Consider the following 55,636-nt stretch of genomic DNA (forward strand, 5'->3'; position numbering starts at 1 on the left):
GCCGCCGGTAGGCGTCGGAGTACTTGGCCTGCGGCACGTCGACACCGCCGCCCGCGTAGCGGTCCAGGGCCTGGCGCTGCCTGGCCGGCTTGAGCAGGCCCTGCTGGTCGGTCTGGCCGTGCACGGCGACGAGCTCGTCGGCGAGTTCGGCCAGGACGCCGACGGGCACCGATCTGCCGCCCAGGTGGGCGCGGGAGCGCCCTTCCGCCGAGACGGTACGGCTCACGAGCAGCGCGCCGTCCTCGATCTCGGCCCCGGCCTCCTCGGCCCGCACCGCCGCCGCGTCGCCCGGGGACACGGTGATGCGCCCCTCGACGACCGCGGCCTTGGCACCGATCCGCACCAGGGCGGGGTCGGCGCGGCCGCCGAGCAGCAGCCCGAGGCTGGTGACGACCATGGTTTTGCCCGCGCCGGTCTCGCCCGTCACGGCGGTGAAACCGGGTGACAGCTCCACCACCGCGTCGTCGATGACTCCGAGCGACCGTATCCGCATCTCCTCCAACACGGACATGACCTTACGAGGTCCGGAGCCCGGTGTGCGACGGACCCCGGTGACCGGTTCACTCACGCGGGTGTGAGCGGCGGGCCCGAAGATCAGTGCGGAGCGCCCCGCCAGCCCTGCACGGGCAGCGCGAACTTGGCCACCAGGCGGTCGGTGAACGACGCCTGGTGGAGCCGCGCGAGCCGCACGGGCACGGCGCCGCGCCGCACCTCGACCCTGGCCCCGGCGGGCAGCTCGACGGTCCGGCGCCCGTCGCACCACAGCACGCCGTGCGGAGTGTGCTGCTGGACCTCCACGGCCAGCACCGAGTCGGGCGAGGTCACCAGCGGCTTGGCGAACAGCGCGTGCGCCCCGATCGGCACCATGAGCAGGGCCTCGACCTCGGGCCAGACGACGGGGCCGCCCGCCGAGAAGGCGTACGCGGTCGATCCCGTCGGGGTGGCGCAGACGATCCCGTCGCAGCCGAAGCCGGTCACCGGCCGGCCGTCGATCTCCAGGACGACCTCAAGCATCCGCTCGGGCGAGACCTTCTGCACCGCGGCCTCGTTGAGCGCCCAGTCGGTGTGCACGATCTCACCGTTGCTGCGCACGGCGACGTCGAGCGTCATCCGCTCCTCGACCTTGTAGGCCCGGGTGACGACCCGGTCGACGACCTGGTCCAGGTCGTCGCGCTCGGCCTCGGCCAGGAATCCCACCCGTCCGAGGTTGACGCCGAGCATGGGGACGCCGGAGGCGCGGGAGATCTCGGCCCCGCGCAGCAGCGTCCCGTCCCCGCCGAGGACGATCAGCAGCTCGCAGCCGTCCACCGCGGCCGGCGCGGCGGCCGTGACGGTCTCCACGGAGGCCGGCAGCGGGAGGTCCTCGGCCTCCGCGGCCAGCACGCGGACGCCGAGGCCGCTGCGCAGCAGGCCCTGGACGACGAGCTCGGCGCTGCGGACGGCCGCGGGGCGGCCGGTATGCGCGAGCAGGAAGACAGTTCGTTCCGGGTTACCGGCTTGTGCCGCATGCGTCGTCAACGGGGCCCCTCCGCCACTGCACGGTCGACGTCCGCGGGATCCAGCTCAGGTGCGCCGGCCCGCAGCCACAGAAAGTATTCGACATTTCCCGACGGCCCGGGCAGCGGGCTCGCCGTCACCCCCTGGACGCCGAGGCCGAGGAGTCCGGCCCTGCGCGCCACCTCGCGTACCGCTTCGGCCCGCAGCTCGGGGCTGCGGACCACACCGCCGGTGCCGAGGCGCTCCTTGCCCACCTCGAACTGCGGCTTGACCATGAGCACCAGATCGGCGTCGGGGGCCGCGCAGCGCGCGAGGGCGGGCAGCACCAGGCCGAGCGGGATGAACGAGAGATCCCCGACCACCAGGTCCACCGCCTTCCCGTCGATCTGCTCCAGCGTCAGCTCCCGTACGTTGGTACGGTCCTTGACGGTGACGCGTTCATCCGACTGGAGCGACCAGGCGAGCTGGCCGTACCCGACGTCGACGGCGACGACGTGAGCGGCTCCCGCCCGCAGCAGGACGTCCGTGAACCCGCCGGTCGAGGCCCCGGCGTCCAGCGCCCGCCGCCCCTCGACGCGCAGCCCGAGGGGTGCGAAGGCGGCGATGGCGCCCGCGAGTTTGTGGCCTCCCCGCGAGACGTACTCGGGATCGCTGTCGTCCTTGACGACGACGACGGCGGCACTGGTCTCGACCTGGGTCGCCGGTTTGGTCGCCGTGGTGCCGCCGACGGTCACCCGCCCCGCCGCGATCAGCTGGCTCGCGTGCTCACGCGAGCGGGCGAGCTTGCGGCGTACCAGCTCGGCGTCGAGGCGGCGACGTGCCACTCCTGCCACGTTCGGTTCAGCTCCTGATGTCGTGCGCGGGCGTCGGTGCGGGGGCGGCGTCCAGAGCCGTCAGCTCTTCGCGCAGCCCACGGTGTACATCCTCGTACACCTCGGTGTGGCCGTCGGCGGCGAGGTGGTCGGCGTCGGCCAGCCGCTCCAGCCGCGCGTCCACGCCGGCGTGACCCGTCGGGGTCCGCGCGACGCCCAGCGGCTCGGGCGGGGCGGGGTCGTACGGGGCCGCGTCGGGCGGGGCGGGCCGTGCGGCCGCGCCGCCCGCCTCGGCCCGCTGTGCCGTGTCCGGCCCCGGCATCCAGTCGCTCATGCGGGAACGCTACCCCGAAGGGCCGGTGTACCGTCGGTGACGATGGCGACCATGGAGGAGTGCCGCAGCGCACTCGACACACTTTCCGGCAATCTGGCGGGCGCGGACGGCGACGTGCGCGGCGCCGCCGACCTCGACCGCTCGCTGAGCTGCCACATCAGGGATCTCGACGTGACGTTCACCGGGCGGCTGGCGCACGGGCGTATCCAGGTCGTGGACACCCTCGACGGCCCGCCCCGGGAGAAGGCCGAGATCCGGCTCGCGATGACCGGTGACGACCTGGTCGCCATGGTCGACGGCCGGCTCAACTTCGCCAAGGCCTGGGCGTCCGGCCGGGTGCGGCTGGAGGCGGGCTTCCGCGATCTGCTGAAGCTCAAGTCGATGCTCTGAAGCTCGAGCCGGCGCTCCGGACCGGGGGCGTCCGGGCGTCAGGCGGCGGCCCCGGTGCGCTTCCTGCGGGCCGCCGGCACCACCAGCGGCGTCCCCGTCTCCGGGTCGTCGATGACCTGGCACCTCATCCCGAACACCTCCTCGACGAGTTCCGCCGTGACGATGTCACCGGGCGCCCCCTCGGCGACGACCTTCCCTCCGCGCATGGCGATGAGGTGGGTGGCGTAGCGGGCGGCGTGGTTGAGGTCGTGCAGGACGGCGACCAGGGTCCGCCCCCGCGTCTCGTGCAGTTCGGCACAGAGGTCGAGCACGTCGATCTGGTGCTGGATGTCGAGATACGTCGTCGGCTCGTCGAGCAGCAGCAGCGGGGTCTGCTGGGCGAGCGCCATGGCGATCCAGACGCGCTGGCGCTGGCCGCCGGAGAGCTCGTCGACGTACCGGTCGGCGAGTTCACCGACACCGGTGGACTCCATGGACTCCTTCACGATCCGCTCGTCCTCGGGCGACCACTGGCGCAGCAGTCCCTGGTGGGGATAGCGCCCGCGCGAGACGAGGTCGGCGACGGTGATGCCGTCGGGGGCGATGGAGGACTGGGGCAGCAGGCCCAGCGTCCTCGCGACCTTCTTCGCGGGCAGCCGGTGGATGGACTCCCCGTCCAGCAGGACGTCCCCGCTGCTCGGCTTCAGCATCCGGGACAGTGCGCGCAGCAGGGTCGACTTGCCGCAGGCGTTGGGGCCGACGACGACCGTGAACGAGTGGTCGGGTATCTCCACCGAGAGGTTCTCGGCGATGACCCGCTGGTCGTAGCCGAGGGTCACCGAGTCTGCGGTGAGGCGCTGCATGGTCGTACTCCCGGATTCGGTGGGCGTGGTCTGCGAGGGGTCCGGCGTGCCCGGTCTCATATGCGTCCCGCCCGGCGCTCGGACACCAGCAGCCACAGCAGGTAGCAGCCGCCGAGCACGCCGGTGACCACGCCCACGGGGAGCCGGCGGTCCCCGAAGGCGTTCATCGCCGTCCAGTCGGCGACGAGGAGCAGGGCCGCTCCGGTGCCGGCCGCCGCGGCCAGGTTGGGCCCGGGGGCGCGGGTCAGCCGCCGGGCGACCTGCGGGGCGCTCAGCGACACGAAGACGATGGGGCCGGCGGCGGCGGTCGCGACGGCGACGAGCAGGACGGCGCAGCCGAGCAGGACGACCCTGGTGCGCTCCACCTTCACGCCCAGCGCGTGCGCCGCGTCGTCGCCCATCTCGATCATGCGGAGCGCCCGGCCGTGTCCGAGGATCACCGGGAGCAGCGCGCAGCAGACGGCGAGCAGCGGCCACACCTGGGCCCAGTCCCTGCCGTCCAGGGAGCCGGTCATCCAGACGACGGCACGGGTGGCGTCGACGAGGTTGGCCTTGGTGATCAGGTAGTGGATCGCGGCGGTGAGCATGGCGGCGGCGCCGATGCCGACGAGCACGAGCCGGTAGCCGTGCACGCCGCGCTTCCAGGCGAGGAGGTACACGGCCACCCCGGTCAGCAGGCCACCGGCGACGGCCCCCGCGGCGACCTCGGTGGGGCCGCCGTGGAAGAGCACGATCACTGCGAGGGCGCCGACCGCGGATCCCTGCCCGAAGCCGAGGACGTCGGGGCTGCCGAGCGGGTTGCGGGAGACGCTCTGGAAGACGGCCCCGCCGGCACCGAGCGCGGCGCCGACGAGGAGCCCGACCAGGACCCTCGGCAGCCGCAGTTCCGTGACGATGAACTCCTGCTGGAAGGTGCCGTTGCCGAAGAGCGTGGTGACGACCTCGCCGGGGGACATCGGGTAGTCGCCGCTTCCGATGAGCACCACGGCCGCGAAGGCCGCCACCGCGAGGACCAGCGCGATCACCGCGAAGGTCCGGGCGTCCACCCGGAAGGAGAACCCGCCGGCCGTCCGCACGGCGTGGACCGTCCTGGTGGTGTCCTGCGCGGCCTTCACAGCTGGGCCATCCTCTTGCGTCGTACGAGATGGATGAAGACGGGTCCGCCGAGCAGCGCGGTGACGATGCCGACCTGCAGTTCGGAGGGCCGGGCGGCGACCCGGCCGACGACGTCGGCGCCGAGCAGCAGCACGGGCGCGAGGACGGCCGCGTACGGCAGGATCCACCGCATGTCGGGCCCGGTGATGGTGCGGACGAGATGCGGGATCATCAGCCCGATGAAGACGATCGGGCCGCAGGCGGCGGTCGCGGCCCCGCAGAGCAGGGTGACGGACACCATGGCGAGGACGCGGGTCCGGGTCAGGTGGGCCCCGAGCGCCCTGGCGGTGTCGTCGCCCATCTCAAGGGCGTTGAGCGGCCGGGCGATGAGCAGCGACAGCACCACGCCGGCCGCGATGAACGGCCACACCTTGCCGACCGTCTCCGTGTCGGCGGAGGCCAGCGAACCGACGGTCCAGAAGCGCAGCCGGTCCAGGGCCGCCGAGTCGAGCAGTTGCACGGCGTTGACGTAGCCGTACAGCGCCGCGGTGACGGCCGTGCCGGCGAGTGCCAGCCGTACGGGGTTCGCGGACCGGCTGCCGCCGAGGAGGTACACGGCCACGGACACCAGCGCGGCGCCGCCGAACGCGAACCAGACGTATCCCGTCAGGGATGTGACGCCGAAGAAGCTGATGGCCGAGACGACGGCAGCGGCCGCGCCCGCGTTGACGCCGAGGAGTCCCGGCTCGGCGAGGGGGTTGCGGGTCAGCGCCTGCATCACCGCCCCGGCGAGTCCGAGTGCGGCCCCGACGATCAGCCCGAGCACGGTGCGCGGGACTCTCACGTCCCGGACGAGGACGTCGCCGTTCGTCCCGGAGTAGTGGAACAGGCCGTGCCACACGTCGGAGAGCGGCAGGGCCTTCGCGCCGACCGCGACACTCGCGAGGCACACCAGCACCAGGACGCCCACGGACACCAGGAGACCGGCGGCGCGGAACGCATGGCGCCGGGCGCGCCCGGACGTGTCCGGCGCGGCTGCGGAACCGGGACTCGATTCGGGGGGACTCTCGACCAACACGTGGTTAGGTTAGCCTATCCTCCCGCTGGGCCAACTCTGTGGTGGCGCACCGGGTCCGGGGCTGCCAGGAGCCCCGGGCGCCGTCCGGTGCAAGGAGCTAGAGGTCCAGTTCCGCCACGGCCTCGGCCCAATCCAGTCCGCACGCGCCGCCCCCGGCATGCGTCCACGCGGCCGCGCACAGGGCCCGCAGCCCGTCCACGGGGTCGCCGCCGCCCTCCAGCGCGAGCACCTCCCCGCGCACCAGGGCCGTCCAGCCGCCGCAGCGGAACCCCTCCCCCTCCGGCGACACCTCGGGCTGGCCGGTCAGCAGGCCGCGCAGGTCCCGGTCCACGTAGGTCGGCCGGTACCTGGGTTCGGCCGCGAGCAGGTGCGCGGCGTCGGTCACCCCGGTGAGGACGAGCAGCGAGTCCACGCCGCCGTTGAACGCCCCCTCGATGTCCGTGTCCAGCCGGTCCCCCACCACCAGGGGCCGCTCGGCCCCGGTCCGCAGCACCGTCTCGCGGTGCATCGGGGGCAGCGGCTTGCCGGCCACCTGCGGCTCGGCCCCGGTCGCGATGCGCACCACCTCGACGGCGGCGCCGTTGCCCGGCGCGATGCCCCTGGCGCTCGGGATCGTCAGGTCCGTGTTGGACGCGAACCACACGGCCCCGCCCGCGATCGCGTAGGCCGCCTCCGCGAACCGGCCCCACGGAAGGTCGGGCCCGCCGTATCCCTGCGCGACGGCGACGGGCTCGTCGTCGGCGGACTCCACCGGTACGAGGCCGCGCTCCCGCAGGGCGACGCGCAGTCCCTCACCCCCGACCACGAGCACCCGCGCCCCGGACGGAAGCTGATCGGCCATCAGCCGGGCCACCGCCTGCGCGGACGTGATGACGTCGGCGGGCTCGGCGGGCACCCCGAGCTCCGTCAGGTGCGCGGCCACGGCGTCCGGTGTCCGCAGGGCGTTGTTCGTCACGTACGCCAGCCGCATGCCGCCCTCCCGGGCCGCGGCCAGCGAGTCGACCGCGTGGGCGATCGCATGCCCGCCCGCGTACACCACACCGTCCAGATCGAGCAGAGCGGTGTCGTACGCCTCGTTGAGCGCCTCGCTGCTCCCGAGCGGCCGGGACCTGTACTGCTGACTCATATGCCTGCGCTCCTCTTTCCATGCTTCTCCCCCGATCATCGCGCATCGCGGGAGCGCACATACGATGCACAAATGAACACATCCGGGCCCGCCGCCGGCAGGGGACTGCGGCTGACCCCCTTCCGCGGACTGCGGTACGTCCCCGACCGGGTCGGCAGCCTGGCGGCGGTGACCTCGCCGCCGTACGACGTCGTCGTGCGGCCCGACGGGCTGCACCACCTCGAGTCCGCGGACCCGCACAACATCGTGCGGCTGATCCTCCCGCAGGCCGGCACGGCCGCCGAACGCCACCGGCAGGCCGCCGCGACCCTGAAGAAGTGGCTCGCGGAAGGCGTGCTCGCACCGGACCCGGAACCCGTGCTCTACGTCTACGAGCAGCGCTCCGGTGACATCCTCCAGCGCGGTGTGATCGGCGCCCTCGCGCTGTCCCCCGCTTCCGAGGGCATCGTCATGCCGCACGAGGACGTGATGGCCGACATCGTCGAGGACCGCGCCGACCTCATGCGGACCGTGGCGGCGCACCTCGAACCCCTGCTGCTCAGTTACGCGGGCGGCGACGACGGGCCGGACGGCGCGGCGGCCGTCATCGAGCGGGTCGCGGAACGTCCGCCCCTGCTCGACACGACCACCGAGGACGGGTTCGGCCACCGCCTCTGGGCCGTCCCGGACCCCGGCGAACGGGCCCGCATCGAGTCCGACCTCTCCCGCCGCCAGGCACTGATCGCCGACGGACACCACCGCTGGGCCACCTACCTGCGGCTGCAACGGGAGCGATCGACCCCGGGCCCCTGGGACTTCGGTCTCGTGCTGCTGGTCGACACGGCCCGCTACCCGCTGCGCGTCCGCGCCATCCACCGGCTGCTGCACCGGTTCCCGGTCGACCGGGCACTCGAAGCACTCGCCGGCCGCTTCCGCGTCCGCACCCTCGACCTGCCCCTCCCCGGGGCGCTCGACGCCCTCGCGGAGGCCGCGTCGGAGGGAAACGCGTTTCTGCTGGCGGGCGACGGCCGCTTCCACCTGGCCGACCGGCCCGACGCACGTCTGCTGGCCCGCACGATCCGCGCGGACCGGCCGGCCGCCTGGCGGACCCTGGACGCGACGGTGCTGCACTCCACACTCCTGGACGAGGTCTGGGGCATCCCCGACGACCCGCAGCACATCGCCTACATCCACGACACCGCGGCGGTGGTCGAGCAGGCGGAACGGCACAACGCGACGGCGGTGCTGATGCATCCGGTACGCGAGGAAGTCGTCCGGCATCTGGCCCGACAGGGTGTCACCATGCCGCGCAAGTCGACGTCGTTCGGGCCGAAGCCGGCCACGGGCCTGGTTCTGCGGAGCCTCGGCACCGACTGACGCGCGGGCCGCGCGCATGCGCGGAGCCCGGCTCCGCACGGCCCTGAACGCACGAAAGGGCGGCACCCACCGGGTGCCGCCCTTCATCCGCGCCTCAGGCGGGATCAGACCTTCGCGGAGCCGTCCGCGTCGTCCTCGTCGTCGTCCTCGTCGTCGTCCTCGAGGTCGGTCTCGTCTTCGCGCTCGTCCGTGTACTGGTCGTCCGCGTCGTCGTCGTCGTCGTCAAGATCGGCTTCCCGCTCGGCCGCCTCGTGCTCGCCGGCGCCGGCCGTCGGGACGGGCCGCTCGTCGTCGTCATCTCCGAGCGCGTCGACGAACTCCACACCGTCCAGCTCGGCCAGGCGGTCGGACGCGTCGGTCGCACCGTCCTTGTCCGCCTCCAGGGCCTTGCCGAACCACTCACGGGCCTCGTCCTCGCGGCCCGCTTCGAGCAGTGCGTCGGCGTAGGCGTACCGCAGGCGCGGAGTCCACGAGTGGACCGCGTTGGAGGCGAGTTCGGGACCCTGCAGCGTGACGATGGCCGCGTCGATCTGTCCCATGTCCCGCCGTGCGCCGGCGGCGACCAGGCGCATCTCGACCTGTCCGGCCTTGTCCAGCTTCTGCACCTCGGGTTCACCGGCCATGGCCATCGCCCGCTCGGGACGTCCGAGGCCGCGCTCGCAGTCGGCCATGACGGGCCACAGCTCGACGGACCCGGTCATGCGCCGCGAAGCGCGGAACTCGGCCAGGGCCTCGGCGTACTTCTGCGTGGCGTAGGCGGCGAAGCCCGCGGCCTCACGAACGGCGGCGACCCTCGATGCCAGCCGCAGCGCGATGCGGGAGTAGGCGTACGCCTGGTCCGGGTCGTCGTCGATCAGCCGAGCGACCATGACGAGGTTCCGCGCCACGTCCTCGGCGAGGGTCTTCGGCAGGCTCATGAGCTCCTGCCGTACGTCCTTGTCGATCTCGTGTCCGGTGACGTCGTCGGGGATCGGGAGCCGCTTGACGGGCTCACGGTCCCGGTCGTCGCGGCCCTGGTAACCACCACGGTCGTCACGGCCCCGGTAGCCACCGCGGTCGCCACCACGGTCGTTGTCACGACGCGGACCACGGTCGCCACGGTCGTCACGGCGGAAACCACCACCACTGCCACCGCGGCTGTCGTCACGGCGGAAACCACCGGGCCGGTCATCGTCGCGGCGGGGGCCACGGGGGCGGTCGTCGCGGCGGTCGAAACCGCCGGCGGGACGGCCACCACGGTCATCACGCTGACCACCGCGGAATCCACCACGGTCGTCCTCACGACGCGGAGCACGATCATCACGGCGGAAGGTGCTCGGCCGGTCGTCCTCACGACGCGGGCCGCGGTCACGGTCGTCGCGGCGGAAGCCGCCACCGGTGCTGCCGCCACGGTTGTCGTCACGGCGGAAACCACCGGGGCGGTCGTCATCGCGGCGGGGACCGCGGGGGCGGTCGTCGCGGCGGTCGAAACCGCCGGCGGGACGGCCACCACGGTCATCACGCTGACCACCGCGATATCCACCACGGTCATCCTCACGACGCGGGCCGCGGTCACGGTCATCGCGGCGGAAGCCGCCACCGGTGCCGCCACCACGGTTGTCGTCACGACGGAAACCACCGGGGCGGTCGTCCTCACGACGCGGGCCACGCGGGCTGTCATCCCGGCGATCGAAACCGCCACCGCGGCTGTCGTCCCGCCGGAAGCCACCGCCGGTACCGCCGCCGCGGCTGTCGTCGCGGCGGAAGCCGCCACCCGTGCTGCCGCCACGGTTGTCGTCACGGCGGAAGCCGCCACCGGTGCTGCCGCCACGGTTGTCGTCACGGCGGAAGCCGCCACCGGTGCTGCCGCCACGGTTGTCGTCACGGCGGAAACCACCGGGCCGGTCATCGTCGCGGCGGGGGCCGCGGGGGCGGTCGTCGCGGCGGTCGAAACCGCCGGCGGGACGGCCACCACGGTCATCGCGCTGACCACCGCGGAATCCACCACGGTCGTCCTCACGACGCGGAGCACGATCATCACGACGGAAACCACCGCCGGTACCGCCACCGCGGCTGTCGTCACGACGGAAGCCGCCGGGGCGGTCGTCATCGCGGCGGGGGCCGCGGGGGCGGTCGTCGCGGCGGTCGAAACCGCCGGCGGGACGGCCACCACGGTCATCGCGCTGACCACCGCGGAATCCACCACGGTCGTCCTCACGACGCGGAGCACGATCATCACGACGGAAACCACCGCCGGTGCTGCCACCACGGTTGTCGTCACGACGGAAACCACCGCCGGTGCTGCCACCACGGTTGTCGTCACGACGCGGGCCGCGGTCGTTGTCTCGTCGAGGCGCGGACGAACGGTCGTCACGGCCGCCTCGGAAGCCGCCCCTCTCACCACCGTCCCGGCGACGCGGCTCGCGCTCCGGACGGTCGTCGGAAGAGTTGGTGGACATTGGGGTGACTCCTGTCATCGGGTACCACAAGCATTCTCGCGCAGTCGACCATCCGACGCGCTTCGGAAAAACAAAAGGACCCTTGGTCCCAGCATGAACGCTGGGACCAAGGGTCCTTGAAAGATTGTTCGGCGGCGTCCTACTCTCCCACAGGGTCCCCCCTGCAGTACCATCGGCGCTGAAAGGCTTAGCTTCCGGGTTCGGAATGTAACCGGGCGTTTCCCTAACGCAATGACCACCGAAACACTATCGGCCACTCCGCAATGCGGAGATCGGCACTTAGCGAACAAGCACACTTTTCAATTAATTAGTGAAACTGTTCAACCAGCACGACTGTTCGTGGCCTGGGAACAACACAGTGGACGCGAGCAACTGAGGACAAGCCCTCGGCCTATTAGTACCAGTCAGCTCCACCCGTTACCGGGCTTCCACATCTGGCCTATCAACCCAGTCGTCTACTGGGAGCCTTAACCACTCAAGGTGGTGGGAATACTCATCTTGAAGCAGGCTTCCCGCTTAGATGCTTTCAGCGGTTATCCTTTCCGAACGTAGCCAACCAGCCATGCCCTTGGCAGGACAACTGGCACACCAGAGGTTCGTCCGTCCCGGTCCTCTCGTACTAGGGACAGCCCTTCTCAATATTCCTACGCGCACAGCGGATAGGGACCGAACTGTCTCACGACGTTCTAAACCCAGCTCGCGTACCGCTTTAATGGGCGAACAGCCCAACCCTTGGGACCGACTCCAGCCCCAGGATGCGACGAGCCGACATCGAGGTGCCAAACCATCCCGTCGATATGGACTCTTGGGGAAGATCAGCCTGTTATCCCCGGGGTACCTTTTATCCGTTGAGCGACAGCGCTTCCACAAGCCACTGCCGGATCACTAGTCCCGACTTTCGTCCCTGCTCGACCCGTCGGTCTCACAGTCAAGCTCCCTTGTGCACTTACACTCAACACCTGATTGCCAACCAGGCTGAGGGAACCTTTGGGCGCCTCCGTTACTCTTTAGGAGGCAACCGCCCCAGTTAAACTACCCATCAGACACTGTCCCTGATCCGGATCACGGACCCAGGTTAGACATCCAGCACGACCAGAGTGGTATTTCAACGGCGACTCCACAACCACTGGCGTGGCTGCTTCAAAGTCTCCCACCTATCCTACACAAGCCGAACCGAACACCAATATCAAACTATAGTAAAGGTCCCGGGGTCTTTCCGTCCTGCTGCGCGAAACGAGCATCTTTACTCGTAGTGCAATTTCACCGGGCCTATGGTTGAGACAGTCGAGAAGTCGTTACGCCATTCGTGCAGGTCGGAACTTACCCGACAAGGAATTTCGCTACCTTAGGATGGTTATAGTTACCACCGCCGTTTACTGGCGCTTAAGTTCTCAGCTTCGCACACCCGAAAGTGCACTAACCGGTCCCCTTAACGTTCCAGCACCGGGCAGGCGTCAGTCCGTATACATCGCCTTACGGCTTCGCACGGACCTGTGTTTTTAGTAAACAGTCGCTTCTCGCTGGTCTCTGCGGCCACCCCCAGCTCAGGAAGCAAGTTCCCTCACCAGTGATGGCCCCCCTTCTCCCGAAGTTACGGGGGCATTTTGCCGAGTTCCTTAACCATAGTTCACCCGAACGCCTCGGTATTCTCTACCTGACTACCTGAGTCGGTTTAGGGTACGGGCCGCCATGAAACTCGCTAGAGGCTTTTCTCGACAGCATAGGATCATCCACTTCACCACAATCGGCTCGGCATCAGGTCTCAGCCTTAATGTGTGACGGATTTACCTACCACACGGCCTACACCCTTACCCCGGGAACAACCATCGCCCGGGTTGGACTACCTTCCTGCGTCACCCCATCGCTTACCTAGTACAAGTCTGGTTCGTCGGCTCCACCACTACCCTCAACTCCGAAGAGATCAGGCCGGCTTCACGGACTTAGCATCGCCTGATTCAGTATTGGGCGTTTCAAAGCGGGTACCGGAATATCAACCGGTTGTCCATCGACTACGCCTGTCGGCCTCGCCTTAGGTCCCGACTTACCCTGGGCAGATCAGCTTGACCCAGGAACCCTTAGTCAATCGGCGCACACGTTTCTCACGTGTGTATCGCTACTCATGCCTGCATTCTCACTCGTGAACCGTCCACAACTCGCTTCCGCGGCTGCTTCACCCGGCACACGACGCTCCCCTACCCATCCACACAGGCGTTGGCCCTATATGTGTGAATGACACGACTTCGGCGGTACGCTTGAGCCCCGCTACATTGTCGGCGCGGAATCACTTGACCAGTGAGCTATTACGCACTCTTTCAAGGGTGGCTGCTTCTAAGCCAACCTCCTGGTTGTCTCTGCGACTCCACATCCTTTCCCACTTAGCGTACGCTTAGGGGCCTTAGTCGATGCTCTGGGCTGTTTCCCTCTCGACCATGGAGCTTATCCCCCACAGTCTCACTGCCGTGCTCTCACTTACCGGCATTCGGAGTTTGGCTAAGGTCAGTAACCCGGTAGGGCCCATCGCCTATCCAGTGCTCTACCTCCGGCAAGAAACACACGACGCTGCACCTAAATGCATTTCGGGGAGAACCAGCTATCACGGAGTTTGATTGGCCTTTCACCCCTAACCACAGGTCATCCCCCAGGTTTTCAACCCTGGTGGGTTCGGTCCTCCACGAAGTCTTACCTCCGCTTCAACCTGCCCATGGCTAGATCACTCCGCTTCGGGTCTAGAGCGTGCAACTCAATCGCCCTATTCGGACTCGCTTTCGCTACGGCTTCCCCACACGGGTTAACCTCGCTACACACCGCTAACTCGCAGGCTCATTCTTCAAAAGGCACGCAGTCACGACGCACCGAGCAAGCTCGATGCGCGACGCTCCCACGGCTTGTAGGCACACGGTTTCAGGTACTATTTCACTCCGCTCCCGCGGTACTTTTCACCATTCCCTCACGGTACTATCCGCTATCGGTCACCAGGGAATATTTAGGCTTAGCGGGTGGTCCCGCCAGATTCACACGGGATTTCTCGGGCCCCGTGCTACTTGGGTGGTTCTCAAACGAGCCGTTGATGTTTCAGCTACGGGGGTCTTACCCTCTACGCCGGACCTTTCGCATGTCCTTCGCCTACACCAACGGTTTCTGACTCGTCGACCAACCGGCAGATTGATCAAGAGAACTCCCACAACCCCGCATGCGCAACCCCTGCCGGGTATCACACGCATACGGTTTGGCCTCATCCAGTTTCGCTCGCCACTACTCCCGGAATCACGGTTGTTTTCTCTTCCTGCGGGTACTGAGATGTTTCACTTCCCCGCGTTCCCTCCACACTGCCTATGTGTTCAGCAGCGGGTGACAGCCCATGACGACTGCCGGGTTTCCCCATTCGGAAACCCCCGGATCAAAGCTTGGTTGACAGCTCCCCGGGGACTATCGTGGCCTCCCACGTCCTTCATCGGTTCCTGGTGCCAAGGCATCCACCGTGCGCCCTTAAAAACTTGGCCACAGATGCTCGCGTCCACTGTGCAGTTCTCAAACAACGACCAGCCACCCATCACCCCACCCTTACAGGTGAGTGCACTGGGGCCGGCAACCGAAGGCGACCATGACGGCCGAACCTTCAGATACCCAACAGCGTGCCCGACCCGACCAACCCGTTCCTGTTTTCCACGCCGAAGCAGTACTCACAACAACTTGCCGATCGTGCCGAATAGTCAACGTTCCACCCATGAGCAACCAGCATCGAACATTCGCCGATGTACTGGCCTCTGGTCAGCCGAAGCTGACAAGAAGTGCTCCTTAGAAAGGAGGTGATCCAGCCGCACCTTCCGGTACGGCTACCTTGTTACGACTTCGTCCCAATCGCCAGTCCCACCTTCGACAGCTCCCTCCCACAAGGGGTTGGGCCACCGGCTTCGGGTGTTACCGACTTTCGTGACGTGACGGGCGGTGTGTACAAGGCCCGGGAACGTATTCACCGCAGCAATGCTGATCTGCGATTACTAGCAACTCCGACTTCATGGGGTCGAGTTGCAGACCCCAATCCGAACTGAGACCGGCTTTTTGAGATTCGCTCCGCCTCGCGGCATCGCAGCTCATTGTACCGGCCATTGTAGCACGTGTGCAGCCCAAGACATAAGGGGCATGATGACTTGACGTCGTCCCCACCTTCCTCCGAGTTGACCCCGGCAGTCTCCTGTGAGTCCCCATCACCCCGAAGGGCATGCTGGCAACACAGAACAAGGGTTGCGCTCGTTGCGGGACTTAACCCAACATCTCACGACACGAGCTGACGACAGCCATGCACCACCTGTATACCGACCACAAGGGGGGCACCATCTCTGATGCTTTCCGGTATATGTCAAGCCTTGGTAAGGTTCTTCGCGTTGCGTCGAATTAAGCCACATGCTCCGCTGCTTGTGCGGGCCCCCGTCAATTCCTTTGAGTTTTAGCCTTGCGGCCGTACTCCCCAGGCGGGGAACTTAATGCGTTAGCTGCGGCACCGACGACGTGGAATGTCGCCAACACCTAGTTCCCAACGTTTACGGCGTGGACTACCAGGGTATCTAATCCTGTTCGCTCCCCACGCTTTCGCTCCTCAGCGTCAGTAATGGCCCAGAGATCCGCCTTCGCCACCGGTGTTCCTCCTGATATCTGCGCATTTCACCGCTACACCAGGAATTCCGATCTCCCCTACCACACTCTAGCTAGCCCGTATCGAATGCAGACTCGGGGTTAAGCCCCGAGCTTTCACATCCGACGTGACAAGCCGCCTACGAGCTCTTTACGCCCAATAATTCCGGACAACGCTTGCGCCCTACGTATTACCGCGGCTGCTGGCACGTAGTTAGCCGGCGCTTCTTCTGCAGGTACCGTCACTTTCGCTTCTTCCCTGCTGAAAGAGGTTTACAACCCGAAGGCCGTCATCCCTCACGCGGCGTCGCTGCATCAGGCTTTCGCCCATTGTGCAATATTCCCCACTGCTGCCTCCCGTAGGAGTCTGGGCCGTGTCTCAGTCCCAGTGTGGCCGGTCGCCCTCTCAGGCCGGCTACCCGTCGTCGCCTTGGTAGGCCATTACCCCACCAACAAGCTGATAGGCCGCGGGCTCATCCTTCACCGCCGGAGCTTTTAACCCCGTCCCATGAGGGACAGAGTGTTATCCGGTATTAGACCCCGTTTCCAGGGCTTGTCCCAGAGTGAAGGGCAGATTGCCCACGTGTTACTCACCCGTTCGCCACTAATCCACCCCGAAAGGCTTCATCGTTCGACTTGCATGTGTTAAGCACGCCGCCAGCGTTCGTCCTGAGCCAGGATCAAACTCTCCGTGAATGTTTTCCCGTAATCGGGATCACAACACGAGAGCGGAACAACCAGGTCGGAATATGACCGGCTGTTCACAGCGTCCTCGCTGTTGTTGCCTACCCGATCCGAAGACCCGGCAGGACTTTTCAAAGGAACCACCAACCTGCGTGATGCAGGCCGGGGTATCAACATATCTGGCGTTGACTTTTGGCACGCTGTTGAGTTCTCAAGGAACGGACGCTTCCTTCGGTCCCGTTTCACCGGGGCCCTCCGGGCGCTTCCCTTCGTTCTTGCGTTTCCGACTCTATCAGACTCTTTTGTGTCCGATTCCCGGTCGAAGCGGGATACTGCTTTTCGCTTTCCAGTTCTTCGCTTTCGCGTTTCCCTTTCGGCGTGCCACTACGTTAACCGATTTCCGCTGCGACTCATAATCGAGCCGTTGGGCACATTCCGGCATGCCGAAATTGCACCCGCCAGGGGTGAATCGTAGGTAGTGGTTGGCCCTCTCACGATGCTGCGACCCGGTCCGATGGACCGTGCCGACACCTGCATCCGCTCAAGCGGCTCGGACTACATTAGGGAAACAGTGGGGGAGAGTCAAGTTGCGCCGCCCTTGCGGGCATCCGGCATCCCGTCGCTTCACCTGCGCGCGCCCCTGGGCTCGGCGCGCGGGGGCTCAGGCTCCCGCGGACGGCTTGGCCCTCGGGCTCAGCCGGTAGGCCGAGACGGTCGGATCGCCGGCCAGGTAGAAGCGGTGCTGCCAGTCGTGCGCCTTGCTCACGCCCACCCGGGGGCCGGCCCTGACGAGCGCCGCGGGTACCGGCTCGCCCTCGGACAGTGCGACCCGGGCGCCGCCCAGGAGGTTCGCCCCCTGATGCTCCGCGGTGATGCCGAGCGCCTGGCAGAAGTTGCCCGGGCCCCGCGCCAGGCGCGCGGTCTCGACCTTCGCGCCCCGGCGCTCCCGGGCCAGGTCCTCCCCTTCGACGACCCTGCCCGCCCGGATGAGGACGGCGGTGGCGGTCCCCTCCGCGCCGGTGACGACGTTGGCGCACCAGTGGAGTCCGTGGGACCGGTACACGTACAGGTGTCCCGCGGGTCCGAACATGACGGCGTTCCGGGGTGTCCTGCCTCGGTAGGCGTGGGAGGCGGGGTCCGCCGAACCGGAGTACGCCTCGGTCTCCGTGATGGCGATGCTCACGGTTCCCTCGGGCGCCTCATGGGTGAGGACGGCACCGAGCAGCCTGGGGGCGACTTCCTCGGCGGGGTGGGCGAGATTCCCGACGTCCATGCCGACCTGCCTGTCGTGCCGCGGGTGGGGCAGACGTACGCATGCCCCGGAACGGGGTCGCACGTCGTGCTGGTGCGGGCGGTTCCCGCCCGTGGCGTCCGAGGGTACTGGGATCGCCGTCCCGGGAACCGGCTACGGTCGTGGCGCGTATGTAGGTGTCAGGACCTAGGGAGGAAAAACATGGGCTTCAAGCGGCTGCTCGCGAGCATGGGTGCCGGCGGTGCTTCGGTGGAGACCGAACTGACCGAGGTCAACGTCGTGCCCGGCGGGGTCGTCCAGGGCGAGGTGCGGATCCAGGGCGGATCCGTGGACCAGCAGATCGAGGGGCTGTCCGTCGGTCTGCAGGCCCGGGTCGAGGTCGAGGGCGGGGACCAGGAGACCAAGCAGGACATCGAGTTCGCCAAGCTGCGCCTGGGTGGTGCCTTCGAGGCGAAGGCCGGCGCGGTGCACGTGGTGCCGTTCGGCCTGGAGATCCCGTGGGAGACCCCGGTCACCATGTTCGGCGGGCAGCAGCTGCGCGGCATGAACATCGGTGTGACGACCGAGCTGGAGATCGCCCGGGCCCTGGACTCCGGTGACCTTGACCCGATCAACGTGCACCCGCTTCCCGCGCAGCAGGCCATCCTGGACGCCTTCGGGCAGCTGGGCTTCGGCTTCCGGAGCGCCGACATGGAGCGCGGGCACATCCGCGGTACGCGCCAGCGCCTGCCGTTCTACCAGGAGATCGAGTTCTTCCCGCCCCAGCAGTACCGGGGCCTGCACCAGGTCGAGCTGACCTTCGTCGCGGACGACCGCGAGATGGACGTCGTGCTGGAGATGGACAAGAAGCCGGGGCTCTTCAGCGAGGGCAGCGACTCCTACCGCGCGTTCAAGGTCGGGCTGAACGACTACCAGAGCACCGACTGGGCGGCATACCTCAACCAATGGCTGGCGCAGGTCGGCGGACAGCGCAACTGGCTCTGACAGCCCTTAGGGTCGGTGGGAGGACATCGCACAGCCGATCAGGAGAGGTGCTGACGTGAGCGAGCCGAAGAGGGCCCCGCTGCCGCACGACTTCCATCCCGAGGTCCCCTCGTTCACCGTGGTGAGCGAGGATCTGGCGCCCGGCGCGGTACTGGCCGACGCCCAGGTGCACGCGGAGGGGAACACCTCACCGCAGTTGCGGTGGGAGGGGTTCCCCGAGGGGACCAAGAGCTTCGCCGTGACGTGCTTCGACCCGGACGCCCCGACGGGCAGCGGGTTCTGGCACTGGGTGCTCTTCGACATCCCGGTCTCGGTCACGGAGCTCCCGGCGGGCGCCGGGAGCGGTGGTTTCGCAGGGCTGCCGGACGGGGCCGTCCACGCTCGTAACGACTACGGCTCGAAGGACTTCGGCGGCGCAGCCCCGCCGGCCGGCGAGAACCACCGCTACGTGTTCACCGTCTACGCGGTGGACACGGAGAAGCTCGGGCCGGACGGTGACACGCCGCCCGCGGCCGTCGGGTTCAACCTGCGTTTCCACACCCTGGGCCGCGCCCAGCTGCTCGGGGAGTACGCCTCTCCCGCGAGCTGATGTTTCACCCGCTGTTTGCCCTGCCCTGGTCTTGGAGAGACCAGGGCAGGGCATTTTTTATTGCGTTGTCCCTCACGGCTCGCCCGGCCAGAGTTGATCCGGGCCCGCGGACAGGCGGGCGGCACACGGGAGGTGGGCAGGATGCGGGACACACTGGTGCTCAACGCGAGCTTCGAGCCGCTGTCGACGGTGACGCTCAACCGTGCGGTGGTCCTGATCCTGCAGGACAAGGCCGTCGTCGAGCAGGCGCACCCCGGACTCCGTATGCGAGGGGCCGCGGTCGACATTCCGGTCCCCCAGGTGATCAGGCTCTGCCGGTACGTACGGGTGCCGTTCCGAAGACACGCTCCGTGGTCCAGACGGGGGGTGCTGATACGGGACCAGCACCGGTGCGCGTACTGCGGGCGGCGGGCCAGCACCGTGGACCACGTCGTGCCGCGTGCGCAGGGCGGCCAGGACACCTGGCTGAACACCGTGGCCTCGTGCGCGGAGGACAATCACCGCAAGGCGGCCCGTACCCCGGAGCAGGCGGGTATGCCGCTGCTGCGGGAGCCGTTCGTGCCGTCGCCCGCCGACGCCATGCTGCTGGCGCTGGGTGCCGGAGACCGGTCCGCGCTGCCGGACTGGCTGGCGCGGTCCGCGGCCTGACGGTCCGCAGGACCGTGACCCGCGTGTGGCGGCGGGGCCCGTCCCCTCGGACCCGGGGAACGGGCCCGCGTCGTTCAGCGGAGCAGCAGCTGGACGATCGCGGCGCTGCCCACGACGACGATGAGCGCCCGGAGGAACCGCGGGCTGAGGCGGCGTCCGACCTTGGCCCCGATCTGGCCGCCGATCGCCGATCCGGTCGCGATGAGCACGACGGCTGTCCAGTCGAAGTGGGCGACGAAGAGGAAGAACACCGCGGCGACGCTGTTCACGACCGCGGCGAGGACGTTCTTGACGGCGTTGAGTCGCTGCATCGTGTCGTCGAGCAGCATGCCCATCAGCGAGAGGTAGATGATGCCCTGCGCGGCGGTGAAGTAGCCCCCGTAGACGCTGGCGAGCATCAGGCCGGTGAACAGCAGTGGTCCGCCGTCGGGCCTGGCCGGGGTGCCGGACGTCTCGCGCCTGCGCTGGACGGCCTTGCTGATGCGGGGCTGCAGGATGACCAGGACGAGGGCCAGGCCCACCAGGACGGGAACGATCGTCTCGAACGCGGTGGACGGCAGGGAGAGCAGGAGGGTGGCTCCGGTGAGGCCGCCGATCAGTGCGCCGACGCTCAGCTTGAGGATGCGTCGGCGCTGGCCGGCGAGTTCCTTGCGGTAGCCGATGGCTCCGCTGATGGAACCGGGGATCAGGCCCAGCGCGTTGGAGACGGTGGCGGTCACGGGGGGCAGGCCCGTGGCGAGGAGTACGGGGAAGGTGATGAGGGTGCCCGAGCCGACGATGGTGTTGATCGTGCCGGCGCCCACCCCGGCCGCGAAGACCGCGAGAATTTCCCAGATGGACAAAGCCATCTCCTTCGGTGGTCAGTGACGCCTCCCCGCCATCAAGGTCGAGGGGCCTCACTGATCATGCACGAAGGGGCCGTGCGGTCATTCGACCGGGGGCTGCTCCCGCCGCTGCTCGCCGATGTTGAAGCCGGGGGTGCTGCCTCCGAGGTTGCCGAACGCGCCGCTGAGTCCCTTGAGCGCGTCGCCGATCTCGCTGGGCACGATCCAGAGCTTGTTGGCGTCGCCCTCGGCGATCTTGGGGAGCATCTGGAGGTACTGGTACGACAGGAGCTTCTGGTCCGGGTCCCCCGCGTGGATGGACTCGAAGACGGTGCGGATGGCCTGGGCCTCGCCCTCGGCACGCAGGGCCGATGCCTTGGCCTCACCTTCGGCGCGGAGGATCGCGGACTGCTTCTCGCCCTCGGCGGTGAGGATCGCGGACTGCCTGATGCCTTCGGCGGTGAGGATCGCGGCGCGCTTGTCGCGGTCGGCGCGCATCTGCTTCTCCATCGAGTCCTGGATGGAGGTGGGCGGTTCGATCGCCTTGAGCTCGACGCGGTTGACGCGGATGCCCCACTTGCCGGTGGCCTCGTCGAGGACTCCGCGCAGCGCGGCGTTGATCTCCTCGCGGGAGGTCAGGGTCCGTTCGAGGTCCATGCCGCCGATGATGTTGCGGAGCGTGGTGACGGTGAGCTGTTCGATCGCCTGGATGTAGCTGGCGACCTCGTAGGTCGCCGCCCTCGCGTCGGTCACCTGGTAGTAGATGACGGTGTCGATGTTGACGACGAGGTTGTCCTGGGTGATCACCGGCTGCGGCGGGAAGGGGACGACCTGTTCGCGGAGGTCGATCCGGTTGCGGATCGAGTCGATGAACGGGACGACGATGTTCAGCCCGGCGTTGAGTGTGCGGGTGTAGCGGCCGAAGCGCTCCACGATGGCGGCACTGGCCTGCGGGATGACCTGGATCGTCTTGATCAGGGCGATGAAGACGAGCACCACCAGAATGATCAGGACGATGATGATCGGTTGCATCGTGTGCCTCGTGCCCTTCGGTTGCCGACGGATCGCGGTGATCGAGGTCGAACACTCATGACGGTCGCATTCTCATGATGATCGACTTCGAGTGTGGCAGACTGCGGCCTGCCGTGTGACCGGTTCGCTCACATGACGACGGCGGTTGCGCCGTCGATGTCCACGACGTCCACCTGGCGGCCCGGTTCGAAGATCTGGTCGCCGTCGAGCGAACGTGCCGACCAGACCTCGCCGGCGAGCTTGATGCGTCCGCCGCCGCCGTCCACCCGTTCCAGGACCAGGGCCTGACGGCCTTTCAGGGCGTCGATGCCGCTGGCGTGGGTGGTACGCCCCACCCGTTGGCGCGCGGCGATCGAGCGTACGACCGCGATGAGCGCGACCGACACCACGACGAACACGAGTACTTGGGCGACGATGCCGCCGCCGAGTGCCGCGACCACGGATGCCGCCACCGCTCCGACGGCGAACATCCCGAACTCGGGCATCGCGGTCAGGACGAGGGGGATGCCCAGTCCCACCGCGCCGATCAGCCACCACACCCACGCGTCGATGTCCACATGGTCATCGTAGGACCGCGAGTGCCCTCCCCGACAGGGCGCCGGGGAGGTTGGCTGTGGTGCGACTACTGGCCGAGGGGCAGTCCGCGGGCGGTGTAGCGGTCGCCGTGGTGTTCGACGACGAGCGGCAGGCCGAAACAGAGGGAGAGGTTCCGGGAGCTGAGCTCGGTCTCCATGGGGCCGGCGGCCAGCACCTTGCCCTGACGGATCATCAGGACGTGGGTGAAGCCGGGCGCGATCTCCTCGACGTGGTGGGTGACCATGACCATGGAGGGGGCGTACGGGTCACGCGCCAGCCGGCCGAGGCGGCGGACCAGGTCCTCGCGGCCGCCCAGGTCGAGTCCGGCCGCGGGCTCGTCGAGGAGGAGCAGCTCGGGGTCGGTCATCATGGCGCGGGCGATGAGGGTGCGCTTGCGCTCGCCCTCGGAGAGCGTGCCGAACTTCCGGTCGAGGAACTCGGTCATGCCCAGGCGGTCGAGGAAGGCGCGGGCGCGCTCCTCGTCGACGGCCTCGTAGTCCTCGTGCCAGGTGGCCGTCATGCCGTAGGCGGCGGTGAGCACCGTCTGCAGTACGGTCTGGCGCCTGGGGAGCTTTTCGGCCATGGCCACACCGGCGATGCCGATGCGGGGGCGGAGCTCGAAGACGTCGGTTCCGACCCCGCCGAGCCGCTCACCGAGGATCTTGGCGGTGCCGGTGCTCGGGAAGAGGTAGCTGGAGGCGATGTTGAGGAGGGTGGTCTTGCCGGCGCCGTTGGGCCCGAGGATGACCCAGCGCTCGCCCTCCTTGACCGACCACGAGACGTCGTCCACCAGAGCGCGTCCGTCGCGGACCACGGATACGTCCACCAGCTCCAGTACATCGCTCATGGCGCGTTGTCTCCCCATACAGTGTCGAGATCGTCGCGTGCCTGCGGGCACAGCTCCCAGGGAAAACCTACGCCACCCGGGGAGTGCTCAGGCCCGGGGGCTGTTCCCTAGGCTGTTCCCATGCTTTCGGAACCACGCTCAGGGCGGCTCGCCGCATGGGGAAACGCGCTTCTGGCCGGGCTGGCGTCGCCCGACGACGCCGCGCTCGCGATCGTCGGCGAGGACGCGGTGCACCGCGTCGAGGGGCTGCCGGGTGAGGCGGGGCCCGTCGGGCTCACGCTGGCGCTCGGCCGGCTGAGAGGGCTGGGTGCCACCGGTTTCCGGGTCGCGCTGCCCGTCCCCGGGCACCCGCTGGGGCTCAGCGGGCCGCCGGACTTCAACGCGCGCGCACTGGAGGCGGAGGAGGCGGTCGTCACGTTCGGGGCGCCGTTCGGCCTCGTGCCCGAGGTGACCGAGGCCGGGCCTCCGGGGGATCTGCACATCGAGGTGGTGTGGCGCTGTCTGCCGGTGCGGGAGGCGCCGCCGGCGGACGTGCCGTCGCTGGGCGAGGCGGAGCGGGAGCTCGCCGAGGCGCTGCGGGACGCGACCGCGGTGCTGTCCCGGCTGGACGTCGCGGGGTCCGGGCCGGTCGCCGAGGCCGCGGTGGACGCCTACCGTGCGCGGGCGGAGCGCGGGCGTGAGGTGCTGGCGCCGGGATATCCGCCGCGGGCGGTCAGGGTGCTGGAGCTGGCCCAGCGGGTGGGGCTGCTGATCTCGGTGGCCCAGGAGAACGGGCACGGGGGCGCGGTGAGCGCGTCGGAGATGGCGGCGCGCGGCGAGGCGCTGCGTCCGGTCGAGCGGGTGGCCCGGCGGGCACAGGTGGCGGCGTACAACGCGTACGTGGAGGAGCGCGGCCGGTGACGGCGCCGCCCGCCGTGCGGGGCTCGGACGAGCCGGCACGGCGGGCGGGTGCGAGGCGTCGGTCAGTGGTTCAGGCCGAGGTTGCCGAAGGCCGGGTTGAGCAGGCCGACCACGTTGACCGTGTTGCCGACCACGTTCACCGGGACGCTCACCGGGACCTGGACGAGGTTGCCCGAGACGACACCCGGGGAGCCCACGGCCTGGCCGTGGGCTCCGGCGCCTCCGTGGCCGTGGCCCGTGGCGGAGGCGGCTCCGGCACCGGCGGCGATGAGGCCGCCCGCGATCATGGTGACGGCGGCGGCCTTCTTCAGGTTCTTCACTTCAGGATCCTCCTCGCGTCGCCGCGGCCGATCGCCGCGGCACACAGGGAGAACGGCGCCGCACGGCCGGGGATACGCCGTCCGGGTGACATACACCCGACAGTATGAATCTCGGACCGGAAGAGACTCGTCCGCTTGTATGACCACGGGGCCCGTCGGTGCGTGCCCACACGGGCCCGCCGGTGTGCGACCACACGGGCCCGCCGCTGATCGACGGCCCCCGCCCCTCATCCCCCGGCGGCGCCCCGGGGTGATGCCGTCAGCCCGCCGCCCCGTGCCGCACGGCCCACAGCGCGGCCTGGGTCCTGTCCGAGACGTCGAGCTTCATGAGGATGTTCGACACGTGGGTCTTGACCGTCTTCTCCGACAGGACCAGCGCGCGGGCGATCTCCCGGTTGGACCTGCCGTCGGCGATGAGGCCCAGCACCTCCTGCTCCCGCTCGGTCAGGGTGCTCCCCCGGCCCGTGCCGGCCCCGCCGTCCTCCTGGGCCAGCAGCGCCCCGGCGACCTCCGGCTGGAGCAGGATGTGACCGGCGTGGACCGAGCGGATGGCACCGGCGAGGGCGTCCGGGTCCACGTCCTTGTACACGTAACCCGACGCCCCGGCCCGCAGGGCCGGCACGACGGTGCGCTGCTCGGTGAAGCTCGTGACGATCAGCACCTTGGCGGGGTTGCCCAGTTCCCTGAGCCTGCGCAACGCCTCGATACCGTCCGTGCCCGGCATCTTGATGTCCATGAGGACGACGTCGGGCCTCAGCTCCTCGATCCGGGTGACGCCCTCCGCACCGTCCGACGCCTCGCCGACCACCTCTATGTCGTCCTGGACCTCCAGGAAGGTGCGCAGCCCCCGGCGCACCACCTGGTGGTCGTCCACCAGCAGCACCTTGATGATCTTGTCAGCCACAGGGGACCTCCATCCGGATCGTGGTGCCCTTGCCGGGCTCCGACGCGACGGTGAGCCGGCCGCCCACGCTGCCCGCCCGGTGCCGCATGGAGACGAGACCGAGGTGACGGCCCGCGCTCCTGGTCAGGTGGGGGTCGAAGCCCCGGCCGTCGTCGCTGATCCGGAGGACCGTGGCCGTGCCGTGCCGGCTGAGGCTGACCCCCACGTGCGCGGCCCCGGAGTGGCGCAGGGCGTTGTGCAGCGCCTCCTGCGCGACCCGCAGCATCGCCTCCTCCTGGGCGGAGGGCAGGGCGCGCACCCCGGCACTGTCGAAGGTGACCCTGGCACTGTGCGCCCGGTCCATGACCTGGATCTGGGTACGGAGCGTGGCGACGAGACCGTCCTCGTCCAGCGCGGCGGGGCGCAGCTCGACGACGGCCGCGCGCAGTTCGTCCACGGCCTCCCCCGCCAGCGCGGCGACCTGCTGGAGTTCGCCCTTGGCGCGCGCGGGGTCGCGGTCGACCAGTGCCGCGGCGGCCTGGGCGGTGAGCCGCAGCGAGAAGAGTTTCTGGCTGACGGCGTCGTGCAGTTCGTGGGCGAGGCGGGAGCGCTCCTCGGCGATCGTGAGCTCGCGGCTGCGTTCGTAGAGCCGGGCGTTGGTGAGGGCGATCGCCGCGTGCTGGGCGAGGAGCCCGAGGAGTTCCTCGTCCTCCTCGGTGAAGCCGCAGCCCCCGGTGGGCTTGGGGCAGCGCTTGTTGGCGAGGAAGAGCGCGCCGATGGTCTCGTCGCCGTCCTGGATGGGCAGGCCGAGGAAGTCGGACATGTCGGGGTGGGCGTCCGGCCATCCCCCGAACCGGGGGTCCTCGCGGACGTCGGCCAGGCGCTGGGGCTGCGGCTCGTGGAGCATCGCGGCGAGGATGCCGTGCTGCCGGGGCAGCGGTCCGATGGCCTTCCACTGCTCGTCGCTCACCCCGTCGACGACGAACTGGGCGAAGCCCCCGTGGTCGTCGGGCACGCCCAGCGCGGCGTACTCGGCGTCGAGCAGTTCGCGGGCGGAGGCGACGATCGTCTTGAGGACGTCGCGCATGTCGAGGTGCCGGTTCATGGCGAGCAGCGCTGCGCTGACCGCCGCGAGGCCCGACGGTGGGCGGTGGCTCATGGGCTCACCGTACCGGCGGGGCTCCGGGGGCCGGATCGGTCGGTGGGCCCCTCCGGCACGGGGCCTCGGACCTAGGCCGAAGTGCCGTACGGCGTCGGGGCCGATGGACGAGGCGGCGGGCAGGGGCGGATTCCTACGTTGGTGGCGTCGGAGCACCACGGAGTTCGAGGGGATGACTGTCATGCCGATCGCGATGATCACGGGTGGGTCGAGGGGACTGGGGCGCGCGCTGGCCGGGGATCTGGCCGGGGAGGGCTGGGACCTGGTGCTGGACGCCAGGTCACAGAGGGCGCTCGGGGTGGTGGCGCGCGAGCTGGGCGACCGGTACGGGACCAGGGTGGTGGCCGTGCCCGGGGACGTGACGGACGCGGCGCACCGCGAGGCGCTGGTGGCCGCGGCCGGGGAGCTGGGCGGGCTGGATGTGCTGGTGAGCAACGCGAGCGCGCTGGGCTGCGAACCGCTCGTGCGGCTGGAGGCGCTGCCGCTGGACGGGCTGCGGCAGGCGCTGGAGACGAACGTGGTGGCGGCGCTCGGGCTCGTACAGGAGGCGTTGCCGCTGCTGCGGGCCTCGCGGGCCGGTGCCGTCGTCGCCGTCAGCTCGGACGCGGCGGCCGAGCCGTATCCGACGTGGGGCGGGTACGGGGCCTCGAAGGCGGCGCTGGACCAGCTCGCGGCGGTGCTCGGGGAGGAGGAGCCCGGGCTGCGGGTGTGGGCGGTGGATCCGGGCGACATGGAGACGGACCTCTATACGGCGGCCGTACCCGGGGACACGGAGCCCAGGCCGCGTCCGGAAGCGGTCGCGCCGGCGTTCGTCCGGCTGATCGGGCTGCGGCCGGCGAGCGGCCGGTACGCGGCGGCCGCCCTGCTGGACGCGGACGTCAGGCAGGGGCGATGACCGCGCTGGAGGCACTGCGGGTGCCGCCCGAGCTGTCCGCGCGGGTGCCCGCCGAGCGGCGGGGCGCCGGGCGCGACGACGTACGGCTGCTGGTGTCCCGGGGCACGGCCGTCTCGCACCGCGCGTTCCGGGAGCTGCCCGGGGAGCTGCGGGCCGGTGACGTGCTGGTGGTGAACACGTCGATGACGCTGGCGGCCGCGGTGACCGGCCGGCTGGGCGGTGAGCCGGTCGTCGTGCACTTCTCCACCCGCGGTGAGGACGGCCGGTGGGCGGTGGAGCTGCGGCGGCCGGACGGTTCGGGGACCACCCTGCCGCGGCCGGGGGGCCCGGCGGGGGCGGAGGTGCGGCTGCCGGGCGGCCAGGGGCTGGTCCTGGAGGATCCGCTGGGACCGCCGGAGGGGGCCCGGCTCTGGTGGGCGCGGGTCGGGCGGGACGTGCCGGCGCTGCTGAGCAGGTACGGCCGGCCGATCCGGTACGCGTACACGGAGCGGGACCAGCCGCTGTCGGCGTACCGGACGGTGTTCGCCGTGCCGTCCGAGGACGGGAGCGGCTCGGCGGAGATGCCGAGCGCGTCGAGGCCGTTCACCGCGGGGCTGGTGGCGGAGCTGGTGAGCCGGGGGGTGCAGTTCGCTCCGCTGACGCTCCACACGGGGGTGGCGTCGGCCGAGGCGCACGAGCCGCCCTACCCGGAACGCTTCGAGGTGCCCCTCACGACGGCGCGGCTCGTCGAGGCGGCCCGGGCGGGCGGGGGCCGGGTGATCGCGGTGGGGACGACGGCGGTGCGGGCGCTGGAGTCGGCGGTGGGCCCGGACGGCCGGCTGCGGGCCGCCGCCGGCTGGACGGATCTGGTGGTGACGCCCGAGCGGGGGGTGCGTGCGGTGGACGGGCTGATCACCGGGCTGCACGAGCCGGAGGCCTCCCACCTGCTGATGCTGGAGGCGATCGCGGGGCGCCGGGCGCTGCGGCGGGGCTATGCCGAGGCGCTGGAGCACCGCTATCTGTGGCACGAGTTCGGGGATGTGCACCTGCTCCTGCCGGGTGCCGCGAACCGTGCGAAAACCCCTCACGCTCCGCATCGCACAAGCAACGTTTCGTGAGCCTGGGGGGTGCCCCGTGTGAGCCCAGGCATAGGACCCACGTCACTTACGAAGAAGGATAGTTGGAGTAATTCGGGCAATTTACCCGGGATCAAAACGGACAAAAAAGCACTAACGCGACCCTGAGCAACTATCCAGCTTCGTACGTCACACCTTTGCCAGGGCATTTTGCTGGCGCTAAGAATTGCAGCTGTCCCCGACGGAGATGTGCCCCGGCGCATCCGTCCGCGTCCTCGCCGAGGACCCCTGCTATTCGAAGAGGTACGACTGTATGTCCGTGTCCCGCATCTCCAGCCGTAACCGTCGCCTGAACAAGGCGCAGAAGCTCTCCGTCGCGGGGGTCTCGACCCTGGCCGCCGCCGCTGTCGCCCTCACGCTCGCCCCCAACGACGCTTCGGCGGCGCCCGAGCCGAAGGCGGCTGCCGCCACCGCGCCCGTCGCGTTCACCGGTGGGCAGACGAAGGCCCTCCAGGCCAGCCTCATAGAGCAGCACTCGACCGCCGCTCAGCTGGTGAAGGCCGCCGACGCCGCGAAGGCCGACGCCGCCGCCGAGAAGAAGAAGGCTGCCGCGAAGGCCGAGGCGAAGGCCAAGGCCGTCGCCGAGGCCAAGAGCAAGGCCGCTGCGAAGAAGAAGGCCAAGGCCGACGCGAAGAAGCGTGCCGCCAAGAAGGCCAGCCGGGCCGCCGACCGCAAGCCGGTCTACAAGAACAACCTGGACGGCTGGATCCGCGAGGCCCTCAGCATCATGCACAAGAAGCACATCCCCGGTACGTACGAGGGTCTGCACCGCAACATCATGCGCGAGTCCAGCGGTAACCCCCGTGCGATCAACAACTGGGACATCAACGCGATCAACGGCATCCCCTCGAAGGGTCTGCTGCAGGTCATCAAGCCGACCTTCGACTTCTACCACGTCAAGGGCACCAAGCACGACCAGTACGACCCGGTCGCCAACATCACCGCCGCCGCCAACTACGCGGCCGACAAGTACGGCTCGATCGACAACGTCGACAGCGCGTACTGAGCCGACGGCACACACCGAGCCGACGGAACCGGCACGGCCCGGCATGGCGAAGAAGACCGACCGGAGCAACGACGCTCCGGTCACCACATGCCGAAGGGCGGCACCCCGCGGGGTGCCGCCCTCGGGCGTTTCCGGGACCGGCCGGTCCCGGCGCGTCACTTGCGCATGACCTCCGGCTCGTGGCGCCGGAGCATCCGCGAGACCCCGACGAAGAGGATCGCGCTCATGAACAGCATCACCGTGATGTTGATCCCCCACTGACCGGCCGAGTGCTCCCAGAGCGGGTCCAGGTCGGTCGGGTTCTTCGGGTCCCACGGCGGCATGAGGTGGGCGAGGTCCAGCGTGGTGCCGGCCGCCGCCACCGCCCAGCGCGACGGCATCAGCCAGGCGAACTGCTCCAGGCCCGGCGAACCGTAGACCTGGAAGAGCACCCCGGTGAAGACGACCTGGACGATGGCGAACATGACGAGCAGCGGCATCGTCTTCTCGGCGGTCTTCACCAGCGCCGAGATCATCAGGCCGAACATCATCGAGGTGAGGCCGAGCACGATGATCGACAGGCAGATCTCGACGGCCGGGGACATGAAGAGCCCCTCCGCCGGAAGCTTCCGGGTGGAGAAGCCGATCCCGCAGAGGATCACGCCCTGGAAGGCGGTGATCACGCCTAGGACGATCACCTTCGACAGGAGATAGGCGGAGCGTGAGAGACCGGTGGCCCGCTCGCGCTCGTAGATCACCCGCTCCTTGATCAGCTCTCGCACGGAGTTGGCCGCGGCGGCGAAGCACATGCCGACCGCGAGGATCAGCATGATCGTGCCGGCCTTGCCGTTGAACCGGGACGGCGGCTCGGGCTCCGCCAGGCCGAACTCGGCGGGGATGACCACGCTCACCACGCCGAGGACCGCCGGCAGGAGCACCATCAGCAGCAGGAAGCCCTTGTCGGACGCGATCACCGACACGTAGCGGCGCATCAGCGTCCACAGCTGGGCCGCCCAGCCCGAGGGCTTCGGGGGCCGGATCGCCTGCGGCGGCGGCATGTGAACGGGCTGCGCGGCGACGGCGTCGATGTCCGCGGCGTACATCTGGTAGTGCTGCGAGCCGCGCCAGCGGCCCGCCCAGTCGTAGTCGCGGTAGTTCTCGAAGGCGGAGAAGACGTCGGCCCAGCTGGTGTAGCCGAAGAAGTTCAGGGCCTCCTCGGGCGGGCCGAAGTAGGCCACGGATCCGCCGGGCGCCATGACCAGGAGCTTGTCGCAGATCGCCAGCTCGGCAACCGAGTGCGTGACGACCAGGACCGTGCGCCCGTCGTCGGCGAGTCCGCGCAGCAGCTGCATGACGTCGCGGTCCATGCCCGGGTCGAGGCCCGAGGTCGGCTCGTCCAGGAAGATCAGCGACGGCTTGGTCAGCAGCTCCAGGGCGACCGACACGCGCTTGCGCTGGCCGCCGGAGAGCGAGGTGATCTTCTTGTCCCGGTGGATGTCGAGCTTGAGCTCGGCGAGGACCTCGTGGATCCGGGCGGTGCGCTCGGCCTCGGTGGTGTCCGCCGGGAAGCGCAGCTTGGCCGCGTAGCGCAGGGCCCGGGTGACCGTGAGTTCCTTGTGCAGGATGTCGTCCTGCGGGACCAGTCCGATGCGCTGCCGGAGCTCCGCGAACTGCTTGTAGAGGTTCCGGTTGTCGTAGAGGACGTCGCCCTGGTTGGCGGGCCGGTAGCCGGTGAGCGCCTTGAGCAGGGTGGACTTGCCGGACCCCGAGGGGCCGATGACGGCGATCAGGGACTTCTCCGGGACGCCGAAGGAGACGTCCTTGAGGATGTCCTTGCCGCCGTCGACGGTCACCGTGAGGTGCCGGGCCGAGAAGGACACCTCGCCGGTGTCGACGAACTCCTCCAGCCGGTCCCCGACCAGCCGGAAGGTCGAGTGGCCGACGCCCACGATGTCGTTCGGTCCGATGAGCGCGGAGCCGGACTTGTGGAGCGGCTGGCCGTTGACGTACGTGCCGTTGTGGGACCCGAGGTCGCGGATCTCGAAGCGGCCGTCGGGCGTCGCCCGGAACTCGGCGTGCAGGCGCGAGACCTGCAGGTCGGACACGACCAGCTCGTTCTCCAGGGCACGGCCGATGCGCATGACACGGCCGAGGTCCAGCTGGTGGAACGTGGTGGGACTCCGGTCGCCGTAGACCGGCGGCGCCCCCGCCGCGCCGCCGGTCCCGCGGGCCGCGGCGGGGTTCGCGTGACCCTGCTGGTGCGGGACCTGAGGCGGCCCCGCCTGCGGCCGGCCCGGTTGCTGCGCGGGAGCGGCCGGCCATCCGGCGGCGCCCTGCTGAGCCCCCTGCTGAGCCTGGTGCGGTGGCTGCGCGGGATGTGCGGGTGCCTGCTGCGCCCCCGCCGCCTGCCCGCTGTGCACTCCGGCCGCCGCCGCGGCGGTGAGGTTGAGCCTCGGCCCGTCGTTGGCGTTGCCCAGGTTCACCGGGGTTCCGGGGCCGATCTCCGCCTGTTGGACCCTGTGGCCCGCCACGTAGGTTCCGTTGGTGCTGCCGTGGTCCTCGATCTGCCAGCCACGGCCGTTCCAGCTGATCGTTGCGTGCCGCCACGAGACCCTGGCGTCGTCGATCGTCATGTCGCCCTGCGGATCACGTCCGAGGGTGTACGGCCTGGACGGATCGAGCGTCCAGGTCCTGCCATTCATTTCAAGTACGAGTTCCGGCACTCCGCGCCCCACTGGTTGTCCCCCGAATCACCCCTGTCGCAAGGGGCCTAGGGATGCTGAACATCGTGGGGAACTATTCCAGGACCGGTCCCCCCACGGAAAGCCGGGCGGCGTGAAGACGGCGCGGAGGCTCCGCGTCCCGCCCTCCGACTCGGGAGGAATGGGGAGGGAGCGTCCCTTCCGAGCGCCGCCGGCCGCCCGTGACCCCGGCCGCGGTCCTGTCCGCCACTCGGGACGGGCTTCGGGGCCGCCCGGGCGCCCTATACGGTGGGAGCACCATGAGCGCACCTCAGCAGCCACCTCGGTCACCCCGGTCTCCTGAGTCACCCGAGTCCCCGCCGGGTACGGACACCCCCACTCTTCTCGTCAAGATCTTCGGGAAGGACCGGCCGGGTATCACCGCCGGGCTCTTCGACACCCTCGCGGCGTACGCCGTGGACGTGGTGGACATCGAGCAGGTCGTCACTCGTGGCCGCATCGTGCTGTGCGCCCTGGTGACCTCCCCCGCTCCCGGCGGTACGACGGAGGGCGATCTCCGGGCGACCGTGCACAGCTGGGCGGATTCGCTGAAGCTGCAGGCCGAGATCATCTCGGGTACGGGCGACAACCGGCCCCGGGGTGACGGCCGTTCGCACGTCACGGTGCTGGGGCACCCGCTGACCGCGGAGTCCACGGCAGCCATAGCGGCCAAGATCACCTCCACCGGCGGCAACATCGACCGCATCTTCCGTCTCGCGAAGTACCCCGTCACCGCGGTGGAGTTCGCGGTCTCCGGTGCCGGGACCGAAGCGCTGCGGACCGCACTGGCCAGGGAGGCCGCGGGCATCGGTGTGGACATCGCCGTCGTCTCCGCCGGACTGAGCCGCCGGGCACAGCGGCTGGTCGTCATGGACGTGGACTCGACCCTCATCCAGGACGAGGTCATCGAGCTCTTCGCGGCCCACGCCGGCTGCGAGGCCGAGGTCGCCGCCGTGACCGAGCAGGCGATGCGCGGGGAGCTCGACTTCGAGCAGTCCCTGCACGCCCGGGTGGCGCTGCTGGCGGGGCTCGACGTGTCGGTGGTGGAGAAGGTCCGCGCGGAGGTCCGGCTGACCCCCGGCGCGCGCACCCTGATCCGTACGCTGAAGCGGCTCGGTTACCAGGTGGGCGTGGTCTCGGGCGGTTTCACCCAGGTCACGGACGACCTCAAGGAGCGCCTCGGCCTCGACTTCGCCTCCGCCAACACGCTGGAGGTCGTCGACGGCAGGCTGACCGGCCGGGTCGTGGGCGACATCGTCGACCGGGCGGGCAAGGCCCGGCTGCTGCGCAGCTTCGCGGCGCAGGCCGGGGTCCCTCTGGCGCAGACGGTCGCGATCGGCGACGGGGCGAACGACCTGGACATGCTGAACACGGCCGGGCTGGGCGTCGCGTTCAACGCCAAGCCCGTCGTCCGCGAGGCCGCGCACACGGCGGTGAACGTGCCGTTCCTGGACACGGTGCTGTATCTGCTGGGCATCACCCGCGAGGAGGTCGAGGCCGCCGACGGCCTCGTCGACTGACCGCCGGGTTCCGTACGCAGGGGTCCGGCCTTGTGCGTACGGGTCCGTACGCACAAGGGAAGGGCGTCGGCACACCGTGTGTGCCGACGCCCTTCCCCTGTGTTCGTTTCCCGCGTTCGCGGTCGGTCGCCCGCGCGGGCTCGCTCAGTCGTTCGGCGTCCAGTACTCGACGAGCCTGCCCACCCCGTGCTCGAGGTCCTTCCAGGGGCCGGTGAACTCGACGACGGCGTAGGCGGCGGTCGGGAAGCCGTCCCGGGTCATGCGGGCGAGCGTGTCGCCCTCGGCACTGCCCGAGAGCGCGTCCGCCGCACCGTGCATGCCGGGGTTGTGGCCGATGACCAGCAGGTTGTCCACCTCGTCGGGGGTCTCGCCGAACAGTGCGATCAGCTCCCCGAGGGAGGCCTCGTACAGCCTCTCCTCGTACACGGTCCTGGGGCGGTGGGCGAACTCGTGGACCGCGAGCTTCCAGGTCTCCCGGGTCCTGGTGGCGGTCGAACACAGTGCCAGGTCGATGACGGTGCCCGAATCGGCCAGCCTGAGGCCGGCGACGGGGGCGTCCTTCCTGCCGCGCTCGGCCAGTGGCCGCTCGTGGTCGGACTCCTGCGACCATTCCGCCTTTGCGTGCCTGAGAAGGACGATCCTGCGAGGTGTATCGGCGCTCATACACCTCAGCTTCGCACGAATTGCACGTCCGGGCGCAGGGAGTTGACGTGCTCGCCCTGGACGGATGGACAGCGGCCCGCGGGGGGCTTCGCCGCCTGTCAGAGGCCCAGGAGCGCCAGGATGCGACCGAACAGACGTCCGAGGGCGGGGTCGCCGACGGCCGTCGCGTGTGCCTGGCCCGGTTCCAGGATCAGCAGGAGGAGTGCCGCGAACGCCAGGGCGGGCAGCGCGACGGCCCACCACGGCAGGGTGACCTCCACGGGGCCCTGGCCGGGGCGGTGGGTCCGGGTGTGCGTTCGGGCCGGCATGTCCGCCTCCGTGGGTCCTCGGCTGTCTCACCCAGAACCTACGGGCCGGGCGGTGGGCGTCCCATCCGGTGACCCACCCACTCGACCCTGAACCTGGCCCCCTAGGGGACAGGGGGGCCTGCCCCACCCCCGGAGGGGGTCAGGGCGAGGCGATCGTGGCGATCACACCGATGACCAGGGAGATGAGCACCATCGCCCCGAACACGAGGAGGAGCTTCTTCTGACCGTTCTGGGGATTCGGATCGAGCACTGGCATGGGCACAGTCTCGCACCTCAGCACTCGTCCTCGATCGTCCGGTCCCTTCCGGCGAGCACCCCGGCCACCGTCTGCGGCACGAGGAGCCCGGCCATGAGGGCGATCGGCAGGCCCCAGCCGCCGCTGTGCTGGTACAGCACGCCGACGAGCAGCGGGCCGGGGATCGACAGCAGGTAGCCCGTGGACTGGGCGAACGCCGAGAGCCTGACCACGCCGGCGCCGGTCCTGGACCGCATCCCGATCATGGTGAGCGCGAGCGGGAAAGCGCAGTTCGCGATGCCCAGGAGCAGGGCCCACAGCCAGGCACCGCCCGCCGGGGCGAGGTAGAGGCCGGCGTAGCCGAGGAGGCCGCAGCCGCTCAGGACGAGGACGATCGGGCCCTGGGTGCGGAGCCGGGTGGCGACCCGGGGGATGACGAAGGCGAGGGGCACGCCCATGGCCATGGTCACGGCCAGCAGCACGCCCGCGGTGCCTGCCGGGATCCCGGCGTCGCGGAAGATCTGCGGCATCCAGCCCATGGTGATGTACGCGGCGGTGGCCTGGAGGCCGAAGAAGCAGGCGAGCGCCCAGGACGTCCGGCTCCGGGTGATCCGCAGCGCGGGGGGCGCGGGGGTGCCGGCGGCGGGGCCGGCGGTGTTCCGGCGGTCCTTGAGGGACGGGATCCAGGGCACGACCGCGACGACGGCGAGCACCGCCCAGACGGCCAGCCCGGTCTTCCAGCTGCCGCCCAGGGCGTCGGTCACCGGCACGGTGAGGGCGGCCGCGAGGGCGGTCCCGAGGGCCAGGGCCATCGAGTAGAGCCCGGTCATGGTCCCCACCCGGTCGGGGAACCAGCGCTTGACGATGACGGGCATGAGGACGTTGCTGACGGCGATGCCCATCAGGGCGAGGGCGCTGGCGGCGAGGAACCCCGCGGTGCCTCCCACGAAGGGGCGGATCAGCAGCCCCGCGGCGATGGCCGCCATACCCGCGCAGACGACGGCGCTGGGGCCGAACCGGCGGGCGAGCCGAGGTGCGGTGAAGCCGAAGACCGCGAAGCAGAGCGGCGGCACGGAGGTGAGGACACCGGCCACGCTGCCGCTCATGTGCAGCCCGTCCCTGACCTCTTCGAGGAGGGGACCGAGGCTGGTGATGGCGGGCCGCAGGTTGAGGGCGGTGAGTACGAGGCCGGCGACGAGGATCCGGAGCAGCCACGGGGACGGTCCGTCGGCGGGCGGTGTCCGGAGGGGGGCGGCGGCCGGGCTCAGTGTCGGGGTCTCGTCATGACGCATGAGGCCCATCATAGAATCATGGGATGATTGACTGTCCAGTCGGCCCGGTCCTTACGCCGCCTGGGACAATGCGCGGGGACGATCGGGCCCGCCGCGCCGATCGCGCCTCCAGGACGGACCGCCGAGGGTCCGGCGGACCCGGGGGCCGGACCGATCCGCCCCGGCCGATAGGCCGGATCACCGCCCGTCACACGAGCAAGGAGCACCATGGCGCTGACGTCCCCCCGGCGTTCGGCACTCGCCGACCAGGTGATTGCCCAGCTGAGGAACCAGATCACGTCGGGCGAGTGGCCCGTGGGGTCCCGGATCCCCACCGAGCCGGAGCTGGTCGAGCAGCTGGGTGTGGCCCGGAACACGGTGCGTGAGGCGGTGCGCGCCCTGGCGCACAACGGGCTGCTGGACATCCGCCAGGGCTCCGGCACGTACGTCGTGGCGACCAGCGAGCTGGCCGGGGTGATGCACCGGCGCTTCGCGGACGCCGACCCCCGGCACGTCGCCGAACTGCGCTCCACGCTGGAGTCCTCGGCGGCCCGGCTCGCCGCCCTGCGGCGCACGGAGCGGGACATGCGGCAGCTCGACACGCTGATGGAGCGGCGCGAGGCGACCTGGGCGGCGGGGGACGCGGAGGCCTTCGTGGCCGCCGACGCGACCCTGCACCTCGCGGTGGTCGCCGCCTCGCACAACGACGTGCTGACGGAGCTCTACGCCGACCTGAACGACGTGCTGCGCGATTATCTGCGGGACGACGTGGGCCCGGAGCTGCGCCCGGAGGAGCTCATGGACCACTCGCGGCTGGTCGAGGCGATCCGGGCGGGTGACGCGGACACGGCCGCCGCCGAGGCCGCCGCCCACGCGCTGGACTGCCTGCGCGAGCGGGCGCGCTGAGCGGGGTGCCGGACGCGGACCGTGCGCGTCCGGCGGTGACGGCGCGACCGGGCGCGGGTCGAGGTCCTAAGGGGTCACCGAGTGGCTGACCCAGGCCGAGCCGACCTCTTTCCAGCAGCGGTCCTCCAGCTTGACCGTCCGGCCCGGCTGCACCGCGACCGCCTCGCCGTCCGCGTCGACGTCCCACCAGCGGGCGCACTCGGTGTGGAGCCGGACGAGATCCGTGGTGGCGTGCGGGTTGTGGCAGTAGGCGGTCACCCGGGAGCCCTCGACCGCCGTACGGCATTCGGAGCCCGACGGCTCGGCGTCCGGCGTTCGCTGGGCCGAGGCCGGCTCACCGCCGGCGCGGCCGGACGCGCTGACGGCCACGGGGGCCAGGAGACCGAGGCCTACGGCAGCCGCGGCCATCAGGGCCCAGGACCTGCGACGTGTGGAGCGCACAGCGACCTCCTCCCCGCAGCCTGACCAGAAGTCCGGTTCACCACAGTCTGCGGTGGGGCGGCCATCTTTTCGACTCGAGCGCGGGACGGCCCGTGGGCCGTCTCCCCGGCGGCGTCACCCGAACGCGCGACGGCCGCGTGGCACCGCCGGGGAGGCGGGCACGCGGCCGTCGGTCAGGCATGTGCGCGGGTCAGGCGTGTGCGCGGGTCAGGCGTGTGCGCGGGTCAGGCACCCATCATGTGCACGCCGCCGTCGACGTGGATGATCTCGCCCGTCGTCTTCGGGAAGAAGTCCGAGAGCAGGGCCACGACGCCGCGGCCGGCCGGCTCCGGGTCCGCCATGTTCCACTCCAGCGGGGAGCGGTGGTTCCAGACGTCCGCGAGCTCGCCGAAGCCCGGGATGGACTTGGCGGCCATGGAGCCGATCGGTCCGGCCGAGATCAGGTTGCAGCGGATGCTGTCCTTGCCCAGGTCACGGGCGAGGTAGCGGGACGTCGCCTCCAGCGCGGCCTTGGCCGGGCCCATCCAGTCGTACTGGGGCCAGGCGAACTGCGCGTCGAAGGTGAGGCCCACGACGGAACCGCCGTCGGCCATCAGCGGCTTGCAGGCCATGGCGAGCGACTTCAGCGAGAACGCCGAGACGTGCATGGCCGTGGCCACGGACTCGAAGGGCGTGTTCAGGAAGTTGCCGCCCAGGGCGTCCTGGGGCGCGAAGCCGATGGAGTGCACGACGCCGTCCAGCGAGCCGAGCTCGTCCTTGACAAGTCCGGCGAGCCGGTCCAGGTGCTCGGCGTTGGTCACGTCGAGCTCGATGACCTTGGCGGGCTTCGGGAGCTTCTTGGCGATGCGCTCGGTCAGCGTCGGCCGGGGGAAGGCCGTCAGGATGACCTCGGCGCCCTGCTCCTGTGCCACCTTCGCCGTGTGGAAAGCGATGGACGACTCCATCAGCACACCCGTGATGAGGATGCGCTTGCCGTCGAGAATTCCGCTCATGGTGATCAGTGACCCATGCCCAATCCGCCGTCAACGGGGATGACGGCTCCAGTGATGTACGACGCGTCGTCGGACGCGAGGAAGCGCACCGCGGCCGCGATCTCGGCGGGCTGCGCGTAGCGGCCGAGCGGCACCTGGGCCACGATGCCCTTGCGCTGCTCGTCGGTGAGCACCTGGGTCATGTCGGTGTCGACGAACCCGGGCGCGACGACGTTGAACGTGATGTTCCGCGAGCCGAGCTCGCGGGCCAGCGACCGGGCGAAGCCGACCAGGCCCGCCTTGGACGCCGCGTAGTTGGCCTGGCCGGCGGAGCCGAGGAGGCCGACGACGGACGAGATCAGGACGACGCGGCCCTTCTTGGCGCGAAGCATCGCGCGGTTGGCGCGCTTGACGACGCGGAAGGTGCCGGTGAGGTTGGTGTCGAGCACGGACGTGAAGTCCTCCTCCGACATCCGCATCAGCAACTGGTCCTTGGTGATACCGGCGTTGGCGACCAGCACCTCCACGGGACCGTGCTTCTCCTCGATCTCCTTGTAGGCCTGCTCCACCTGCTCGGTGTCGGTGATGTCGCACCGGACCGCGAGGACACCCGCGTCGGTGAGCTCCTGGGGCGGCTGCCCCGAGCGGTAGGTGACGGCGACCTTGTCGCCGTTGTCGGCGAAGGCGCGGGCGATGGCGAGGCCGATGCCCCGGTTTCCTCCGGTGACGAGAACCGAGCGGCTCAACGGATCACCCTTTCCTTGGCGGTCTGGTACATCGAAAACCTATCGGTAGGACTCCCCGGACAAGGAATCGGCCTCCGACAGTGGCTCCCACGCGGCACTGTGGGATTCCTACAGTGCCGTGCCGCGTGGCGGGGACCGGCGCGGGGCGGGCCGGGGCCGCGCGCGGCGGGGGCCGGACGCCGGTGCGGCGCGGTCACGTCGCGCGGAACTCTTCCCTCCCGGGGCGGCGCCGCGTGATTGACTGCGTGCCCGGACACGACCACAGCAGGGGAGGCCGTCCGTGGCCCACGACATCGACCCGTCCTTTCTCGCGCTGCCGTTGCGCGCCCTCGCCGACGCGGCGCTCGCCCGGGCCCGCGCGCTGGGCGCCGTCCACGCGGACTTCCGGTTCGAGCGGGTGCGGGACGCCTCCTGGCGGCTGCGGGACGCCCGGATCTCCGGGACGTCGGACACCACCGACACCGGGTACGCGGTCCGGGTGGTGCACGGCGGGGCCTGGGGGTTCGCGTCCGGTGTGGACCTGACGATGGACGCGGCGGCCAAGGTGGCCTCCCAGGCCGTCGCCATGGCCAAGCTGTCCGCGAAGGTGATCGCGGCCGCGGGTTCCGACGAGAGGGTCGAGCTGGCCGACGAGCCGGTGCACGGGGACCGGACCTGGGTGTCGGCGTACGAGCGGGACCCCTTCGACGTGCCGGACGCGGAGAAGGCCGGGCTGCTCGCCGAGTGGAGCTCCCGGCTGCTGGCGGCCGACGGGGTCGCGCACGTGGACGCCTCCCTGATGACGGTCCACGAGAACAAGTTCTACGCGGACACCGCCGGCACCGTCACCACCCAGCAGCGGGTGCGGGTGCATCCGCAGCTGACCGCGGTGGCCGTGGACGCCACGACGGGTGAGTTCGACTCGATGCGGACGATCGCGCCGCCGGCGGGGCGGGGCTGGGAGTACCTCACGGGCACCGGCTGGGACTGGGACTCCGAACTGGAGCGCATCCCGGGGCTGCTGGCCGAGAAGATGCGCGCACCGAGCGTCGACGCGGGGACGTACGACCTGGTCGTCGACCCGTCGAACCTGTGGCTGACGATCCACGAGTCGATCGGCCACGCGACGGAACTCGACCGGGCACTGGGCTACGAGGCGGCGTACGCGGGGACGTCGTTCGCGACCTTCGACCAGCTGGGCAGGCTGGCGTACGGCTCCCCGGTGATGAACGTGACCGGTGACCGCACGGCCGAACACGGGCTCGCGACCGTCGGTTACGACGACGAGGGCGTCGAGGCGCAGTCCTGGGACCTGGTGAAGGACGGGACGCTGGTCGGCTACCAGACGGACCGGCGCATCGCGAAGCTGACGGGCCTCGGCCGGTCCAACGGGTGCGCGTACGCGGATTCGCCGGGGCACGTGCCCGTGCAGCGGATGGCGAACGTGTCGCTCGCGCCGGATCCGGGCGGGCTGTCGACGGAGGACCTGATCGGCGGGGTGGAGCGCGGGATCTACGTGGTCGGCGACCGGTCGTGGTCCATCGACATGCAGAGGTACAACTTCCAGTTCACCGGGCAGCGGTTCTTCCGGATCGAGAACGGCAGACTCGCGGGCCAGCTGCGGGACGTGGCCTACCAGGCGACGACCACGGACTTCTGGGGCTCGATGGAGAAGGTCGGCGGCCCGCAGACCTATGTCCTCGGGGGCGCGTTCAACTGCGGCAAGGCCCAGCCGGGCCAGGTCGCGGCCGTCTCGCACGGCTGCCCGTCCGCGCTCTTCCGGGGCGTGAACATCCTCAACACCACGCAGGAGGGCGGGCGATGAGCCGCGTCAGCAAGCCGTACGAGATCGTCGAGCGCGCGCTGGAACTGTCCACCGCCGACGGCTGCGTGGTCATCGCGGACGAGAGCTCCTCCGCGAACCTGCGCTGGGCCGGCAACGCGCTCACCACGAACGGGGTGACACGGGGCCGGAGCCTCACCGTGATCGCGACCGTCGACGGGGCCGAGGGGACCGCGTCCGGTGTGGTGTCGCGCTCCGCCGTCACCGCCGACGACCTGGAGCCGCTCGTGCGGGCCGCCGAGGCCGCCGCCCGCGGCGCGGGACCCGCGGAGGACGCCCGGCAGCCGGTCTCCGGCGTCCCGGCGTCCGCCGACTTCACCGCGCCCCCGGCCGAGACCGGCTCCGACGTCTTCGCCGGTTTCGCCCCTGCCCTCGGCGACGCCTTCGCCCGTGCCCGCGCGGGCGGCCGCGAGCTGTACGGCTTCGCCCACCACCAGCAGACGTCCACCTATCTCGGTACGTCGACGGGCCTCCGGCTGCGTCACGACCAGCCGAACGGGACGCTGGAGCTGAACGCCAAGTCGCCGGACCGTACGCGGTCCGCCTGGGCGGGCAGGGCCACGCGCGACTTCAAGGACGTCGACCCCGCGGCGATGGACGCGGAACTCGCGAAGCGCCTCGGCTGGGCCGAGCGCCGTATCGAGCTGCCGGCCGGGCGCTACGAGACGCTGCTTCCGCCGACCGCGGTGGCCGACCTGCTGATCTACCAGTACTGGTCGGCGGGGGCCCGGGACGCCGTGGAGGGCCGGACGGTCTTCTCCCGGCCGGGCGGCGGCACACGGCTCGGCGAGCGGGTCTCCGGGCTGCCGCTGACGCTGCGCAGCGATCCGTACGCGCCGGGGCTGGAGTGCGCGCCGTTCGTGATCGCGCACGCGTCGGGGGACGACTCGTCGGTCTTCGACAACGGGCTGCCGCTGGCGCCGACGGACTGGATCAGGGAGGGGAAGCTGGAGCGGCTGGCCACGACCCGTCACTCCGCGCAGCTCACCGGCCTGCCCGTCGCTCCGGCCGTCGACAACCTCGTCCTGGACGGCGGTGGCGAGCGGTCGCTGGAGGAGATGGTGGCCGCGACGACCGGCCGGGCCCTGCTGCTGACGTGCCTGTGGTACATCCGCGAGGTGGATCCGGCCACGCTGCTGCTGACCGGCCTGACCCGTGACGGGGTCTATCTGGTGGAGGACGGCGAGGTCGTCGGCGAGGTCAACAACTTCCGGTTCAACGAGTCCCCCGTGGGGCTCCTGTCCCGCGTGTCGGAGGCGGGCCGTACGGAGAGGACGCTGCCGCGCGAGTGGGGCGACTACTTCACCCGGGCCGCGATGCCCGCCCTGCGTATCCCCGATTTCCATATGAGCTCGGTCAGCCGGGGCGTCTGACCGTCCTAGACTGAACCGCGCACACCGCCGAACCCGAGGAGAGAAGAGACCGTGACGGACATCGTCGACGAGCTGAAGTGGCGCGGGCTGTTCGCCCAGTCCACCGACGAGGACGCATTGCGCAAGGCTCTCGCGGACGGCCCGGTCACGTTCTATTGCGGGTTCGACCCGACCGCGGCGAGTCTCCACGTCGGCCACCTGGTGCAGGTGCTCACCATGCGCCGGCTCCAGCAGGCGGGCCTGAAGCCGCTCGCCCTGGTCGGCGGGGCGACGGGCCAGATCGGTGACCCGCGCCCGACGGCCGAGCGCACGCTGAACGACCCGGAGACCATCGCCGCGTGGGTCCAGCGGCTGCGCGGGCAGATCGAGCCCTTCCTGACCTTCGACGGTCCGAACGCCGCGACGATGGTGAACAACCTCGACTGGACCGCGGGGCTCTCCGCGATCGAGTTCCTGCGGGACATCGGCAAGCACTTCCGGGTCAACAAGATGCTCACCAAGGACTCGGTGGCCCGCCGCCTGGAGTCCCAGGAGGGCATCAGCTACACGGAGTTCAGCTACCAGCTGCTCCAGGGCATGGACTACCTGGAGCTGTACCGGCGCTACGGCTGCACGCTCCAGCAGGGCGGCAGCGACCAGTGGGGCAACCTCACGGCGGGCATCGACCTGATCCACCGCCTGGAGCCGGGTGCCGCCGTGCACGCGCTGGCGACGCCGCTGATGGTGAAGGCCGACGGCACCAAGTTCGGCAAGTCCGAGAGCGGGGCCGTCTGGCTCGACCCGGAGATGACGACGCCGTACGCGTTCTACCAGTTCTGGCTGAATGTGGACGACCGGGACATCTCGACCTACATGCGCATCCTCAGCTTCAAGAGCCGCGAGGAGCTCGAGGAGCTGGAGAAGCTCACCGAGGAGCGTCCGCAGGCACGCTCGGCCCAGCGGTCGCTGGCCGAGGAGCTGACGACGCTGGTGCACGGCGGCGCCCAGTGCGCCGCGGTCATCGCCGCGTCGAAGGCGCTGTTCGGGCAGGGCGATCTGGGTGAGCTGGACGAGGCGACGCTGAGTGCCGCCCTGTCCGAGGTGCCGCACGCCAGGGTCGCCGAGCTCGGCCCCGTGGTGGACCTCCTGGTCGAGGTCGGGCTGTCCGCGAGCAAGTCGGCCGCCCGCCGCACCGTCAAGGAGGGCGGGGCCTACGTGAACAACGCGAAGGTCACGGACGGCGAGAGCCCCCCGGCGGTCTCCGAGCTGCTGCACGGCCGGTGGCTGGTGCTGCGCCGCGGCAAGAAGAACCTGGCGGCCGTCGAGGTCACGAGCGGCTGAGGTTTCCGCGCACACGACTGCGGCCGGTCACGCGAGACGCGTGGCCGGCCGCAGTCGTGTGCGGGCGGGTCAGGTGCTCTGTTTCCTGCCGCGGTTGCCCTTGATGGACTGCCAGAGCATGTCCCCCACCCCGACGACGGCCACCGCGCCGATCAGCTGGAGCACGTGCCGCGTCCAGTCGATGCCCTTGGTGTCGTTGACGCCGATCCAGGTGGCGACGGCGTTGCCCAGGATGCTGCCGAGGATCCCGAACACGACCGTCAGCCAGAGCGGGATGTCCTGCTTGCCGGGCAGGATCGCCCGAGCGATCACCCCCAGCACCAGACCTACGATGATCGCCCACAGCCAGCCCATGTCGCCTCCTCGCGCGGCGCGGTGTGCGCACGCCCACCAGTCTCGGCCGGGCGGACGTACGCCGCATGCCGGACACGGCCGTACGTGAACCGGGGGTCCCGACCCGCGCAAGCCGGGCGCGCCCCGGCCTCGAAGCGTGTACGGGGCGGGCGTACCGTGGGACCGGTCGCCCGGGTAGGTCCGGCACGGAGATCTGGTGGTGGAATCACGATGCGGAAGCAGAGCGGCGCGGAGGTCTTCCGTATCACGGGCGCCCGGCAGTCACTGGCCGACGACGTGCGCGGCAGGCAGCGGCGCTACATCATCTCGATGTCCGTCCGCACCCTTTCGGTGGTGCTGGCCGCGACCCTGTGGAACGTGGAGAGGCATGTGGCGGTGGTGGCGCTCGCCCTGGGCGTCCTGCTGCCGTACGTCGCGGTCGTCATCGCCAACGCGGGCCGGGAGAACGCCCCTTCGCTCCCGACGACGTTCGTTCCCGCGCCGATGCGGCCGGCGATCGGGGACTCCCGCGCCGCGGGTGGTACGGAGCCCTTCACAGCGCCGGCCGGGGAGCCGGGACCGGCCGGACGTGCCGGGGACGCCCGCGCGGCGGACTGATCGGGGACGGTGCGGGAAGCGCCGGAAAGCTCAAGAAGAGCTCAGATCAATCATGACGATGCGGTGCAACCGATCATGGTCGTCGTGGCATACTTCGGGTGCGCTCCGCATCCCCCGTCGGAGCGACGGACCGACGCCGGGCAGCTCCCCCCGTGGCTGCTCGGCGTCGCCCTTTCTCCGGCGGGGATGCGCCGCGAAGGGGCCGCGGGCCAGGCCCTAGGGTTGAGGGCGTGAACCTCCCCGCCACTCCCGCCGACAGCGCCACCGGCGCTCCCGTCTGTTCCGCGAAGGGCTGCCGCGCCGACGCCGTGTGGGTGCTGGCCTGGAACAATCCGAAGCTGCACACCCCGGAGCGCCGCAAGACCTGGCTCGCCTGCGACGAGCACCGGGAGCACCTGTCCTCGTTCCTCGGGGTGCGCGGCTTCCTCAAGGACGTCGTGACGTTGCGGGAGTGGGAGTCCTCAGCCGCCGATGGCTGACATCGGGCGGTCCGGCTGCAGGAACGTGGGATCGTCGAGTCCGGAGCCCGCCTTCTTGCCCCACATCGCGAGCCGCCAGATACGGGCGATCTCCTCGTCCGGGGCGTCGGAGCGCAGCGCGCCGCGCAGGTCGGTCTCCTCGCGGGCGAAGAGGCAGGTGCGGACCTGCCCGTCGGCGGTGAGCCGCGTGCGGTCGCAGGCGGCGCAGAACGGCCTGGTCACGGAGGCGATCACCCCGACGCGGTGCGGGCCGCCGTCGACGGTCCAGCGCTCGGCGGGGGCGGATCCCCGCTCGTCCTGGCCCTCGGCGGTGAGGTTGAAGCGCGTGCGCAGCGAGGCGAGGATGTCGCCGGCCGTGATCATCCCGTCGCGCTTCCACCCGTGCTGGGCGTCGAGCGGCATCTGCTCGATGAAGCGGAGTTCGTAGGCGTTCTCCACGGCCCAGGCGAGCAGCTCGGGGGCCTCGTCGTCGTTGAGTCCCGGCATGAGGACGGAGTTGACCTTGACCGGGGTGAGGCCCGCGTCCCGGGCGGCCCGGAGTCCGTCGAGCACGTCCTGGTGGCGGTCGCGGCGGGTCAGCGTCTTGAAGACGTCGGGCCGCAGCGTGTCCAGGGACACGTTGACCCGGTCCAGGCCCGCCGCCTTCAGCGCGGCGGCGGTGCGCTTCAGCCCGATGCCGTTGGTCGTGAGCGACATCCTGGGGCGGGGCTCCAGCGCGGCGCACTGCTCGACGATGGAGACGAGTCCGGGGCGCAGCAGCGGCTCGCCGCCGGTGAAGCGGACCTCCGTGATGCCGAGCGTCGTGACGGCGATGCGGATGAGCCGGACGATCTCGTCGTCGCTGAGCAGCTCCGTCTTGGAGAGCCACTGCAGGCCTTCCTCGGGCATGCAGTAGGTGCAGCGCAGATTGCACTTGTCGGTCAGTGACACGCGCAGGTCGGTGGCGACCCTGCCGTAGGTGTCGACGAGCACTGTGGGCCCCCTCCCGCTGGTGTCCGCGGTTGCGGCTCTGACTCTTCCGAGGGTACGCGAGACACGTGACATTGATGGTGCCCGGTTGACACGAGGTGCGACGGGGCCCCGTCGTAGGACTCTACGACGGGGCCCGGCGGTGACGGCGTGGCGGACCGGTCAGTGGGCGCCGGTGCCGGTGAGGGACTTGACCTCGAGTTCCGCGTACTTGCCCTTGTCCGGCTCCTCCTTGGAGAGGACGGAGCCCAGCCAGCCGAGTAGGAAGCCCAGCGGGATGGAGATGAGGCCCGGGTTCTCCAGCGGGAACCAGGCGAAGTCGGCGTCCGGGAACATCGAGGTGGCCTTGCCGGAGACGACCGGCGAGAAGAGCACGAGCAGGACGGACGAGGCGAGGCCGCCGTAGATCGACCAGAGGGCTCCCTGGGTGGTGAAGCGCTTCCAGAAGAGGCTGTAGAGGATCGTCGGCAGGTTGGCCGAGGCTGCGACGGCGAAGGCCAGGGCGACGAGTCCCGCGACGTTCAGGTCGCGGGCGAGCGCGCCGAGTGCGATGGAGACGACGCCGATCGCGACGGTGGCCCACTTGGCGGCGCGCATCTCCTCCTTCTCGGTGGCGGTCCCCTTGCGGATGACGTTGGCGTAGATGTCGTGGGCGAACGACGACGAGGAGGCGAGGGTGAGTCCCGCGACGACGGCGAGGATCGTGGCGAAGGCGACGGCCGAGATGACGGCCAGCAGGATCGCACCCCAGGTGGTTCCGACGCCGCCGAGGTATTCGGCCAGCTGGGGTGCCGCGGCGTTGCCCGCCGGGTTCTTGGCCTTGATCTCGTCCGGCCCGATCAGCGCCGCCGCGCCGAAGCCGAGCGCGATGGTCATCAGGTAGAAGGAGCCGATGATCCCGATGGCCCAGTTGACGGACTTGCGGGCGGCCTTGGCGGTCGGCACGGTGTAGAAGCGGATGAGGATGTGCGGCAGGCCCGCGGTGCCGAGGACCAGGGCGAGGCCGAGCGAGATGAAGTCCAGCTTCGAGACGTCGGTGCTGCCGTACTTGAGGCCCGGTTCCAGGAACGCGGCTCCGTGGCCGCTCTTCTCCGCGGCGGTGCCGAGCAGGTCGGACACGTTGAAGTCGAACTTCCACAGCACCAGGAAGGTCATGAGCAGCGCACCCGCGATGAGCAGCACGGCCTTGACCATCTGGACCCAGGTCGTGCCCTTCATGCCGCCGATGGTGACGTAGAGGATCATCAGCACGCCGACCAGAGCGACGATGAGGACCTTGCCCGCGTCGCTCGTGATGCCGAGCAGCAGGGACACCAGGACGCCCGCGCCGGCCATCTGGGCGAGCAGGTAGAAGATCGACACGACGATGGTGGAGGTACCGGCGGCGGTGCGCACCGGGCGCTGGCGCATGCGGTAGGCGAGGACGTCGCCCATGGTGTAGCGGCCGGAGTTCCGCAGCGGCTCGGCGACGAGCAGCAGCGCGACGAGCCAGGCCACGAGGAAGCCGATGGAGTAGAGGAAGCCGTCGTATCCGAAGAGGGCGATCGCTCCGGCGATGCCGAGGAAGCTCGCGGCCGACATGTAGTCGCCGGAGACCGCGAGACCGTTCTGGAAGGCGGTGAACTGGCGCCCGCCCGCGTAGAAGTCGGACGCGCTCTTGGTCTGGCGGCCGGCCCAGACGGTGATGGCCAGGGTCGCGGCGACGAAGACCGCGAAGAGGGTGATGATCAGCGGCCGGTGTTCGGCGGTCGACGAGGCGGCGAGCTGGATGACGGCGTGCGAGTCGTACGCGGCGCTCATGCGTCGGCCTCCATACGGGACTTGATGGCCGCCGCCTGCGGGTCGAGCTTGTTCGTGGCGTGGCGGGAGTAGAACCAGGCGATGAGGAACGTGGTGGCGAACTGGGCGAGGCCGAAGACGAAGGCCACGTTGAAGTTGGCGAAGACGATCGTGCCCATGAAGTCGCCGGCGTAACTGGACAGCAGCACGTACAGCAGGTACCAGGCGATGAAGCCGACGGTGAGCGGGAAGGCGAAGGAGCGGTGGGAGCGGCGCAGGGCGGCGAACTCCGCGCTGTTCTGCGCCTCGAGGAAGGCCTCGGTGGTGGGCTGGACGGGGCCGTCGTCCTTACGGCCCTGGGGCGGCGGTGCTTCGGTGGCCACGGATTCTCCTCGCGACGCGGATGCGGTGGTCGGGGCGGTGTTCTTCACGGGGAGTCCTTGCTGTGGGGGATGGTGCTCGACTCCCTGTGCAACGGCACGGGGGCCGCGGCGAAGCGGTTCACCGGAGGTTCGGCTTGTTTCCGGACGCGCGCCCTCCGGCGCCGAAAGCCTGTAAACCTGACTCCAAGAGGTCACACCTCGAACTCACTTGCCCGTATTCGTTGATGCGCCGGGAAGATCAGCGATAGCTTCCTTGGTCATGTACCGGACGGACACGACTGTGTCCGGCCCACTGGCACGGATGATGTGGAGAACCCATGGCTCATCTGGCATCCAGACGGACACGCGTCCTCACGCTGCCCGTCGGACTCGCGCTCACGGCCTCCCTCGGCTTCCTCCCGACGGGGACCGCGGCCGCGGCACCCGCGGACGGGCCGGCGGCGGCGGTTCCGGCGGACGGCCCCCAGCTGTCGTACGTCGTGAACACACGAGCGGGTCACGGCACCGTCAAGCAGGTGCGCAAGGCGATATCCAAGGCCGGCGGGGCGGTCGTGACGTCGTACGACCGCATAGGCGTCATCGTCGTCCACTCGAAGAACCCGGACTTCGGCGCGACGATCCGCAAGGCCAGGGGCGTCCAGTCCGCGGGCGCCACGCGCACCAACCCGATCGTCCCGCAGGCGACGAAGGACATCGGGGTCGAGCAGCCCCTCACCGCCGCGCAGGCGCGTTCCGCCGCCGGGAAGGCCGCCGCGGGCCAGGACCCGCTCGAACCGCTGCAGTGGGACCTGCCCGCCATCAAGGCGGACAAGGCACACCAGAAGTCGCTCGGCAGCAGCAAGGTCACGGTCGCCGTGATCGACACGGGTGTGGACGACACGCACCCGGACCTGGCCCCGAACTTCGACCGCAAGGCCTCGGTGAACTGTGTGTCCGGCGCTCCGGACACCACGGACGGCGCCTGGCGGCCCGCGGCCGGCGAGAGCGACCACGGCACGCACGTCGCCGGCACCATAGCCGCCGCGAAGAACGGCGTCGGCGTCACCGGCGTGGCGCCCGGGGTGAAGGTGTCCGGCATCAAGGTGTCCACCCCGGCGGGCTTCTTCTACACCGAGGCCGTCGTCTGCGGCTTCGTGTGGGCCGCCGAGCACGGCGTGGACGTCACCAACAACAGCTATTACACCGACCCGTGGCTGTTCAACTGCAAGAACGACCCGGACCAGGGCGCCCTGGTCGAGGCGGTCACCCGCGCGACGCGTTACGCGGAGCGCAAGGGCGTCGTCAACGTCGCGGCAGCCGGCAACTCCGACCACGACCTGGCCCTCGACGCCATCGAGGACACCACGAGCCCCAACGACACGACGACGGTCACCCGTACGGTCGACCCGAGCGAGTGCCCGGACATCCCGACCATGCTCCCCGGCGTCGTGACGGTCTCCGCGACCGGCGCGAAGGGCCTCAAGGCCTCGTACTCGAACTACGGCCTCGGCGTCATCGACGTCGCCGCGCCCGGCGGCGACTCGACCGTCTACCAGACCCCGGCGCCGCCGGCCACCAGCGGCCTGATCCTCTCGACGCTGCCCGGCGGCAAGTTCGGCTACAAGGCGGGGACGTCCATGGCCTCCCCGCACGTGGCCGGTGTCGCGGCGCTGATCAAGTCGACCCACCCGTACGCCTCGGCGGGCGTGGTGAAGGCGCTCCTGACGCACCAGGCCGACGACACCGCCTGCGGAGCCCCGTACGACATCAACGGTGACGGCACCGTCGACGCCGTCTGCGAGGGCGGCACGCGCTACAACGGCTTCTACGGCGCCGGTGTCGTGGACGCGCTGGACGCGGTCCGCAGGTAGGACGCCCGCACGGCATGAGGAAGGGGCGGGGGACCTCGGTCCCCCGCCCCTTCCGTGCCGGTGGCCCGGCGCACCGTGCTACGGCTTGATGAGGACCTTGAGCGCCGTGCGCTCGTCCATGGCCTTGTAGCCGCCCGGCACCCCGTCGAGCCCGACGGTCAGGTCGAAGACGGGCGAGGGGTCGATCGTGCCGTCGAGCAGGTCGGGCAGCAGCTCCGGGATGTACGCGCGCACGGGGGCGACGCCGCCGCGCAGGGCGATGTTCCGGTCGAACATGGCGTCGAGGTCGACGCCGGTGCCGCTGCCGTGCGGGACGCCGACGTAGCCGATGGAGCCGCCGTCCCGGATGATGCCGATGGCCGTGCGCATGGACTGCTCGGTGCCGACGGCCTCGATCACCCCGTGGGCGCCCTCGCCCCGGGTCAGCTCCCGTACGGCCGCGAGGGCCGCCTCGCCGCGTTCGGCGACGACGTCCGTGGCACCGAACGCGCGGGCGATGTCGGTGCGGGCGGTGTGACGGCCGAGAGCGATGATCCGCTCGGCGCCGAGCCGCTTGGCGGCCATGACGCCGCACAGGCCGACCGCGCCGTCACCGACGACCGCGACCGTGCTGCCGGGGCGCACACCCGCGCCGAGCGCGGCGTGGTGCCCGGTACCCAGGACGTCCGAGAGCGCGAGGAGCGCGGTGAGCAGCCGCTCGTCGGACGCGGCGGCGGCGGGGAGCCGCACGAGGGTGCCGTCGGCGTGCGGGACCCTGACCGCCTCGCCCTGGCCTCCGTCGGAGCCCACCGATCCCCAGAACCCGCCCTGCGGGCAGGAGGTCGTGAGCCCTTCGGCGCAGTAGGTGCAGGTGCCGTCGGACCAGACGAACGGCGCCACGACGAGGTCGCCGACGGCGAAGCCGGAGACGTCCGGGCCTGCCTCCTCGACGACGCCGAGGAACTCGTGGCCGATGCGCTGGCCGGGCTCACGGGCGGATTCGCCGCGGTAGGCCCAGAGGTCACTGCCGCAGATGCAGGCCCGCAGGACCCGGAGCACCACGTCGGTGGGCTGCTGGATCGCGGGGTCGGGCACGTCCTCGACGCGTATGTCGTGGGCGGCGTGGATCACGGTGGCGCGCATGAGTCGAAGTCCTCGCTCGTCTCAGATTCTGATACCACCCTCACGGTACGCCCCGGGGGCGGCGCCGGTGGAATCCTCGTCCGGACCGAGCGCTCCCCTGGTGAGCAGGTACTGCGCCGCGATGTAGGTCAGCATGATCACGAAGTTGTGCGCGGGGAGCTGCGGCAGGTCCGCGAGGCCGGTGGCGATGAGCGCGTCCGAGAGCAGGAAGAGGGCGCCACCGGCCGCCGCGTGCCGCCCGAGGGCGCCCGCCCGCCAGGCCATGGCCGTGAGCAGCAGGCTGTAGCCGGTCAGCGGGATCCGCAGCCCTGCCGGGAGTCCGGGCCACAGGACGGCGACGAAGGCGACGAGCACGACGGCGTACACGAGGCCGGTGACCGGGCGTACGGGGGCGCGCCCGAAGAGCACGAGGTAGCAGACGTGGCCCACGGCGAAGAAGCCCATCCCGGCGAGGAACGCGGCGTCCGCGTCGAGCATGAGCAGCACGTCGCCCGCCCAGCCGCACAGCAGCGCGGCGATCAGCAGGCGGGATCCGCCGCGGGCGGCGGCGTAGCCGGCGAGCAGGAGCACCAGCAGCGGTTTGGTGGCCACGTGGGCGGCCTGGATCCCGGTGAGGAGTCCGGCGAGGTGGACCGCCGCCACGGCGGGGAAGGCGATGAGGAGCGGACGTGCGAGCCGGGACGCACCGGCGCCGCGGGTCATCCGGTGTGCTCGGTGGCGGGGCGGGGCTGCACGGGCGCGGGGGCGGGGGCGGGCGCGGGCGCGGCGGCGGCCCGCGAGGGCTGCCAGCCCGGTCCCCGGAAGACGCGGCCCGCCCGTTCGCCCCAGGTTGCGGCCGCGCGCACGTCGCGGGCGATCGCGGCGTACTCGTGGGTGGCGACGCGGAACGGGTTGTGCGTGGCGATGTTCTTGGTCAGGCCGAAGACGGGCCGCTCGGTCTCCGCGGCGAAGGAGCCGAAGAGGCGGTCCCAGACGATGAGGATCCCGCCGAAGTTACGGTCGAGGTATCCGCCCTGCGAGGCGTGGTGCACCCGGTGGTGGGAGGGGGTGTTGAGCACGTACTCGAAGGGCCGGGGCAGCTTGTCGATCCGCTCGGTGTGCACCCAGAACTGGTAGACGAGGTTCGCCGAGGAGCAGAAGGCGAGCGCGGCCGGGTGGACGCCGAGGGCGATGAGCGGGAGGTAGAACGGCCAGGAGGTGAGCGAGGTCCACGGCTGGCGCAGGGCCGTGCTGAGGTTGAACTTCCGGCTGGAGTGGTGGACCACGTGGCAGGCCCACAGGAGCCGGATGACGTGGTGGCCGCGGTGGGACCAGTAGTAGAAGAAGTCCTGCGCGAGCAGCATCAGCAGGACCGTCCACCACAGCACGGGGACGCGCAGCGGCGTCAGTTCGTACAGGGCCGCGTAGATCGCGACGACGGGTATCTTCCACAGCAGGTCGAAGACCAGACTGCCCAGTCCCATGGTGATGCTGGTGGCGGCGTCCTTGGCGTCGTACCCGGCGGCGTCGTCGTCCGGGTGCAGCCGGTAGGACACCATTTCGAGGACGGTGAGCAGGACGAAGGCCGGGATGGACCACAGCACGACATCGGGCAGGTTCGGCTCCATGCGAGCACCGTAGGGCCGCGGGCCGACGGGCGGTAGATGTTGTTACCCACAAGTATGCGAGACGTGACGTCATCAGCGTTTGGCGGGTTCCGCCAAGGCGTCCGTCGCAGGATCTGCGGCGCGCACACCCCCGGGGAGGACGAACTCCCCTTGCCCGAGGTGCGGTTGCACCGTTCCACTCGCCGGGAGCGCCCCGCGCCTCCCGTTGCCGGACGCCCGCCCGAGGGACAGCCCCTACACTCCGGCGGCCCCCAGCAGGGCACCCGCCCCGTACGTCACCGCCATGGCCACCGCTCCCCCGGCCATGTTGCGCAGCACCGCGCGTCCGGCTGCCGCCTCCCCCAGCCGGGCACTCCACCAGCCGGTGAGGGCCAGCGCGGCGAGCACGGACAGCACCGTGACGGGGAGCCGCACCGAGGCGGGCGGCAGCACCATCGCCAGCAGCGGGAGCATCGCTCCCACCGTGAAGGCGAGGAAGCTCGCTCCCGCCGCGTGCCAGGGGTTCGTCAGCTCGTCCGGGTCGATGCCGAGCTCGACCTCGGCGTGGGCGCGCAGCGCGTCGCGCCGCGTGAGCTGGACGGCTGCCTCCCGGGCTAGGCGCGCGCTCAGCCCCTTCTCCTCCAGCAGTCCGGCCAGTTCGGCGAGCTCGGCCTCCGGGGTCTCCTCCAGCTCCCGCTTCTCGGTCTCCAGGGCGGCCTTCTCCGAGTCGCGCTGGGTGGACACCGAGACGTACTCGCCCGCGGCCATCGACATGGAGCCCGCGAGGAGCCCGGCGAGTCCGGCCGTCAGGAGCGCGGACCGGCTCGCGGTCGCGCCGGCGACCCCGACGACGAGGCCGGCGGTCGAGACCACGCCGTCGTTGGCGCCCAGCACCGCGGCCCGCAGCCAGTTCAGCCGGGTGCCGAGCCCGCCGGAGTGGGGTTCCTCGTGCGCCTGCGCCTGCGTGTCCGTCATCCCGGAAGCCTCCCACCGCGTCCGCATCCGGAACCGCTTTCGAGGGGGTGCGGCCAACTGCGCCGCGCCGTCCCCGGGTTCACGGCCGGGGCCGCCCGGATAGGTCACTGTCGGCCCCGGCCCGTATTCTCTGTGACCATGCTCGACGACCGTCAGACCGCAGCGCCGTGGCCGGCCGCGTATCCCCAGGGGTACGCGGTCGTCGACGTGGAGACCACCGGACTCGCCCGCGACGACCGGATAGTGTCCGCTGCCGTGTACCGCCTCGACGCCCGGGGCGAGGTCGAGGACCACTGGTACACGCTGGTGAACCCCGAGCGGGACCCCGGCCCCGTCTGGATCCACGGGCTGACCAGCGACGTCCTGGAAGGGGCGCCGCTCTTTCCCGAGGTGGCCGCCGAGCTGTCCGAGCGGCTCGCGGGCCGCGTGCTCGTCGCCCACAACGCCGCGTTCGACTGGTCGATGATCGCCCGCGAGTACGCCCGCGCCGCGGTGACGGCCCCCGTCGAGCAGCGCCTGTGCACCATCGCGCTCTCCAAGGAGCTGCGGCTCCCGCTGCCCAACCACAAGCTGGAGTCGCTGGCCGCGCACTTCGGCGTGGTGCAGCAGCGCGCGCACCACGCGCTGGACGACGCCCGGGTGCTGGCGGAGGCCTTCCGGCCGAGTCTGCTGGCCGCGGCCAGGGACGGGGTGCGGCTGCCCCTGCTGGAGTGCCGCCCGCTGACCGAGTGGTACGACTCGCCGGTCACTCCGCGCACCGGGTACCGGCCGTCGCAGGCGCAGAGCTGGCGCCCCTCGCGCAAGCGTCCCGCGTGCCCGTACCCCAACCCGGGGCGCTACGAGCCGGACAAGCCACTCATGCAGGGCATGCGGGTGGCCTTCTCCGGCGACACGTCCGTCGATCGGGAACTCCTGGAGGACCGCGCCGTGGAGGCGGGCCTGCACGTGGCGACCAGCGTGTCGCGGCTGACGAGCCTGCTCGTCACGAACGACCCGGACGCGGCGACGTCCAAGACGGTGAAGGCCAGGTCCTTCGGCACACCCGTCCTGGAGGAGAGCGCCTTCACCCATCTGCTCAGGGACGTGGCCCCGGCCGCGACGGTCGCCGTGCCGAAGCCCTCACCGTCATCGGAGTGAACCGGGGGCGACTCGCCCCGCATCGCCTCGCCCGCCGCCCGACGGCGTCCCACCCTGTGGCGCATGGCACGTTGTGAGGTCTGCGGAAACGACTACGGGATGTCCTTCGAGGTGCACGCGCAGGGCGCGGTGCACGTCTTCGACTGCTTCTCCTGCGCCATCCACCGCATGGCGCCCATCTGCGAGCACTGCCGGGTCCAGGTCATCGGCCAGGGCGTCGAGGTCGACGGCCACTGGTACTGCGGCGGCCACTGCGCCCGGGCCGAGGGAAGGGCGGGCATCGTGGACAAAGTGTGACGGGCCGCCCCGTCCGCACGGGGACCCCTCCGTGCCGCACCCCATGGCCCCGGCTGTACGGTCATGGGGTGTACCGCTTCCTGTTGACCCGGCAGTGGGTGATCGTCACCCTCATCGTCCTCGCCCTGATCCCCACGATGATCGAGCTGGGTTTCTGGCAGCTGCACCGGCATGAACACCGGGTCGCGCAGAACGCGCTGATCTCCCGCAACCTCGAGTCGGAACCGGTCCCCGTCGAGCGCCTGACGGCACCCGGTCACAGCGTCCCGCGCTCCGACTACTGGCGTGCGGTGACGGCCACCGGAACGTTCGACACCCGGCACGAGGTCGTCGTACGGCGCCGGACGTCGCAGGACGAGCGCATCGGCGTCCTGGTGCTGACCCCGTTCGACCTGAAGGGCGGCGGCACCGTCCTCGTCAACCGCGGCTGGGTCGAGGCGGCGCCCGACCAGCAGGCGTTCCCCGAGGTCCCGGCACCGCCGCGCGGACAGGTCACCGTCA

54 protein-coding genes and 3 rRNA genes (2 of these 57 cut by a window edge) are annotated in these 55,636 nt (G+C 70.3%); 21 read left to right on the forward strand and 36 right to left on the reverse strand.

All coding sequences use genetic code 11. From position 1 onward, the window contains the following. The 4 genes from recN to OHT61_RS07095 form a co-directional block, all read right to left on the reverse strand. A protein-coding gene (gene recN, locus OHT61_RS07080) for a DNA repair protein RecN (RefSeq protein WP_329036038.1) crosses the window boundary here: on the reverse strand, positions 1-511 show its 5' end (the start). The gene continues 1,235 nt to the left of window position 1, outside the view; the window shows 511 of its 1,746 coding nt (coding positions 1-511); its start codon is at positions 509-511; its stop codon lies beyond the left edge, outside the window. Between the two features lie 83 nt (positions 512-594). Next, on the reverse strand, positions 595-1,518 hold the full coding sequence (locus OHT61_RS07085) for an NAD kinase (RefSeq protein WP_329036039.1): 924 nt from the start codon (positions 1,516-1,518) through the stop codon (positions 595-597). Then, the gene (locus OHT61_RS07090) at positions 1,515-2,330 is read right to left on the reverse strand and encodes a TlyA family RNA methyltransferase (RefSeq protein WP_329036041.1); all 816 of its coding nucleotides are present in this window, start codon (positions 2,328-2,330) and stop codon (positions 1,515-1,517) included. Before OHT61_RS07090 ends, OHT61_RS07085 begins: the two co-directional genes overlap by 4 nt. Before the next feature lie 7 nt (positions 2,331-2,337). Next, positions 2,338-2,643: a hypothetical protein gene (locus OHT61_RS07095; protein WP_443049368.1), complete on the reverse strand. Its 306-nt coding sequence runs from the start codon at positions 2,641-2,643 to the stop codon at positions 2,338-2,340. A 42-nt stretch (positions 2,644-2,685) separates the two neighbouring features. Here OHT61_RS07095 and OHT61_RS07100 point away from each other — a divergent pair, with 42 nt between their 5' ends. Continuing rightward, complete coding sequence (locus OHT61_RS07100; RefSeq protein WP_327120030.1) at positions 2,686-3,033, forward strand: SCP2 sterol-binding domain-containing protein; 348 nt, start codon at positions 2,686-2,688, stop codon at positions 3,031-3,033. A 38-nt stretch (positions 3,034-3,071) separates the two neighbouring features. Here OHT61_RS07100 and OHT61_RS07105 read toward each other — a convergent pair whose 3' ends face one another. The 4 genes from OHT61_RS07105 to OHT61_RS07120 form a co-directional block, all read right to left on the reverse strand. Then, a complete protein-coding gene (locus OHT61_RS07105; protein WP_329036044.1) occupies positions 3,072-3,875 on the reverse strand; it encodes an ABC transporter ATP-binding protein in 804 nt (267 codons plus the stop codon). Between the two features lie 56 nt (positions 3,876-3,931). Continuing rightward, positions 3,932-4,990, reverse strand: coding sequence for a FecCD family ABC transporter permease (locus OHT61_RS07110; RefSeq protein ID WP_329036047.1), 1,059 nt, complete (start codon positions 4,988-4,990; stop codon positions 3,932-3,934). Continuing rightward, positions 4,987-5,946: a FecCD family ABC transporter permease gene (locus OHT61_RS07115; protein WP_329043132.1), complete on the reverse strand. Its 960-nt coding sequence runs from the start codon at positions 5,944-5,946 to the stop codon at positions 4,987-4,989. Before OHT61_RS07115 ends, OHT61_RS07110 begins: the two co-directional genes overlap by 4 nt. Before the next feature lie 199 nt (positions 5,947-6,145). Next, entirely contained in the window at positions 6,146-7,174 is a 1,029-nt protein-coding gene (locus OHT61_RS07120) for an HAD hydrolase-like protein (protein ID WP_329036049.1), read from the reverse strand. Positions 7,175-7,246: 72 nt separating this feature from the next. Here OHT61_RS07120 and OHT61_RS07125 point away from each other — a divergent pair, with 72 nt between their 5' ends. Further along, positions 7,247-8,530 (forward strand): DUF1015 domain-containing protein, encoded by a 1,284-nt coding sequence (locus tag OHT61_RS07125; protein ID WP_329036051.1) that lies wholly within the window; start codon positions 7,247-7,249, stop codon positions 8,528-8,530. A gap of 104 nt (positions 8,531-8,634) precedes the next feature. Here OHT61_RS07125 and OHT61_RS07130 read toward each other — a convergent pair whose 3' ends face one another. Further along, on the reverse strand, positions 8,635-9,447 hold the full coding sequence (locus OHT61_RS07130; RefSeq protein ID WP_329043134.1) for a hypothetical protein: 813 nt from the start codon (positions 9,445-9,447) through the stop codon (positions 8,635-8,637). Between the two features lie 30 nt (positions 9,448-9,477). Between OHT61_RS07130 and OHT61_RS32485 the strand changes: the two genes are divergently transcribed. Further along, a complete protein-coding gene (locus OHT61_RS32485) occupies positions 9,478-11,088 on the forward strand; it encodes a hypothetical protein (RefSeq protein WP_443049369.1) in 1,611 nt (536 codons plus the stop codon). 6 nt (positions 11,089-11,094) lie between these two features. On the opposite strand, the gene rrf is transcribed toward OHT61_RS32485, so the two are convergent. From rrf to OHT61_RS07155, 4 genes are all read right to left on the reverse strand, one after another. Continuing rightward, positions 11,095-11,211, reverse strand: a 5S ribosomal RNA gene (gene rrf, locus OHT61_RS07140). 131 nt (positions 11,212-11,342) lie between these two features. After that, positions 11,343-14,468 (reverse strand): 23S ribosomal RNA (locus OHT61_RS07145). 299 nt (positions 14,469-14,767) lie between these two features. Continuing rightward, positions 14,768-16,293 (reverse strand): 16S ribosomal RNA (locus tag OHT61_RS07150). Together the 16S, 23S and 5S rRNA genes form the textbook arrangement of a ribosomal RNA operon. A gap of 649 nt (positions 16,294-16,942) precedes the next feature. Beyond that, positions 16,943-17,554 carry a DNA-3-methyladenine glycosylase gene (locus OHT61_RS07155; RefSeq protein ID WP_329036053.1) on the reverse strand — a complete coding sequence of 204 codons (612 nt, stop codon included), beginning with the start codon at positions 17,552-17,554 and terminating at the stop codon, positions 16,943-16,945. Positions 17,555-17,734: 180 nt separating this feature from the next. Here OHT61_RS07155 and OHT61_RS07160 point away from each other — a divergent pair, with 180 nt between their 5' ends. The 3 genes from OHT61_RS07160 to OHT61_RS07170 all read left to right on the forward strand — a co-directional run bounded on the left by OHT61_RS07160 (position 17,735) and on the right by OHT61_RS07170 (position 19,754). Further along, positions 17,735-18,517, forward strand: a complete 783-nt coding sequence (locus OHT61_RS07160) for a sporulation protein (RefSeq protein WP_329036054.1) — start codon at positions 17,735-17,737, stop codon at positions 18,515-18,517. A gap of 55 nt (positions 18,518-18,572) precedes the next feature. Beyond that, the gene (locus OHT61_RS07165) at positions 18,573-19,106 is read left to right on the forward strand and encodes a YbhB/YbcL family Raf kinase inhibitor-like protein (protein WP_329036056.1); all 534 of its coding nucleotides are present in this window, start codon (positions 18,573-18,575) and stop codon (positions 19,104-19,106) included. A 141-nt stretch (positions 19,107-19,247) separates the two neighbouring features. Continuing rightward, on the forward strand, positions 19,248-19,754 hold the full coding sequence (locus tag OHT61_RS07170; RefSeq protein WP_329036057.1) for an HNH endonuclease: 507 nt from the start codon (positions 19,248-19,250) through the stop codon (positions 19,752-19,754). 74 nt (positions 19,755-19,828) lie between these two features. Here the strand turns inward: OHT61_RS07170 and OHT61_RS07175 are convergent, their stop codons facing one another. The 4 genes from OHT61_RS07175 to OHT61_RS07190 form a co-directional block, all read right to left on the reverse strand. Beyond that, positions 19,829-20,602 (reverse strand): sulfite exporter TauE/SafE family protein, encoded by a 774-nt coding sequence (locus OHT61_RS07175; protein ID WP_329036059.1) that lies wholly within the window; start codon positions 20,600-20,602, stop codon positions 19,829-19,831. A gap of 78 nt (positions 20,603-20,680) precedes the next feature. After that, complete coding sequence (locus OHT61_RS07180; RefSeq protein WP_329036061.1) at positions 20,681-21,610, reverse strand: SPFH domain-containing protein; 930 nt, start codon at positions 21,608-21,610, stop codon at positions 20,681-20,683. Positions 21,611-21,738: 128 nt separating this feature from the next. Continuing rightward, on the reverse strand, positions 21,739-22,167 hold the full coding sequence (locus OHT61_RS07185; protein WP_329036062.1) for an NfeD family protein: 429 nt from the start codon (positions 22,165-22,167) through the stop codon (positions 21,739-21,741). A 65-nt stretch (positions 22,168-22,232) separates the two neighbouring features. Next, positions 22,233-23,033: an ABC transporter ATP-binding protein gene (locus OHT61_RS07190; protein ID WP_329036063.1), complete on the reverse strand. Its 801-nt coding sequence runs from the start codon at positions 23,031-23,033 to the stop codon at positions 22,233-22,235. A gap of 120 nt (positions 23,034-23,153) precedes the next feature. Between OHT61_RS07190 and OHT61_RS07195 the strand changes: the two genes are divergently transcribed. Then, positions 23,154-23,933 carry a hypothetical protein gene (locus OHT61_RS07195; protein ID WP_329036064.1) on the forward strand — a complete coding sequence of 260 codons (780 nt, stop codon included), beginning with the start codon at positions 23,154-23,156 and terminating at the stop codon, positions 23,931-23,933. A 62-nt stretch (positions 23,934-23,995) separates the two neighbouring features. On the opposite strand, the gene OHT61_RS07200 is transcribed toward OHT61_RS07195, so the two are convergent. The 3 genes from OHT61_RS07200 to OHT61_RS07210 all read right to left on the reverse strand — a co-directional run bounded on the left by OHT61_RS07200 (position 23,996) and on the right by OHT61_RS07210 (position 26,295). Then, entirely contained in the window at positions 23,996-24,253 is a 258-nt protein-coding gene (locus OHT61_RS07200) for a chaplin family protein (protein ID WP_329036065.1), read from the reverse strand. Positions 24,254-24,512: 259 nt separating this feature from the next. Further along, positions 24,513-25,157, reverse strand: coding sequence for a response regulator transcription factor (locus tag OHT61_RS07205; protein ID WP_329036068.1), 645 nt, complete (start codon positions 25,155-25,157; stop codon positions 24,513-24,515). Further along, a complete protein-coding gene (locus tag OHT61_RS07210; protein ID WP_329036070.1) occupies positions 25,150-26,295 on the reverse strand; it encodes a GAF domain-containing sensor histidine kinase in 1,146 nt (381 codons plus the stop codon). The genes OHT61_RS07205 and OHT61_RS07210 overlap by 8 nt, the downstream gene beginning before the upstream one ends. Before the next feature lie 181 nt (positions 26,296-26,476). Between OHT61_RS07210 and OHT61_RS07215 the strand changes: the two genes are divergently transcribed. The 3 genes from OHT61_RS07215 (at position 26,477) to OHT61_RS07225 (ending at position 29,311) form a co-directional block, all read left to right on the forward strand. Next, positions 26,477-27,190: an SDR family NAD(P)-dependent oxidoreductase gene (locus OHT61_RS07215; protein ID WP_329043136.1), complete on the forward strand. Its 714-nt coding sequence runs from the start codon at positions 26,477-26,479 to the stop codon at positions 27,188-27,190. Then, a complete protein-coding gene (locus tag OHT61_RS07220) occupies positions 27,187-28,287 on the forward strand; it encodes an S-adenosylmethionine:tRNA ribosyltransferase-isomerase (protein WP_329036072.1) in 1,101 nt (366 codons plus the stop codon). Before OHT61_RS07215 ends, OHT61_RS07220 begins: the two co-directional genes overlap by 4 nt. 271 nt (positions 28,288-28,558) lie before the next feature. Next, positions 28,559-29,311 (forward strand): transglycosylase SLT domain-containing protein, encoded by a 753-nt coding sequence (locus OHT61_RS07225; protein WP_329036074.1) that lies wholly within the window; start codon positions 28,559-28,561, stop codon positions 29,309-29,311. Positions 29,312-29,466: 155 nt separating this feature from the next. On the opposite strand, the gene OHT61_RS07230 is transcribed toward OHT61_RS07225, so the two are convergent. Next, complete coding sequence (locus tag OHT61_RS07230; RefSeq protein ID WP_443049370.1) at positions 29,467-32,025, reverse strand: FHA domain-containing protein; 2,559 nt, start codon at positions 32,023-32,025, stop codon at positions 29,467-29,469. A 266-nt stretch (positions 32,026-32,291) separates the two neighbouring features. Here OHT61_RS07230 and serB point away from each other — a divergent pair, with 266 nt between their 5' ends. Beyond that, on the forward strand, positions 32,292-33,551 hold the full coding sequence (gene serB / locus OHT61_RS07235; protein ID WP_329036078.1) for a phosphoserine phosphatase SerB: 1,260 nt from the start codon (positions 32,292-32,294) through the stop codon (positions 33,549-33,551). Positions 33,552-33,695: 144 nt separating this feature from the next. On the opposite strand, the gene OHT61_RS07240 is transcribed toward serB, so the two are convergent. From OHT61_RS07240 to OHT61_RS07255, 4 genes are all read right to left on the reverse strand, one after another. Next, positions 33,696-34,214, reverse strand: coding sequence for a SixA phosphatase family protein (locus OHT61_RS07240; protein ID WP_329036079.1), 519 nt, complete (start codon positions 34,212-34,214; stop codon positions 33,696-33,698). Positions 34,215-34,312: 98 nt separating this feature from the next. Continuing rightward, complete coding sequence (locus tag OHT61_RS07245) at positions 34,313-34,522, reverse strand: hypothetical protein (RefSeq protein ID WP_329036082.1); 210 nt, start codon at positions 34,520-34,522, stop codon at positions 34,313-34,315. Between the two features lie 139 nt (positions 34,523-34,661). Beyond that, on the reverse strand, positions 34,662-34,778 hold the full coding sequence (locus OHT61_RS07250) for an SGM_5486 family transporter-associated protein (protein ID WP_327119985.1): 117 nt from the start codon (positions 34,776-34,778) through the stop codon (positions 34,662-34,664). Positions 34,779-34,795: 17 nt separating this feature from the next. Further along, positions 34,796-36,049, reverse strand: coding sequence for a CynX/NimT family MFS transporter (locus OHT61_RS07255; protein WP_329036085.1), 1,254 nt, complete (start codon positions 36,047-36,049; stop codon positions 34,796-34,798). A gap of 207 nt (positions 36,050-36,256) precedes the next feature. Here OHT61_RS07255 and OHT61_RS07260 point away from each other — a divergent pair, with 207 nt between their 5' ends. Continuing rightward, entirely contained in the window at positions 36,257-36,934 is a 678-nt protein-coding gene (locus OHT61_RS07260) for a FadR/GntR family transcriptional regulator (RefSeq protein ID WP_329036087.1), read from the forward strand. A 66-nt stretch (positions 36,935-37,000) separates the two neighbouring features. On the opposite strand, the gene OHT61_RS07265 is transcribed toward OHT61_RS07260, so the two are convergent. The 3 genes from OHT61_RS07265 to fabG form a co-directional block, all read right to left on the reverse strand. Then, a complete protein-coding gene (locus tag OHT61_RS07265) occupies positions 37,001-37,375 on the reverse strand; it encodes a hypothetical protein (RefSeq protein ID WP_329036089.1) in 375 nt (124 codons plus the stop codon). Between the two features lie 224 nt (positions 37,376-37,599). Then, entirely contained in the window at positions 37,600-38,367 is a 768-nt protein-coding gene (gene fabI, locus OHT61_RS07270; RefSeq protein ID WP_329036090.1) for an enoyl-ACP reductase FabI, read from the reverse strand. 5 nt (positions 38,368-38,372) lie between these two features. Next, positions 38,373-39,092 (reverse strand): 3-oxoacyl-[acyl-carrier-protein] reductase, encoded by a 720-nt coding sequence (gene fabG, locus OHT61_RS07275; RefSeq protein WP_327119975.1) that lies wholly within the window; start codon positions 39,090-39,092, stop codon positions 38,373-38,375. A 280-nt stretch (positions 39,093-39,372) separates the two neighbouring features. Between fabG and OHT61_RS07280 the strand changes: the two genes are divergently transcribed. From OHT61_RS07280 to tyrS, 3 genes are read left to right on the forward strand one after another with little or no spacing between them, the layout of a single operon-like run. After that, positions 39,373-40,896, forward strand: a complete 1,524-nt coding sequence (locus OHT61_RS07280; RefSeq protein WP_329036093.1) for a TldD/PmbA family protein — start codon at positions 39,373-39,375, stop codon at positions 40,894-40,896. Beyond that, the gene (locus OHT61_RS07285; RefSeq protein ID WP_329036094.1) at positions 40,893-42,287 is read left to right on the forward strand and encodes a metallopeptidase TldD-related protein; all 1,395 of its coding nucleotides are present in this window, start codon (positions 40,893-40,895) and stop codon (positions 42,285-42,287) included. The genes OHT61_RS07280 and OHT61_RS07285 overlap by 4 nt, the downstream gene beginning before the upstream one ends. 51 nt (positions 42,288-42,338) lie before the next feature. Then, positions 42,339-43,607, forward strand: coding sequence for a tyrosine--tRNA ligase (tyrS, locus tag OHT61_RS07290; RefSeq protein WP_329036095.1), 1,269 nt, complete (start codon positions 42,339-42,341; stop codon positions 43,605-43,607). A gap of 69 nt (positions 43,608-43,676) precedes the next feature. Here the strand turns inward: tyrS and OHT61_RS07295 are convergent, their stop codons facing one another. Next, a complete protein-coding gene (locus OHT61_RS07295; protein ID WP_329036097.1) occupies positions 43,677-43,961 on the reverse strand; it encodes a GlsB/YeaQ/YmgE family stress response membrane protein in 285 nt (94 codons plus the stop codon). Between the two features lie 210 nt (positions 43,962-44,171). Between OHT61_RS07295 and OHT61_RS07300 the strand changes: the two genes are divergently transcribed. Both OHT61_RS07300 and OHT61_RS07305 read left to right on the forward strand, forming a co-directional pair. Continuing rightward, the gene (locus OHT61_RS07300; RefSeq protein ID WP_329036100.1) at positions 44,172-44,558 is read left to right on the forward strand and encodes a DUF3099 domain-containing protein; all 387 of its coding nucleotides are present in this window, start codon (positions 44,172-44,174) and stop codon (positions 44,556-44,558) included. 230 nt (positions 44,559-44,788) lie between these two features. Then, positions 44,789-45,037: a hypothetical protein gene (locus OHT61_RS07305; protein ID WP_329036102.1), complete on the forward strand. Its 249-nt coding sequence runs from the start codon at positions 44,789-44,791 to the stop codon at positions 45,035-45,037. On the opposite strand, the gene moaA is transcribed toward OHT61_RS07305, so the two are convergent. The 3 genes from moaA to OHT61_RS07320 all read right to left on the reverse strand — a co-directional run bounded on the left by moaA (position 45,020) and on the right by OHT61_RS07320 (position 48,168). Continuing rightward, positions 45,020-46,009, reverse strand: a complete 990-nt coding sequence (gene moaA / locus OHT61_RS07310; RefSeq protein WP_329036103.1) for a GTP 3',8-cyclase MoaA — start codon at positions 46,007-46,009, stop codon at positions 45,020-45,022. The two genes, OHT61_RS07305 and moaA, sit on opposite strands and share 18 nt — an antisense overlap. 159 nt (positions 46,010-46,168) lie before the next feature. Then, positions 46,169-47,806, reverse strand: a complete 1,638-nt coding sequence (locus tag OHT61_RS07315; protein WP_329036104.1) for a solute symporter family protein — start codon at positions 47,804-47,806, stop codon at positions 46,169-46,171. Next, entirely contained in the window at positions 47,803-48,168 is a 366-nt protein-coding gene (locus OHT61_RS07320) for a DUF485 domain-containing protein (RefSeq protein ID WP_329036106.1), read from the reverse strand. The genes OHT61_RS07315 and OHT61_RS07320 overlap by 4 nt, the downstream gene beginning before the upstream one ends. A 317-nt stretch (positions 48,169-48,485) precedes the next feature. Between OHT61_RS07320 and OHT61_RS07325 the strand changes: the two genes are divergently transcribed. Beyond that, positions 48,486-50,018, forward strand: coding sequence for a S8 family peptidase (locus tag OHT61_RS07325; protein WP_329036107.1), 1,533 nt, complete (start codon positions 48,486-48,488; stop codon positions 50,016-50,018). Between the two features lie 78 nt (positions 50,019-50,096). Here OHT61_RS07325 and OHT61_RS07330 read toward each other — a convergent pair whose 3' ends face one another. From OHT61_RS07330 to OHT61_RS07345, 4 genes are all read right to left on the reverse strand, one after another. After that, entirely contained in the window at positions 50,097-51,140 is a 1,044-nt protein-coding gene (locus tag OHT61_RS07330; protein WP_329036108.1) for a zinc-dependent alcohol dehydrogenase family protein, read from the reverse strand. Between the two features lie 21 nt (positions 51,141-51,161). Beyond that, positions 51,162-51,842: a lysoplasmalogenase gene (locus OHT61_RS07335; protein WP_329036109.1), complete on the reverse strand. Its 681-nt coding sequence runs from the start codon at positions 51,840-51,842 to the stop codon at positions 51,162-51,164. After that, entirely contained in the window at positions 51,839-52,747 is a 909-nt protein-coding gene (locus OHT61_RS07340; protein ID WP_329036110.1) for a sterol desaturase family protein, read from the reverse strand. Before OHT61_RS07340 ends, OHT61_RS07335 begins: the two co-directional genes overlap by 4 nt. 234 nt (positions 52,748-52,981) lie before the next feature. Beyond that, complete coding sequence (locus tag OHT61_RS07345) at positions 52,982-53,701, reverse strand: VIT1/CCC1 transporter family protein (RefSeq protein WP_329036111.1); 720 nt, start codon at positions 53,699-53,701, stop codon at positions 52,982-52,984. 132 nt (positions 53,702-53,833) lie between these two features. Between OHT61_RS07345 and OHT61_RS07350 the strand changes: the two genes are divergently transcribed. From OHT61_RS07350 to OHT61_RS07360, 3 genes are all read left to right on the forward strand, one after another. Then, the gene (locus OHT61_RS07350) at positions 53,834-54,838 is read left to right on the forward strand and encodes a DEDDh family exonuclease (RefSeq protein WP_329036113.1); all 1,005 of its coding nucleotides are present in this window, start codon (positions 53,834-53,836) and stop codon (positions 54,836-54,838) included. A gap of 63 nt (positions 54,839-54,901) precedes the next feature. Continuing rightward, positions 54,902-55,135 carry a hypothetical protein gene (locus OHT61_RS07355; protein ID WP_073747930.1) on the forward strand — a complete coding sequence of 78 codons (234 nt, stop codon included), beginning with the start codon at positions 54,902-54,904 and terminating at the stop codon, positions 55,133-55,135. Positions 55,136-55,203: 68 nt separating this feature from the next. Then, positions 55,204-55,636, forward strand: the 5' portion of a protein-coding gene (locus OHT61_RS07360; protein ID WP_329036115.1) for an SURF1 family cytochrome oxidase biogenesis protein. 362 nt of this gene lie beyond the right edge of the window; the window shows 433 of its 795 coding nt (coding positions 1-433); it begins with the start codon at positions 55,204-55,206; its stop codon lies beyond the right edge, outside the window.

It is taken from the genome of Streptomyces sp. NBC_00178, from assembly GCF_036206005.1.
Lineage (GTDB): Bacteria > Actinomycetota > Actinomycetes > Streptomycetales > Streptomycetaceae > Streptomyces.

What these genes read in the sequence shown, in the direction of transcription:
- OHT61_RS07095 (WP_443049368.1), bottom strand. Translation starts at nt 2,643, where the DNA reads ATGAGCGACTGGATGCCGGGGCCGGACACGGCACAGCGGGCCGAGGCG.
- OHT61_RS07100 (WP_327120030.1), top strand. Translation starts at nt 2,686, where the DNA reads ATGGCGACCATGGAGGAGTGCCGCAGCGCACTCGACACACTTTCCGGC.
- OHT61_RS07105 (WP_329036044.1), bottom strand. Translation starts at nt 3,875, where the DNA reads ATGCAGCGCCTCACCGCAGACTCGGTGACCCTCGGCTACGACCAGCGG.
- OHT61_RS07120 (WP_329036049.1), bottom strand. Translation starts at nt 7,174, where the DNA reads ATGAGTCAGCAGTACAGGTCCCGGCCGCTCGGGAGCAGCGAGGCGCTC.
- OHT61_RS07125 (WP_329036051.1), top strand. Translation starts at nt 7,247, where the DNA reads ATGAACACATCCGGGCCCGCCGCCGGCAGGGGACTGCGGCTGACCCCC.
- OHT61_RS07130 (WP_329043134.1), bottom strand. Translation starts at nt 9,447, where the DNA reads ATGAGCCTGCCGAAGACCCTCGCCGAGGACGTGGCGCGGAACCTCGTC.
- OHT61_RS07155 (WP_329036053.1), bottom strand. Translation starts at nt 17,554, where the DNA reads ATGGACGTCGGGAATCTCGCCCACCCCGCCGAGGAAGTCGCCCCCAGG.
- OHT61_RS07160 (WP_329036054.1), top strand. Translation starts at nt 17,735, where the DNA reads ATGGGCTTCAAGCGGCTGCTCGCGAGCATGGGTGCCGGCGGTGCTTCG.
- OHT61_RS07170 (WP_329036057.1), top strand. Translation starts at nt 19,248, where the DNA reads ATGCGGGACACACTGGTGCTCAACGCGAGCTTCGAGCCGCTGTCGACG.
- OHT61_RS07175 (WP_329036059.1), bottom strand. Translation starts at nt 20,602, where the DNA reads ATGGCTTTGTCCATCTGGGAAATTCTCGCGGTCTTCGCGGCCGGGGTG.
- OHT61_RS07180 (WP_329036061.1), bottom strand. Translation starts at nt 21,610, where the DNA reads ATGCAACCGATCATCATCGTCCTGATCATTCTGGTGGTGCTCGTCTTC.
- OHT61_RS07190 (WP_329036063.1), bottom strand. Translation starts at nt 23,033, where the DNA reads ATGAGCGATGTACTGGAGCTGGTGGACGTATCCGTGGTCCGCGACGGA.
- OHT61_RS07195 (WP_329036064.1), top strand. Translation starts at nt 23,154, where the DNA reads ATGCTTTCGGAACCACGCTCAGGGCGGCTCGCCGCATGGGGAAACGCG.
- OHT61_RS07210 (WP_329036070.1), bottom strand. Translation starts at nt 26,295, where the DNA reads ATGAGCCACCGCCCACCGTCGGGCCTCGCGGCGGTCAGCGCAGCGCTG.
- OHT61_RS07215 (WP_329043136.1), top strand. Translation starts at nt 26,477, where the DNA reads ATGCCGATCGCGATGATCACGGGTGGGTCGAGGGGACTGGGGCGCGCG.
- OHT61_RS07220 (WP_329036072.1), top strand. Translation starts at nt 27,187, where the DNA reads ATGACCGCGCTGGAGGCACTGCGGGTGCCGCCCGAGCTGTCCGCGCGG.
- OHT61_RS07225 (WP_329036074.1), top strand. Translation starts at nt 28,559, where the DNA reads ATGTCCGTGTCCCGCATCTCCAGCCGTAACCGTCGCCTGAACAAGGCG.
- serB (WP_329036078.1), top strand. Translation starts at nt 32,292, where the DNA reads ATGAGCGCACCTCAGCAGCCACCTCGGTCACCCCGGTCTCCTGAGTCA.
- OHT61_RS07240 (WP_329036079.1), bottom strand. Translation starts at nt 34,214, where the DNA reads ATGAGCGCCGATACACCTCGCAGGATCGTCCTTCTCAGGCACGCAAAG.
- OHT61_RS07245 (WP_329036082.1), bottom strand. Translation starts at nt 34,522, where the DNA reads ATGCCGGCCCGAACGCACACCCGGACCCACCGCCCCGGCCAGGGCCCC.
- OHT61_RS07250 (WP_327119985.1), bottom strand. Translation starts at nt 34,778, where the DNA reads ATGCCAGTGCTCGATCCGAATCCCCAGAACGGTCAGAAGAAGCTCCTC.
- OHT61_RS07255 (WP_329036085.1), bottom strand. Translation starts at nt 36,049, where the DNA reads ATGCGTCATGACGAGACCCCGACACTGAGCCCGGCCGCCGCCCCCCTC.
- OHT61_RS07260 (WP_329036087.1), top strand. Translation starts at nt 36,257, where the DNA reads ATGGCGCTGACGTCCCCCCGGCGTTCGGCACTCGCCGACCAGGTGATT.
- fabI (WP_329036090.1), bottom strand. Translation starts at nt 38,367, where the DNA reads ATGAGCGGAATTCTCGACGGCAAGCGCATCCTCATCACGGGTGTGCTG.
- OHT61_RS07285 (WP_329036094.1), top strand. Translation starts at nt 40,893, where the DNA reads ATGAGCCGCGTCAGCAAGCCGTACGAGATCGTCGAGCGCGCGCTGGAA.
- OHT61_RS07295 (WP_329036097.1), bottom strand. Translation starts at nt 43,961, where the DNA reads ATGGGCTGGCTGTGGGCGATCATCGTAGGTCTGGTGCTGGGGGTGATC.
- OHT61_RS07300 (WP_329036100.1), top strand. Translation starts at nt 44,172, where the DNA reads ATGCGGAAGCAGAGCGGCGCGGAGGTCTTCCGTATCACGGGCGCCCGG.
- OHT61_RS07315 (WP_329036104.1), bottom strand. Translation starts at nt 47,806, where the DNA reads ATGAGCGCCGCGTACGACTCGCACGCCGTCATCCAGCTCGCCGCCTCG.
- OHT61_RS07325 (WP_329036107.1), top strand. Translation starts at nt 48,486, where the DNA reads ATGGCTCATCTGGCATCCAGACGGACACGCGTCCTCACGCTGCCCGTC.
- OHT61_RS07330 (WP_329036108.1), bottom strand. Translation starts at nt 51,140, where the DNA reads ATGCGCGCCACCGTGATCCACGCCGCCCACGACATACGCGTCGAGGAC.
- OHT61_RS07335 (WP_329036109.1), bottom strand. Translation starts at nt 51,842, where the DNA reads ATGACCCGCGGCGCCGGTGCGTCCCGGCTCGCACGTCCGCTCCTCATC.
- OHT61_RS07340 (WP_329036110.1), bottom strand. Translation starts at nt 52,747, where the DNA reads ATGGAGCCGAACCTGCCCGATGTCGTGCTGTGGTCCATCCCGGCCTTC.
- OHT61_RS07345 (WP_329036111.1), bottom strand. Translation starts at nt 53,701, where the DNA reads ATGACGGACACGCAGGCGCAGGCGCACGAGGAACCCCACTCCGGCGGG.
- OHT61_RS07355 (WP_073747930.1), top strand. Translation starts at nt 54,902, where the DNA reads ATGGCACGTTGTGAGGTCTGCGGAAACGACTACGGGATGTCCTTCGAG.